Source organism: Comamonas aquatica (assembly GCF_018064205.1).
GTDB lineage: Bacteria > Pseudomonadota > Gammaproteobacteria > Burkholderiales > Burkholderiaceae_C > Comamonas > Comamonas aquatica.
Genome location: NZ_CP072916.1, coordinates 3,159,010 through 3,213,310, shown reverse-complemented (window position 1 = coordinate 3,213,310; position 54,301 = coordinate 3,159,010). Strand labels below are relative to the sequence as shown.

Here is a 54,301-nt window from a genome sequence, read left to right as displayed (position 1 = left end):
CCACGCCGCCGATGGTGATGGGGCCGCCCAGCACGTCCTCGGCCGTGCGGCCAAAGTCGGCGGCCGATGGCAGGACCTCGGGCATCAGGCTGGCGGGGATGTGCAGCAAGGCCAGCAGGTCGGCATCCCACTGGTTGGTGTGCACGTTGAACAGCATGGTGCGGCTGGCGTTGCTGACGTCGGTGACGTGGCGCTGGCCGCCGGTGAGCTGCCAGATCAGCCAGCTGTCCACGGTGCCAAAGGCCAGCTCACCGCGCTCGGCGGCGTCGCGCGCGCCGGGCACGTGGTCGAGCAGCCACTGCAGCTTGGTGCCCGAGAAGTAGGCATCGATGCGCAGGCCGGTTTTCTGCAGGATGGTGTCGCTGTGGCCGGCTTCGCGCAGCTGCTGGCAGGTGGGCTCGGCGCGGCGGTCCTGCCAGACGATGCCGTGGTGGATGGGCACGCCGGTGGCACGGTTCCAGACGATGGTGGTCTCGCGCTGGTTGGTGATGCCGACCGAGCGGATGTCGCTGGCCTTCAGTCCGGCCTTGGCCAGGGCGTCGCGCGCCGTGCCCAGCTGCGTGCGCCAGATCTCGCGCGGGTCGTGCTCCACCCAGCCCGGGCGGGGGTAGATCTGGGGCAGCTCCTGCTGGGCGGAGGCGACGATGCGGCCCTGCGTGTCGAACACGATGGCGCGGGAGCTGGAGGTGCCTTGGTCCAAGGCGAGCAGGTAGGTGGTCATGGGCGGTGGTGCAAATCAGAGGTCGAGGACAAAGCGGGCGGCCTGGGCCTGCTCCTGCCAGCCCTGTCGGGCGTAAAAGCCCCGGTGGTACGAGTCGCGCTGGCGGTTGTTGACCAGCCACAGGCGGCGGCAGCCACGGCTGCGGGCCGCAGCGGTGACCTGGTCCAGCAATTGGCTGCCCACGCCCAAACCCCGGGCGCTGTCAGCGATGAACAGTTCGCTCACATAGCCTTCCCAGCCTTGCAAGATGGCGATGGGCAGCCAGTGCACGGCGCAGTAGCCGATCAGCTGGCCCTGGGCGTCACAGGCCACCAGTTGCAGCTGGTGTGGGTTGGGGGTCAGCAGGGGCGCCAGCTGGGCCGCGTGCGCCTCGGGGTGGCCGGTGGCAAAGCGGTCGAACCAGCCAATGCCCTGCAGCAGGGCGGCCAGCGCCGGGGCATCGTCCGGCTGGGCCGCGCGCAGGGTGCAGGTGGCGCTCATTGCGCCACCACGCACTGCACCTCGGCGTCGGCCAGCAGGCGGTCGAAGGGGCTGGGCGGCGGTGCGTCGGTGAACAGGCGGTCGATCTGGCGCAGGCTGGCCAGCTCCACCATGGCCTGGCGGTGGAATTTGCTGTGGTCGGCGGCCAGCCAGACTTCGCGCGACTGCTGGATGATGGTTTGCGCCACCTTCACCTCGCGCAGGTCGTAGTCGCGCAGCGTGCCGTCGGCCTCGATGGCGGAGATGCCGATCAGGGCAATGTCCACCTTGAACTGGCGCATGAAGTCCACGGCCGCCTCGCCGATGATGCCGCGGTCGCGCGTGCGCACCACGCCACCGGCGACGATGACTTCGCACTCGGCGTTGCTGCTCAGTATGGCGGCGACGTTCAGGTTGTTGGTGATCACGCGCAGGCCGCGGTGGTGCAGCAGGGCCTTGGCCACGGCCTCGGTGGTGGTGCCGATGTTTAGGATCAGCGAGCAGCCGTTCGGAACCGCCTCGGCCACGGCCTTGGCGATGCGCGCCTTGCCGTCGGCGTGCAGCGTTTCGCGCCGCGTGTGGGCCAGGTTCTCCACGGTGGCGCTGGGCACGCGCACACCGCCGTGAAAGCGCACCAGCAGGCCGGCGCCGGCCAGTTTCTGCACATCGCGGCGCACGGTTTGCAAGGTCACGCCCAGGGTCTCGGCCAGCTGCTCCACGGTGGCCGATTGCTGGTTGCGCACTTCTTCCAGCAATTGCAGCTGGCGGGGGTTGTTGTTGCTGATCACGTTGCTGTGGGGTTCATGCTTGGGGCTGGTGTATCCTAAAACCGAAAGCAAAATAATGAAAATCGAAAGAAACCAATCACAAACGCGCAAAAAGCGGGACAATGTGTGCTATGCGCTGGACCCGCTGGGGCGGCGCGCAGGATCGGCGTGCACTGACGCCCCCGTTCCTGCTGATTGATTACCCTCAGACACCTGCTCAGTCCTGAAGCGCCATGACGATTGCCACCACGCCCCTGACCACCGATCGTGCCGAATTATTGGCCCGCTTGGCCCAACCGGAAACCTACGATCTGCTGATTATCGGCGGTGGAGCCACGGGCCTGGGCACGGCCGTGGATGCGGCGGCCCGCGGCTTCAAGGTGGCACTGGTGGAGTCGCACGACTTCGCCAAGGGCACCTCCTCGCGCGCCACCAAGCTGGTGCACGGCGGCGTGCGCTACCTGGCCCAGGGCAATGTGTCTCTGGTGCGCGAAGCCCTGCACGAGCGCAGCACCTTGCTGAACAACGCACCGCACCTGGCCCAGCCGCTGCCGTTCGTGATGCCGTCCTACCGCCTGCTGGATACGCCGTTCTACGGCGCCGGCCTGAAGATGTACGACGCGCTGGCCGGCAAGGACGGCCTGGGCCGCACCGAATTCCTCAGCAAGGACAAGACCCTGCGTCTGCTGCCCACGGTGCGCACCGACCACCTCAAGGGTGGGGTGAAGTACTGGGATGGCCAGTTCGACGATGCGCGCCTGGCGCTGGCGCTGGCCCGCACGGCCGCCGCCAAGGGTGCGCTGCTGGTGAACTATTGCCCCGCCAAGGAACTGCTGCACGAAGGCGGCAAGGTGGTGGGCGCGGTCTGCGAGGACGCCGAGACCGGCAGCCGCTACACCGTGCGCGCCAAGTGCGTGGTCAATGCCACCGGCCCCTGGGTGGATGCGCTGCGCCAGCAGGATGCCGAGCTGCTGGGCAAGCCCGTCAAACCCATGGTCGCGCCCAGCCAGGGCGTGCATGTGGTCGTGGACCGCGAATTCCTGCCCTCCGACCATGCCCTGCTGGTGCCCAAGACCGCCGACGGCCGCGTGCTGTTTGCCGTGCCCTGGTTGGGCAAGGTCATCCTGGGCACCACCGACACGCCGCGCCACGACCTGGCGCGCGAGCCCCAGGCCTTCGAGGAAGAGATTGAATTCATCCTCAAGGAAGCCGGCAACTACCTGTGCCGCCGCCCCTCGCGCGCCGATGTGCGCAGCATCTGGGTGGGCATGCGCCCCCTGGTCAAGCCCCAGGACGACGATGGCGAGAACACCAAGAAGATCAGCCGCGAACACACGGTGATGACCAGCAAGTCCGGTCTGGTGACCGTGACCGGCGGCAAATGGACCACCTACCGCGCCATGGCCGAGGACGTGCTGCAGGAATGCTTCGAGCAAAAGCTCCTGCCAGGCCGCGCTGGCGGCGTGACCGTCAAGCTGCCGCTGGTTGGCGCCCCCAAGCCCGAACAGGTCAAGCACCGCATGAACGCCGCCCAGGGGGAGCACATCTACGGCACCGAAGCCGCCGCCGTGCACAGCCTGCCCGGTGCCGACCAGCGCCTGGCCGAAGGCCTGAGCGAGGCCATGGTGCGTTTTGCGGCGCGCTACGAGTACGCCCGCACCGTCGAGGACGTGCTGGCCCGCCGCAGCCGCCTGCTGTTCCTAGACGCCCGCCTGGCCGCCCAGGTGGCGCCGCGCGTGGCCGAGATCCTGCAGCAGGAACTGCCCGGCGTTGACGTCAAGCTGACCGACTTCCTGGCCTTGTGCCAGCAGTACCGCCTGGCGGCCTGACCTCCCAACCTCCCGATTGCCGAGCTGTGGCGCCGATTGCTTCCGAATCAGGAGCGGTCGGCGCTTTTTTATGGCTGTTTCTGTCTTTAAAGTCCTTTGAAACTGCCGCTGGATAAGCGCTAGCAGCTATGTTTTTTATAACCGCTGCGTGGCAGGCCGTCTGCCCCGCAGGTCAGCTGGTTTTGGCGTGCTAAGCAGTTGACACGCAAGGATTTTCCTGCGATACTCCTCTGCTTCACGTGTAAAAGCGTGAAAGTTCTGCCCAGCGGGAAGCCTTTTGGAATGGTCCAGAAGGTGGACGACGGGCCCAAGACTGACCGGCTGCTCGTTCGGCCCTTGAGAAGTTCTCTGGGGCTGTCCGGGTCTGCTGGAGCAAGTTGGGAATATTGAAATGATCCAAACAGAATCTCGGTTAGAGGTTGCCGATAACACGGGCGCGAAGTCTGTTCAGTGCATTAAGGTGCTGGGCGGTTCTCATCGTCGTTACGCAAGTGTTGGCGACATCATCAAAGTGAGCATCAAAGAAGCCGCTCCCCGTGGCCGCGTCAAAAAAGGCGAGGTCTACAGTGCTGTGGTCGTCCGTACCGCCAAGGGCATCCGCCGTGGCGACGGTTCTTTGGTGAAGTTCGATGGCAATGCTGCCGTTCTGCTGAACGCCAAGCTGGAGCCTATCGGCACTCGTATTTTTGGCCCCGTGACACGTGAACTGCGTACCGAGAAGTTCATGAAGATCGTGTCCCTGGCACCTGAAGTTCTCTAAGGAAGCACCATGAACAAGATTCGCAAGGGCGACAAAGTCATCGTGCTGACCGGCCGTGACAAGGGTAAGCAAGGCGTGGTGACTCAGCGCGTTGACGATTCGCATCTGTTGATCGAAGGCGTGAACCTGGTCAAGAAGCACGTCAAGCCAAACCCCATGAAGGGCACCACCGGCGGTATCGTGGAAAAGGCCATGCCTATCCACCAATCCAACGTGGCTATCTTCAATGCAGCGACTGGCAAGGCCGATCGCGTGGGCATCAAGGTGAACGCCGATGGCGCACGTGTTCGCGTGTTCAAGTCCAATGGCGCTGAAATCGCCGCCTAAGGAGTAACACATGGCACGTTTGCAAAAACTCTATCGCGAAAAGATCGCGGCCGAACTGAAGGAAAAGTTCGGTTACACCTCCTCCATGGAAGTGCCCCGTCTGACCAAGATCACCCTGAACATGGGTGTGAGCGAAGCCGTGGCCGACAAGAAGGTGATGGACAACGCCGTGGCTGACCTGACCAAGATTGCTGGTCAAAAGCCCGTGGTGACCAAGGCCAAGAAGGCTATCGCTGGTTTCAAGATCCGTGAAGGCCAAGCCATTGGCTGCATGGTGACCCTGCGTGGCGTTCAAATGTACGAATTCCTGGACCGTTTCGTGACCGTGGCTCTGCCCCGCGTGCGCGACTTCCGCGGTATCTCGGGTCGTTCGTTCGACGGTCGCGGCAACTACAACGTCGGCGTCAAAGAACAGATCATCTTCCCTGAAATCGAATACGACAAAGTGGATGCTCTGCGTGGTCTGAATATCAGCATCACGACGACCGCGAAGACTGACGACGAGTGCAAGGCACTGCTCGCAGCGTTCAAATTCCCCTTCAAGAACTGAGGTGGCGCATGGCTAAGAAAGCTTTGATCGAGCGCGAACTGAAGCGCGAAAAGCTGGCAGCTAAGTACGCTGCCAAGTACGCAGAACTGAAGGCAATCGCCGGCGACGCCAAGCGTTCCGACGAAGAGCGTGATGCAGCCCGTCTGGGTCTGCAGAAGCTGCCCCGCAACGCCAACCCTACTCGCCAACGTAACCGTTGCGAAATCACCGGTCGTCCACGTGGCACATTCCGTCAATTCGGTCTGGGTCGCGCCAAGATCCGTGAACTGGCCTTCGCTGGCGACATCCCCGGTGTCACCAAGGCCAGCTGGTAAGCAAGCAGGAGAGATACAAGATGAGCATGAGTGATCCTATCGCCGACTTGCTGACCCGTATTCGCAACGCCCAAATGGTGTCCAAGGCCACTGTGTCGGTTCCTTCCTCCAAGGTGAAGGTTGCCATCGCACAAGTGCTGAAGGACGAGGGCTATGTTGACGGTTTTGAAGTCAAGACCGAAGACGGTAAGTCTGAACTCGTTATTACCCTGAAGTACTACGCCGGTCGCCCCGTGATCGAGCGTATCGAACGTGTGAGCCGTCCTGGCCTGCGCGTGTACAAGGGCCGTGACGCAATTCCCCAAGTCATGAACGGCTTGGGTGTGGCCATCGTCACCACCCCCAAGGGCGTGATGACCGATCGCAAGGCGCGTGCTACCGGTGTCGGTGGCGAAGTGCTGTGCTATGTGGCCTAACGGACATTAAGGAGAAATACTGAAATGTCTCGCGTAGCAAAAGCAAACGTGACCATCCCCGCAGGCGTGGATGTGTCGATGACTGCTGAGACCATCAAGGTCAAGGGCAAGGGCGGCGAGCTGTCCCTGGCACTGAACCCCCAAGTGGTGATCAGCAACAACGAAGGCAAGCTGTCTTTCGTTCCCGCCAATGACTCCCGTGATGCTGACGCACTGGCCGGTACTTTCCGCCAGCTGGTCAACAACATGGTCAAGGGTGTGACCGAAGGCTTCGAAAAGAAGCTGACTCTGATCGGCGTGGGCTACAAGGCCGCCGTGCAGGGCACCAAGCTGAACCTGGCTGTGGGTTACTCGCACCCAGTGAACTTCGAAATGCCTGCCGGCATCACTATCACTACCCCGACCCCCACGGAAGTGGTGGTCAAGGGTGCTGACCGCCAGGCGGTGGGTCAGCTGGCTGCTGAGATCCGCGCCGTTCGTCCTCCCGAGCCTTACAAGGGCAAGGGCATCCGTTATGCGGATGAGAAGGTCGTGATCAAAGAGACCAAGAAGAAGTAAGGAGCTGCAATATGTTGACCAAGAAAGAGCAGCGTCTGCGTCGTGCACGCCAAACACGTATCCGCATTGCACAGCAAGGCGTGGCGCGTCTGAGCGTGAACCGCACGAACCTCCACATCTACGCCAGCGTCTTCTCCGAAGACGGCACCAAGGTGTTGGCCACAGCTTCGACTGCCGAAGCCTCCGTGCGCGCACAACTGGGCGCCGCTGGCAAGGGTGGCAACGTGGCTGCCGCCACACAAATCGGCAAGCTGATTGCCGAGCGTGCTAAGGCTGCCGGCGTTGAGAAAGTGGCTTTCGATCGCGCTGGTTTCGCATACCACGGCCGCGTGAAGGCTTTGGCAGAAGCCGCCCGTGAAGCGGGCCTGCAGTTCTAAGCGGAGCGGACAAAAATGGCAAAGTTTTCCCCCAAGGTGCAAGACGAAGGTCGTGACGACGGTCTGCGCGAAAAAATGATCGCGGTGAACCGCGTCACCAAGGTTGTGAAGGGTGGTCGTATCCTCGGCTTCGCTGCACTGACCGTGGTTGGCGATGGTGATGGCCGCGTTGGCATGGGCAAGGGCAAGTCCAAGGAAGTGCCTGCAGCTGTGCAAAAGGGCATGGAAGAGTCCCGTCGCAACATGATGAAGGTGTCGCTCAAGAGCGGCACCATCCACCACTCCGTGGTGGGTCACCATGGCGCGGCTCGTGTGGAACTGCACCCCGCCCCCAAGGGTACCGGCATCATCGCTGGCGGCCCTATGCGCGCTGTGTTCGAAGTGGTCGGTATCACCGATATCGTGGCCAAGAGCCATGGTTCTTCGAACCCCTACAACATGGTTCGCGCCACTTTTGACGCGCTGAAGAACTCCACAACCCCTTCGGAAGTGGCAGCTAAGCGTGGCAAGTCGGTCGAAGACCTGTTCGTCTGATCGGAGTCAGCACATGTCTACACAACAAACCATCAAGGTTCAGCTGGTCCGTAGCCCCATCGGCACCAAGGAAGACCACCGCGCTACCGTGCGTGGCCTGGGTCTGCGCAAGCTGAACAGCGTCAGCGAACTGCAGGACACCCCTGCCGTGCGCGGCATGATTAACAAGATCGCCTACTTGGTGAAGGTTCTCTGAAAGGATTGATGATGGAACTCAATAGCATCAAGCCTGCAGAAGGCGCCAAGCACGCCAAGCGTCGCGTGGGCCGCGGTATCGGTTCCGGTCTGGGTAAGACCGCCGGTCGTGGTCACAAGGGTCAGAAGTCGCGTTCGGGTGGCTACCACAAGGTGGGCTTCGAAGGCGGTCAGATGCCTTTGCAGCGTCGTCTGCCCAAGCGTGGCTTCAAGTCGATGACACTGAAGTTCAACGCCGAAGTGACACTGACTGCTCTGGAGCAACTGGGTCTGGCGGAAGTCGACGTGGCCGTTCTGAAGCAAGCTGGTCTGGTGGCCGCCAACGCCCAAGTGGTGAAGGTCATCAAGAGCGGTGAGCTGTCCAAGGCTGTCAAGCTGAACGGCGTTGCCGCTACAGCTGGCGCCAAGGCCGCCATCGAAGCTGCTGGTGGCAGCATCGCCTGATTAAGTTCTGAAAGAGACATCCGTGGCTACTAGCGCAGCTCAAATTGCAAAAACCGGCAAGTTTGGCGACTTGCGTCGTCGACTGGTTTTTCTGCTGCTTGCGCTGGTCGTGTACCGCATTGGGGCGCATATCCCCGTGCCGGGCATCGATCCAGCGCAGCTGCAGCAGCTGTTCAATGGCCAGCAGGGCATTCTCAACCTGTTCAACATGTTCTCGGGTGGAGCGCTCTCGCGCTTCACAGTGTTCGCACTGGGGATCATGCCGTACATCTCGGCATCGATCATCATGCAGCTGATGACCTACGTCGTCCCCACATTTGAGCAGCTGAAAAAAGAAGGTGAAGCGGGTCGTCGCAAGATTACCCAGTACACCCGCTATGGCACTTTGGCTCTGGCAATTTTTCAGTCGTTGGGTATTGCTGTGGCTCTGGAAAGCTCTCCAGGTCTGGTGTTGGATCCAGGCTTCGGCTTCCGCCTCACGGCGGTGGTCAGCCTGACTGCCGGCACCCTGTTCCTGATGTGGCTCGGTGAACAGATCACGGAACGTGGTCTGGGCAACGGCATCTCGATCCTGATCTTTGCTGGTATTGCCGCAGGCTTGCCCAGCTCGATCGGTGGTCTGTTGGAGCTGGTGCGCACTGGTGCCATGAGCATCCTGGCCGCGATCTTCATTGTCCTCGTAGTGGCAGCCGTGACGTACTTCGTCGTGTTTGTCGAGCGCGGTCAGCGCAAGATCCTGGTGAATTACGCACGCCGCCAAGTCGGCAACAAGGTGTATGGTGGTCAGTCTTCGCACTTGCCACTGAAGTTGAACATGGCCGGGGTCATTCCTCCCATCTTCGCTTCCTCAATCATCTTGCTGCCAGCAACAGTGGTGAATTGGTTCAGTGCAGGGGAATCCATGCGCTGGTTGAAGGACATTGCATCGACGTTGACCCCCGGTCAGCCGATTTATGTGATGCTCTACGCAGCCGCCATCATTTTCTTCTGCTTCTTCTATACGGCGCTCGTGTTCAATAGCCGCGAGACCGCTGATAATCTGAAGAAGAGTGGTGCTTTCATCCCTGGCATTCGCCCCGGTGACCAGACAGCCCGCTACATTGACAAAATTCTGGTGCGTCTGACATTGGCTGGCGCCGTCTACATCACGTTTGTGTGTCTGTTGCCGGAGTTCTTGATTCTGAAGTACAACGTTCCGTTCTACTTCGGTGGTACATCGCTGCTGATTATTGTGGTGGTGACCATGGACTTCATGGCGCAAGTGCAGAACTACATGATGTCGCAGCAGTATGAGTCCCTTCTGAAGAAGGCCAACTTCAAGGCATCAGGTCACTGAGATATGAAGGCCATCCCCCCGGCCCAGGTCGGGAGGGATCCAACAACAGGCAAGTATGAGTGCTCTGCGCTCTTTCACGGTCACAGGCAGTGTCCAGGTGGAAAGAGTGGAACGGATGCAAAGTTTTAGGAGAATGAAATGAGAGTTTCGGCTTCGGTCAAGAAAATCTGCCGCAACTGCAAGATCATCCGCCGCAAGGGTGTGGTGCGCGTGATCTGCACAGACCAGCGTCATAAGCAGCGCCAGGGCTGATTGAAAGTATTAGAGGACTAATATGGCACGTATTGCTGGTATTAACATCCCGCCCCACAAGCATGCTGAAATCGGCCTGACCGCCATTTACGGCATCGGTCGTACGACTGCTCGCAAGATCTGCGAAGCTTGCGGCATCGAGTACTCCAAGAAGATCAAGGAGTTGACGGACGCTGATCTGGAAAAGATCCGTGACCAGTTGGCTGGCATGACTCTGGAAGGTGACCTGCGTCGCGAAACCACGATGAACATCAAGCGTTTGATGGACATCGGTTGCTACCGCGGCTTCCGTCACCGTCGTGGTCTGCCTATGCGCGGTCAACGTACGCGTACCAATGCCCGCACCCGCAAGGGTCCGCGCAAGGGTGCAGCTGCACTGAAGAAATAAGGGATTGAGAGATCACTATGGCTAAGGCACAAAACAACGCTGCAGCACGCGTTCGCAAGAAAGTTCGCAAGAACATTTCCGACGGCATCGCGCACGTGCACGCTTCGTTCAACAACACGATCATCACCATCACCGACCGTCAGGGCAACGCTCTGTCGTGGGCTTCGTCGGGTGGCCAGGGCTTCAAGGGTTCGCGCAAGTCGACACCTTTCGCCGCTCAGGTTGCTTCCGAAGTGGCTGGTCGTGCTGCTATCGAACAGGGCATCAAGAACCTGGACGTCGAAATCAAGGGTCCCGGTCCTGGCCGTGAATCCTCGGTGCGCGCCCTGGGTGCCCTGGGTATCCGTATCACTTCCATCTCGGACGTGACACCGGTGCCTCACAACGGCTGCCGCCCTCAAAAGCGTCGTCGTATCTAATTTTTGTAAGCCCACCGCCACCCGGGGTGTGTCATAACATCCCGGGTGGCTCCCGTGTGTAAGCACGGTAGATGACATAAAGGAAGTTCAAGTGGCACGTTATCTCGGCCCCAAGGCCAAACTCTCCCGCCGTGAAGGCACCGACCTGTTCCTGAAGTCTGCTCGTCGCTCGATCGCCGACAAGGCGAAGTTCGACAGCAAGCCCGGCCAGCATGGCCGCACTTCGGGCCAGCGCACTTCTGACTACGGTCTGCAACTGCGTGAAAAGCAGAAGGTCAAGCGCATGTACGGCGTGCTGGAAAAGCAATTCCGCCGTTACTTCGAAGCTGCTGACCAGAAGAAGGGCAACACCGGTGCCAACCTGCTGGGTCTGCTGGAAACTCGTCTGGACAACGTGGTGTACCGTATGGGCTTCGGCTCCACACGCGCTGAAGCACGCCAGCTGGTGTCCCACAAGGCCATCACTGTGAACGGCCAATCCGTGAACATCGCTTCCTACCTGGTGAAGGCTGGTGACGTAGTGGCAGTTCGCGAAAAGTCCAAGAAGCAAGCCCGTATTGTTGAAGCCCTGCAACTGGCTCAGCAAGTTGGCTTCCCCGCTTGGGTGGAAGTGAGCCTGGACAAGGCAGAAGGTACCTTCAAGCAAGTGCCTGACCGCGACCAATTCGGTGCAGACATCAACGAATCCCTGATCGTTGAGTTGTACTCGCGTTAATCGTAGTTTCGGTTGAGCAATCAACCATCCCGTTCCTAAACCGCGAGGCATCGCGGTTTAGGTGCTTCACCAGCCTTACCGGTGTAACGAGCCGGGGGTATTGAGAGGAAGTCTGCATGCAAACAAATCTGCTGAAACCCAAGACGATCAATGTTGAGCAGCTGGGTCACAACCGTGCCAAGGTGACTCTGGAGCCGTTCGAGCGTGGCTATGGCCATACGCTGGGCAACGCCCTGCGCCGCGTGCTGCTGTCGTCCATGGTGGGTTATGCAGCGACGGAAGTCACGATTGCTGGCGTGCTGCACGAGTACTCGTCCATCGATGGCGTGCAAGAAGATGTGACCAACATCCTCCTGAACCTGAAGGGCGTGGTGTTCAAACTGCACAACCGTGACGAAGTGACCCTGAGTCTGCGCAAGGATGGTGAAGGCGTGGTGACCGCGCGCGACATCCAGACTCCCCATGACGTGGAGATCATCAATCCTGACCACGTGATCGCCCACCTGTCGCAAGGCGGCAAGCTGGACATGCAGATCAAGGTGGAACAGGGCCGTGGCTATGTGCCCGGCAACGTGCGCCGCTACGGTGACGAGTCGACGAAGTCGATCGGCCGTATCGTGCTGGATGCTTCGTTCTCGCCCGTGCGCCGCGTGAGCTACACCGTGGAATCCGCGCGTGTGGAACAGCGTACCGACTTGGACAAGCTGGTGGTGGAAATCGAAACCAACGGCGCCATCAACGCAGAAGACGCCGTGCGCGCCTCCGCCAAGATCCTGGTGGAACAGCTGGCGGTGTTCGCACAGCTGGACGGCGAGTTCGGCGAAGGCGGCATCCTGCAGGCTGGCGGCAGCCGCTCCAGCGCACAGACGTTCGATCCTATCCTGCTGCGTCCTGTGGACGAGCTGGAGCTGACCGTGCGTTCCGCCAACTGCCTGAAGGCAGAGAACATCTACTACATCGGTGACCTGATCCAGCGCACCGAGAACGAGCTGCTGAAGACGCCTAACCTGGGTCGCAAGTCGCTCAACGAAATCAAGGAAGTCCTGGCTTCCCGCGGCCTGACACTCGGCATGAAGCTCGAGAACTGGCCACCAGCAGGCCTGGAAAAGCGTTAATTCGCGAGTCCGGCTATAATCGCCGGCTCTTTGCCTGAGAGGGTGAAGAGCCAGTTATTTTTACCACGTGCACCGGGCGGTACCTGATACGGCCATCCGACCAAACTATCTGAAAAGGAAAGCACCATGCGTCACGGCAACGGCCTCCGTAAACTGAACCGTACTTCTGCTCACCGCAAGGCGATGCTGCAGAACATGATGAACTCCTTGATCGAACACGAAGCGATCAAGACCACCGTGCCCAAGGCCAAGGAACTGCGCCGCGTGATTGAGCCCATGATCACTCTGGCCAAGGTTGACACCGTCGCCAACCGTCGTCTGGCGTTTGACCGCCTGCGCGACCGCGACAGCGTGACCAAACTGTTCAACGTGCTGGGTCCCCGCAACGCACAGCGTCCCGGTGGCTACACACGCATCCTGAAGATGGGCTTCCGTGTGGGCGACAACGCCCCCATGGCTTACGTGGAATTGGTGGAGCAAGCCGCTGAAACCCAAGCTGCAGAATAATTCTGTGCTATAATTTGGACATATCGCGAGGTGGAGCAGTCTGGTAGCTCGTTGGGCTCATAACCCAAAGGTCGTTGGTTCAAATCCGGCCCTCGCAACCAAATCAAAAACCCTGCTGAAGCAATTCAGCAGGGTTTTTTGTTGCGTGATTGGTTCCATCGCGCCTGCGACGACAGTTTGGTAGGGATGCGGCCTGGCACGCAGGGAAAACCCTGATTGCGGCAGGCGAATTGCGGTTATGCGCTACAATACATGCATATCGCGAGGTGGAGCAGTCTGGTAGCTCGTTGGGCTCATAACCCAAAGGTCGTTGGTTCAAATCCGGCCCTCGCAACCAGATCAAAAACCCTGCTGAAGCAATTCAGCAGGGTTTTTTGTTGTCTGGCTGGGGAGGACGCTGCTGCAGAGCAGGGTGTGGCAGAGCTACCGGTGCGGTCCGGAATGCGTCGGCGCCATGGCGAAAGCAAAGTCACCAGGCGTGGGTGGTGCTGGTGGCTCTTCGCTTTGTGCGTTGCGATAAGCCTCGGCGTAGTCAAACGCTGGGCAGCGTGTGCTCACCGGGCGCTGGGGCAAAGACCGCCTCCATGCCTGGGGTGGTTCCTGGCGGGCCTGCAGATCTGGGCGCAGGCTGCCACAATGGCGCCCCTTTGTTGACCGCAGAATGCACAAAACCATAGCTTCTTGCGCTCGCATAACAAGGTGTTCAGGTGTTTTTCTCTCTGAAAGCCTTGTTAAGCAAGCGCTGGCAGCTCTTGTTTTATGCAGTCCGCCTGTTTGAATTTGCTTCGCATGCGCTTGCTTCCCCAGACCACGCTAGGTATCGATTTCGGCACTTCCAATTCCGCCATGGCGTGGCGCAGCGCCGGGCAGACGGCACAGCTGGTGCCGTTGGAAGGGCGTGCCGCCGCGATGCCGACGGCGCTGTTCTTCCACTACGAGGACCACAGCACGCACTACGGGCGCGATGCCATGCAGCAGTATCTGGCGGGCGAGGAGGGGCGGCTGATGCGCTCGCTCAAAAGCCTGCTGGGCAGCAGCCTGCTGCAGGACAAGACGGCGGTGCATGGCCAGTTGGTGAGCTACCAGGACATCATCGCCATCTTCCTGCGGCACCTCGCCGCCCAGGCGCAGGCCCACCTGGGCGGCATGCCGGAGCGCGTGGTGCTGGGGCGGCCCGTGCACTTTGTGGACGGCAATCCCGAGCGCGATGCGATGGCCCAGTCTTCGCTGGAGTCCGCGGCGCGTACGGCGGGATTCCAGGAGGTGGCGTTCCAACTGGAGCCGATTGCCGCAGCGCTGGACTACGAGCATCGCCTGAACTCGGAGGCCTGCATCCTGGTGGTCGACATTGGCGGGGGCACGTCAGACTTCACGGTGGTGCGCCTGGGGCCGCAGCATGCCCGCAAGAGTGACCGCAGCCAGGACATCCTGGCGACCACGGGGGTGCACATCGGCGGCACCGATTTCGACCACAAGCTCAACGTGGCCGAGGTGCAGCCGCTGCTGGGCCTGGGGCACCACGGCCCCACGGGGCGCGAGGTGCCCAGCCGGGTGTTCTACGACCTGTCGACCTGGCACCTGATCCAGTGGCTGTACACCGCCAAGGCCTTGCGCGAGGCGGAAGCGCTGCGCACCGACTACAGCGATCGCCGGCTGCATGCCCGCCTGATGCGGGTGCTGCAGGAGCAGGCGGGCCACCGTCTGGCCGATGCCGTGGAGCAGGGCAAGATCGCGGCTTCCAGCACCGCGGCCACGGCGCCGCTGGACCTGCGCTGGGTCGAAGAAGACCTGACCGCCGCCATCAGCCCTGCCAGCCTGGCCACGCATCTGCAGCTGCAGCTGGCTGATGTGGTGCGCTGCGCCGAGGCCTGCGTGGCCCAGGCGGGACTGCGGACCGACCAGATCACGGCCTTGTACCTGACCGGTGGTTCCTCGGCCTTGCAGACGCTGCGGGATGCGCTGGCGGTGGCGTTTCCGGCCACACCGCAGGTCGCTGGCGACCTGTTTGGGGGCGTGGCTTCGGGCCTGGCCTACGCCTGAGCCCAGATACAAGCGCTGCCGCGCAGGCTGACGGGTGGGCGGTGCCCAGGACCGGCCCATCCCCGTGCTGTGTGCGCCCAGCCTCGCCGGGCGCAGCCCAAGGAGGCGGTCAGGCCTTGTCGGCTTCGCGCTTGATCTCCAGCGCGCGGTCGTACAGCGTATTGCGGTTGCCGCCCGTGATCTCTGCCGTGAGCTTGACCGCGGTCTTGGTGGGCAGCTCCGCCAGCAGCAATCGCAGCACGCGCTCGGCGTCCCCGCCGTCCTGCTGCACCGCCACAGGGTGCAGCACCACCACAAACTCGCCCTTGCTGCGGGTGGCGTCGGCGTCCAGCCACGCGGCCACGTCGTGGGCCGCATGGGTGCTGATCTGCTCGAACTGTTTGGTGATCTCGCGCGCCAGCGTCACCGGGCGCGGGCCCAGCACGGCCAGGGCCTTGGCCAGGTCCTGGATGCGGTGGGGCGCCTCCAGCAGCACGGTGCAGCGCGGCTCGGCCGCCAGCTTGTGCACGGCCACCTGGCGCTCGGCGTTCTTGGTGGGCAGAAAGCCGGCAAACACAAAGCCGCCTTCGGTCTGACCGGGCGGCACGCAACCGGCCACGCTGAGGGCACTGGTGATGCTGCTGGCCCCGGGCAGGGGCATGGCGCGCAGGCCGGCGGCGGCCACGGCCGCGCACAGGCGGGCGCCCGGGTCGCTCACGCCGGGGGTGCCGGCATCACTGACATATGCAATCCGCTGGCCCTGCTGCAGGCGGGCGATGATGCCGGCGGCCGCCTCGGCCTCGTTGTGCTGGTGCACGGCCAGCAACTGGTTGCCGGGGCGCTCCAGGCCGTAGGAGCGCAGCAGGCCCTGGGTGTGGCGCGTGTCTTCGCAGGCGATCGCGTCCACCCGTTGCAGCACATGCAGGGCGCGCAGCGAGATGTCGGCCAGATTACCGATGGGCGTGGCCACCACGTACAGGCAAGCCTGGGGATAATTTTGGGAGGCAGCCGCATCATGCGCTGCTGTCAATGCCGAAGCGAAAGAGGCACTCAATGTTCTTCCTTGGGAAAAAGCCACAGACCGCCGCGCCAGCCACGGCCGCACAGTTGCGTGGCCGGGCGGGCGAGGACCGAGCCCTGGCGCATTTGCAGGCACGGGGCCTGCGCTTGCTGGTGCGCAATTATCAAGCGCCTGGGCGCGCAGGGGGCGAGATCGACCTGATCCTGCAGGATCCGCAGGGGACTGTGGTCTTCGTCGAAGTGCGCAGTCGCAGCCGTGCGGACTTTGGCGGGGCCGGTGGCAGCATCGGTGCGGCCAAGCGCCAGCGCGTGGTGGCGACTGCCCAGCATTGGTTGCAGCGGCACGGGGCCGCGTGCCCCTGCCGCTTCGATGTGGTGCTGATCGAGGGTGAGCAGTTGCAATGGCTGCAGGCCGCGTTTGATGCGGGCTAGTGGCCCGGGCGGGCCGACCGGCGGCGGGAACTTCAGAAAACGGTTGGCAATCCGACTCCGTGTTAACCGAACGCTACAAAATTCGACAAAGCACGCAGGTATCATCCCTATCCCATGCTTGAGCAACGAATCCAACAGCATTTCATTGACAGCGCCGACCTGAAGTACCAGTCCGCGCAGTCCTTGAGTGCGCCCATTTCGGCGGCCGTCCAGGCCTTGCTGGCCTGCATCACCGGCGGTGGAAAAATCCTGGCCTGTGGCGCTGGCGTGTCGGCCAGCCAGGCCCAGATGTTTGCCAGCCTGTGCGTCAGCGGCTTTGAGCGCGACCGTCCCGAGCTGGCGGCCGTGGCCCTGTCGGCCGACAGCGGCTTTCTGGCCTCGGTGTCCGGCGCAGCGGGTCTGTCCACCCACTACCTGGCGCGCCAGGTGCGGGCCCTGGGGCAGGCCAGCGATGTGCTGCTGGCCATTTCCATCACCGGCAACGACCACAGCCTGCTGGAAGCCGTGGAGGCCGCGCACGAGCGCGACATGATGGTGGTCGTGCTGACGGGCCACACCGGTGGTGCACTGGCCGCGCGCATGCGCGAGACCGATGTGCTGATCTGTGTGCCCCATGAACGCCCCGCACGTGTGCGGGAAACGCACGATCTGGTGCTGCACTGCCTGTGCGACGGGGTGGATACCCAATTGCTGGGCGAACAGGAGATGTGATGAAACGAGGATGGTGCCGTACAGGCTTGACCTTGGTGGCTGCCGGCGTGCTGGCTGGCAGCTTGACCGCCTGCGTCCCGCTGCTGCTGGGCGGCGGCGCGGTGACGACGGCCCTGGTGGCGTCGGATCGCCGCACCTCGGGCATGTACCTGGAGGACGAGCGGATCGAGCAAAGCGCGGCGGCCAAGCTGCGTGAAACGCTGAAGGAAGGGACACGCGCCAGCGTGACCAGCTTCAACCGCCTGGCGCTGGTGACGGGCGAGGTGCGCTCCGAGGCAGAAAAGGCCGAGGTCGGCCGCACCGTGGCCAGCGTGGAAAACGTGCGCAACGTGGTCAACGAGGTCGAGGTGGTGCCCTTCATTTCCTCCATCGGCCAGCGCAGCCGCGACACGCTCCTGACCAGCCAGGTGAAGGCCAGCCTCATCGATGCCAAGGATCTGCAGGCCAACACCATCAAGGTGGTGACGGAAATGAACGTGGTCTACCTGATGGGCATCGTCACCCCCCGCGAGGCCCAGCGTGCCGCCGAGATCGCCCGTGGCGTGAACAATGTGCGCAAGGTGGTGCGCGTGTTCGAGAACATTTCGGAGCAAGAGCTGGCCAGCTACAACACGCGCCAGCAGCCGGCACCGGTGGTGCAGGACCCCGCCGCGAAGTGAGCGCGTGGCCTGACCTCATAAAAAAGCCCGGCACTGCCGGGCTTTTTTGTGGAGCGCCAGGGATCACAGGATGCGGAAGTGCTCGGTACCCGCCGCCAGGTCGGTGTTGTGGGCACGTTTGCTGTGCAGCTTGATCTGCAGGCGCAGGTCGTTCACCGAGTCGGCGTTGCGCAGCGCATCCTCGTACATGACGGCGCCGCTTTCGTAGAGGTCGAACAGCGACTGGTCGAAGGTCTGCATGCCCAGCTCGCGACTTTTCTTCATGATTTCCTTGATTTCCACCACGTCGCCCTTGGCGATCAGGTCCGAGATCAGTGGGGTGTTGAGCATCACCTCCAGCGCGGCCACACGGCCCTGGCCGCCTTCTTTGGGCAGCAGGCGCTGCGAGATCATGGCGCGCAGGTTCAGCGACAGGTCCATCAGCAGTTGCTCGCGGCGCTCTTCCGGGAAGAAGTTGACGATGCGGTCCAGCGCCTGGTTGGCACTGTTGGCGTGCAGCGTGGCCAGGCACAGGTGGCCGGTTTCGGAGAACACGATGGCGTGCTCCATGGTTTCACGGTCGCGGATTTCGCCCATCAGGATCACGTCGGGCGCCTGGCGCAGCGAGTTCTTGAGTGCCGCTTCCCAGCTGTCGGTGTCCAGACCCACTTCGCGCTGGGTGATGATGCAGTTCTTGTGGGGGTGCACGAATTCGATGGGGTCTTCCACCGTGACGATGTGCCCTTCGGAGTGTTCGTTGCGCCAGTCCACCATGGCCGCCAGCGAGGTCGACTTGCCCGACCCGGTGGCCCCCACAAAGATGCACAGGCCGCGCTTGGTCATGGCCACTTCCTTCAGCACCTGGGGCAGGCCCATGCCGTCGATGGTGGGGATGTCGGCCGGAATGGTCCGCAGCACCATACCCACGCGGCCCTGCTGGATGAAGGCGTTGACGCGAAAACGCCCGATGCCGGCGGGTGAGATGGCGAAGTTGCACTCCTTGGTGCGCTCGAATTCAGCCACCTGCTTGTCGCTCATGATGGAGCGTGCCAGCATCAGGGTGTGCGTGGGCACCAGCGGCTGGTCCATCAGCCGTGTGACCTTGCCGTCGACCTTGATGGCGGGCGGAAATTCGGCGGTGATGAACAGGTCGCTGCCCTTGCGCGCCACCATCAGCTTGAGGAGGTCATTGATGAATTTGCTGGCCTGATCGCGTTCCATGTCGCTCTTTCTGATGTACAGCGTTTAGCCGGGGAAGTTGTCCGGCGATTTGGCCTTGCCGCGCGCCTCGGCGGCGCTGATGACGTTGCGGCGCACCAGCTCGGTCAGGTTCTGGTCCAGGGTCTGCATGCCGACATTGCTGCCGGTCTGGATGGCGGAGTACATCTGGGCCACCTTGGCTTCGCGGATCAGGTTGCGGATGGCGCTGGTGCCCAGCATGATTTCGTGCGCCGCCACCCGGCCGTTGCCGTCCTTGGTCTTGCACAGCGTCTGCGAGATCACCGCCTGCAGGGACTCGGACAGCATGGCGCGCACCATTTCCTTTTCCTCGGCCGGAAACACGTCGATGATACGGTCGATGGTCTTGGCGGCGCTGGAGGTGTGCAGGGTGCCGAACACCAGGTGGCCGGTTTCGGCGGCCGTCATCGCCAGGCGGATGGTTTCCAGGTCACGCATTTCACCGACCAGGATGCAGTCCGGGTCTTCACGCAGCGCCGAACGCAGGGCCGCGGCAAAGGAGTGCGTCATCGGACCGACTTCGCGCTGGTTGACCAGGCATTTCTTGGAGTTGTGCACGAATTCGATGGGGTCTTCCACCGTCAGGATGTGGCCGTGCTCGCTGTTGTTGAGGTGGTCGACCATGGCCGCCAGCGTGGTCGACTTGCCCGAGCCGGTGGGGCCGGTGACCAGCACCAGCCCGCGCGGCTTGAGCGCCAGGTCGGCCAGAATTTTGGGTGCGTTCAGCTCTTCCAGCGTAAGCACCTTGCTGGGAATCGTGCGGAACACGGCGGCCGCACCGCGGTACTGGTTGAAGGCGTTGACACGGAAACGCGCCAGCCCGGCGATCTCGAATGAGAAGTCCACCTCCAGGTTTTCTTCGTAGGCCTTGCGCTGGCCGTCGTTCATGATGTCGTAGACCATGGCGTGCACCTGCTTGTGGTCCAGCGGCTCGACATTGATGCGGCGCACGTCGCCGTGCACGCGGATCATGGGCGGCAACCCGGCGGACAGGTGCAGGTCCGACGCCTTGTTCTTCACGCTGAAAGCCAGCAGGGTGGTGATGTCCACGGTAGTTCTCCCTCTCGCAAGCCGCATCCGGGGGCGGATGTCCCGGATCCGGGTTCCGGCTTGTATGGTTTGGTACGCTCGCAAAGATTATGACCACGATTGCCAGCAAGCTTCAAAGCGTATACGCACAGATTGGCGACGCATGCCAAAAGTGCGGCAGACAGCCCACAGAGGTGGCGTTGCTCGCCGTCTCCAAAACGTTTCCGGCCGAGGCCGTGCGCGAAGCCGCGCTGGCGGGCCAGCGGGCGTTTGGCGAAAACTACATCCAGGAGGCCGTGGACAAGATGGCGGCCGTGCGCGCCATGGCCGATGTGCCCGCGCTGCAATGGCACTGCATCGGCCCCATCCAGAGCAACAAGACCCGGCTGGTGGCCGAGCACTTCGACTGGGCCCACACCGTGGACCGCGACAAGATCGCCCAGCGCCTGAACGACCAGCGCCCCGACGGGCTGGCGCCGCTGCAGGTGTGCATCCAGGTGAATGTCGATGGCGGCACCAGCAAGTCCGGCTGTAGCCCCGACGAAGCGGTGGCCCTGGCCCGGGTGATTGCCGGAATGCCCCGCTTGTGCCTGCGCGGGGTGATGAGCATTCCCGACCCCCAGGCCGACGACGCCGCCATGCTGGCCGTGCACCGGCAGGTGGTGGCCGTGTTTGCGCGCATCCGGGACAGCGTGCCGGGCCTGGTGCAGTGGGACACCATCAGCCTGGGCATGACGGCGGACATGCACACCGCGATTGCGGCGGGCAGCACCCTGGTGCGCGTGGGCAGCGGCATCTTCGGCGCGCGCGACTACCGTCCGCAGGCCTGACGCGGCCTGGCCGGTGCGCGGCCGTATAACGTGTATACAGTTTGTGTGAACCCGCTCGCCGCCCGGCGACCTGCGTGCTAAGCTGGATCGGCTGTGCGCGTGCACGGGGTGCCGCGCGAATCGGAGGCGGTCTGGCCGGCATGTGCGCCTAACCACAATTCGGAGAAAACATGCCCGGACTTTTGCCTGAAATCGATCCAGACGGCCTGCTGGAATTCTCGGTGGTCTACACCGACCGCGCCTTGAACCACATGTCCCAGCGCTTTGCCGGCGTGATGCAGGACATCCTGGGCACGCTCAAGGAGGTCTACCACGCCCACACGGCTGTGCTGGTGCCGGGCAGCGGCACCTTCGGCATGGAGGCCGTGGCGCGCCAGTTTGCCAACGGGCAGAAGGTGCTGATCGTGCGCAACGGCTGGTTCAGCTACCGCTGGACGCAGATTTTCGAGGTCGGCAACTTCGGCCTGGGCGGTGGCGCCGTGGTCTGCAAGGCGCGCAAGCAGGGGGCCGGCAGCCAGGATCCGTGGGCGCCATGCGCCGCGCAAGACGTGGCCGCGACCATCCGCGCTGAAAAGCCCAAGGTGGTGTTTGCCCCGCACGTGGAAACCGCCAGCGGCATCCTGCTGCCCGATGACTACATCCGCACCATCAGCGATGCGGCGCACGAGGTGGGCGCCCTGATGGTGCTGGACTGCGTGGCCTCCGGTGCGATGTGGGTGGACATGGTCAAGACCGGCGTGGACGTGCTGATCAGCGCGCCGCAAAAAGGCTGGAGCAGCTCGCCCTGCTGCGCCATGGTGATGCTGTCCGAGCGCGCCCGCCAGGCCATCGACGGCACGCAAAGCTCCAGCTTCTCCTGCGACCTGAAGAAGTGGATGCAGATTGCCGAGGGCTACGAGAAGGGCCAGCACGCCTACCACACCACCATGCCGACCGATGCGCTGGTGCGCCTGCGCGACGTGATGCTGGAGACCCGTGCCTATGGGTTCGACAAGGTGCGCCAGGAGCAGATCGAGCTGGGCGCCCAGGTGCGCGCCCTGCTGGAGTCGCGCGGCTTTCCCAGCGTGGCCGCCGAAGGCTTCAAGGCCCCGGGCGTGGTCGTCAGCTACACCACCGATCCCGGCATCCAGAGCGGCAAGAAATTCCTGGCCGTCGGGTTGCAGACCGCGTCCGGCGTGCCCTTGCAGTGCGATGAAGGCGCGGATTTCCAGACCTTCCGCATCGGCCTGTTCGGCCTGGAGAAGTGGCACCACGTGGACCGCACCGTGGCCCACCTGAGCGCGGCGCTGGATGCCATTGGCGTGCCTGCGGCGCAGGCATGATGGCGTTTTGACGCAAAGGAATGCCATGAAACATTGGATCTGTGTGGCCGCAACCAGCCTGCTGGCGCTGGGCAGCGCGCATGCCGCGGCGGAAACCACGGCCAGCGGCCTGGTCTATGAAACCATCACCGTGGGCACGGGCGCCCAGCCCGCGCCCACCGACACCGTGCGCGTGCACTACCGTGGCTGGTTCCCGGAAACGGGCAAGGAGTTCGACAGCTCCATCGCCCGCGGGCAGCCGGCGGAATTTCCGCTGAACCGCGTCATCCCCTGCTGGACCGAGGGTGTGCAGAAGATGAAGGTCGGCGGCAAGGCCAAGCTGGTGTGCCCGCCGTCCATCGCCTACGGCAGCCGCGGCGCCGGTGGTGCGATCCCGCCGAATGCCACGCTGCACTTCGAGGTGGAGCTGCTGGGCGTGAAGGGCAAATAAGCGCCCTGCAAAATCAATAGCTGCTAGCGCTCGTCAAACAAGAGTTTCAGCATCCAAACCAGCTGAAGTGTTTGTTTGTCTTGCACAAGCAGCTATTTTTTATGCATGGATGCACGCAAAAAGGGGAGGCTTGGCCTCCCTTTTCTTGTTGTTTGCAGATTGTCTTGCTTAAAACTCGTAGGTGCCTGATACCCACAGGCGGCGGCCTTCCTGAGGGTTGCGGTAGCGGTTGCTGTAGGCAGTTGTCGCACCGTTCTGGTATGCGCCGTAGTCCACAAAGTTTTTGTTGAACAGGTTGTAGATGGCGGCGTTTAGTGTGAATTGAGGTGTCGCACGGTAGCTGCCTCCAATGTGAAACTGGGCGTAGGCTTTGTAGTCACCCAGGGCTCGGGTGGCTGCATCCGTGGCAGGATTGCCGCGGTAGCGTTCGCTGCGGTATTCGGCGCGTGCCCATGCATTCCATTGCGCGGTGGGCTTCCAGTCCAAGCGCAGATTGAGGGCGTGTTTGGGCGTATCGGTCAGAGGCAGACCCGCGCTGGCACCGCTCTTTTGTTCACTCTTGGTGTAGGTGTAGTTGGCGTTGGTGCTCCATGCTTGATTGATGGTGTAACGCCCTGTCAATTCAATGCCACGTGTCACAGCGCTGTCGATGTTGATCGATTGGCCGAACTCTTCAATAGTAGGCCAGTTGCCGACATTCACGCAGCCGGGCTGGTTGGGGCTGACTGCCCAGGAACAGTTGGCGATGGGCTCGCCGGTGGCGATCTTGTCCTTGAATTTGTTGTGGAACAGAGTGATGCCGCCTGCAAAGCGCTGGTTAGCGTCGTCAAAGTGGATGCCCAGCTCTGTGCTGCGGCTGGTTTCTGGCTTGAGGTCAGGGCTGCCGATGAGTGGCAGTGCCCCCTGACGGCCAAAGCCGCTGATACCTGGTGTCAACTGTTCCAGCTTTGGGGTGCGGTATCCATTGCTCACGCCACCCTTGACAGTCCATTGCGGTGCAGCGGCCCAAACACCGTACACGCGGGGACTGACCTTGCTGCCAAACTCGCTGTGGTGGTCGTAGCGCGCGCCCAGTGTCAGTTTGAAGGTCTCGGCTAGGCTCCATTCATCTTCGGCAAATAGTGCTTTTTGGGTGAATTCCCATCTCCCCGCCGTGGAAACGCCGTCCACCATCTCTGCATCGATCCATTGCCCCCCCACCGTTGTCAGGTGGTTGCCCCAGGGGGTGACTAGCTTGGTGTCCAGCACCTTGCTGGTGGTCTCTAGCGTACGAGGCAGGCCTGCGCCAGGCAGGCCTGCACCGTTCAATGTCAGTGGGTTGATACGGCCAATGGTCTCCGTGGTGTTCGCCATATAGCTGGTGTCCCACACACCGAAGCTGTAGCGTCCGGTATGGGCCAAGCTCCATTGGTCGCGGTTGTACTTCTGTTCGGCAGCGTAGCCACCTACGGCGCCCAATGTGCCCATTTGGCCGCGTGAGTTGTCATAGGTCTGGCGGCCAGCTTCTATGTCCAAAATGATGTCGTGCTGGCGGTTAGGCGTCAAAGCCAAGCGTGCTCCGAAGGTGTTGATATCCGATTTGACGGGGTTGCTGCCCATCGTTGGAACAATCACCGCGCCGTTGTTATTGGTGTAGGTGATGTCTGCGGCTTCACGGTGCTGGGTGCTACCGCGCAGGGCCAAGCCCAGCAAATCTTGTTTTATCGGGCCGCTCAGATAGAACTTGCCGCCGTAGGTGTCACCAAAAGCGGATTCCTCTTGCAAGCTGCCATCCACGGTGATGGAGCCGCCCCAGGTCTTGCCGACCTTGCGGGTGATGATGTTGATCACGCCGCCCATGGCGTCGGAGCCGTACAGGGTGGACATCGGGCCACGGATGACCTCGATACGCTCGATGGCCGATACCGGGGGGATGAAGCTGGTTTGCGTGCCGCCAAAGTCGTTGGGTGCCACGTTGCCAGCTACGTTCTGGCGGCGGCCATCAATCAGGATCAGCGTGTAGTCGCTGGGCATGCCTCGAATACTGATATTGGGTCCGCCTGTCTTGTCGGTGCCCGCACCCACGTCCACGCCTTCTATATCTTCCAATGCTTGCGCTAGGTTGTTGACTCGTTTTTCTTCGAGTTTTTCGCGGGTGATGACGGTGATAGAAGCGGGTGCTTCCTTAATATCTTGCTCGAAGCCCGAGGCCGAGACCACGACTTCCGACAGGGACTGGGTCGATTCCTGGGCCACAGCCGAGGCGCAGGCTGCCGCCGCCAGGGCCAGCAGGGTGGGTTGGAGAAACAGTGCAGACGATTTTTTAGACATGGCGAAGCCTGCCAGCAGTGCCGGCATGGAAACGGTTGAAGGGAGTGCAGTGCGGCGCGGCACCGGTGGAATCGGTGCGGCCATGTCCTGTTATGAATTGTTATGGGGACGGTGTAGGGTGCCGATTATGACTTGTTGAATGCTAATGGTTCTCAGTGGTAAATGCTTTTTTGTTTTTCTGTCGCATGAAACCGACGCTGGGGACCGCTCCGTCCAGGGGGCATCAGCTCTGCGCCTACTTGCAATTGCTGGACTGGCGCCAGAGCTGGCGCGGCGGTCTGCCGTAGGCTGGCTGCAGCAAGGAGGGGAATGGCATGCCTGGGGACTGGAATCTCACCAACGATCTGCGCCGCGCCAAGTGGCAGGCGACGGGCTTGCTGCTGCTGGTCACCGCCGTGTTTGTGGCGACCCACTGGTTGCCGGCCACGCTGACCGTGCGCGGGGTCAAGGCCGTGGCCGAGGCCGCGATGGTGGGGGCCTTGGCCGACTGGTTTGCGGTGACGGCCTTGTTCCGGCGCATTCCCTTGCCCTGGCTGGGGCGCCATACCGCCATCATTGCGCGCAACAAGGACCGGATTGGCGAGAATCTGGCGGTCTTTGTGCGCGACAAGTTCCTGGACACGCCCTCGCTGCTGGCCCTGGTGCGCCAGCATGACCCCGCGCAGCAGCTGGCGCATTGGCTGGCTGCGCCGGCGCACCGCCAGTTGCTGGGGCAGCAGCTGGGCCGGGTGCTGGCCGGGGTGCTGGAGATGGTGCAGGACCGGCAGGTTGAGCGCTGGCTGACCCGCGCGCTGCGCAGCGTGCTGGCGCAGGTGGACATGGGGCAGTCGCTGGCCACACTGCTGGCAGCCCTGACGCACGAAGGCCGCCACCAGGTGGTGCTGGACGATGTGCTGCAGCGCCTGTCGTCCCTGCTGCGCCGGGAGCCGACGCGCCTGTTCATGGCGCAGACGATTGTGCAGTGGCTCAAGCGCGAACACCCGCTGAAGGAGAAGGTGCTGCCCAGCGACTGGCTGGGTGACAAGGGGGCCGATGTGCTGGCCGAGGCCCTGGACAGCGTATTGGCCGAGGTGGCCCAGGACCCCCAGCACCAGATGCGGCAGGCGTTCGACCGCAGTCTGGCGCACTTCATCCTGCGGCTGCGCAGCGATGCGGCCTACCAGGCGCGGGCCACGGAGCTGCGGGACTATCTGCTGCACGATGAGAACCTGGCCGGCTACCTGCACGCTTTGTGGAGCCGCACCCGCGCCAAGCTGCAGGCCGACCTGGCGAGCGAGCAGTCCTGGACGGTGCGCAAGCTGGCCGGCATGGGCCAGTGGCTGGGCCAGTCCCTGGCCCAGGATGCGGCGCTGCGCGCGTCCATGAATGCGCGGCTGGAGCGCTGGGCGCAGGCCCTGGCGCCGGATGTTTCGCAGTTCATCGCGCGCCACATCCAGGACACGGTGCAGCGCTGGGATGCGCAGGAGCTGTCCGCGCTGGTGGAGCAGCACATCGGCAAGGACCTGCAGTTCATCCGCATCAACGGCACCCTGGTGGGCGGGGCGGTGGGCTTGCTGCTGTTCCTCAGCGGTCTCTGGCTGGCGCCCTGAGCCGGTGCCGCCACCACAGCAGCGGCGCGTCAGGCGGGCACGGCGCTGCCGATGGTCTCCAGGGCCTGCAGGGCGGTGGGCGGCTGGCCCACGGTCATAGTGCGCAGGTAGGTGTTCAGCGGCGCCAGGGCCGCGGCCACCGACCCCGTGCCCGCCGGCAGCAGCACATGCAGCCAGCCGGCCCAGACCAAGACCTGCAGCAACTGGCTGATCAGGCCGGGCTGGTGCGCATACGCGGGCAAGCGCGCCAGTTCGGCATAGCTCGCGGCGCCGTGGCGCAGCGCGGTGATCAGCGGTGCCACCTGGGCCACTGGCAGGTGCACGGGGCCAATGCGGGTGTCCAGCACCAGCTCGCCCTGTGTCGGCGGCAACTCCCGCGGGGCGGCCGGCAGCAGGCCGATGCGCTGGCGCAGCAGTGCCTGGCGGTGCTCCTCACTGCGCAGGGCCAGGCCGGCCGGGTGCTGGCGCAGGTAGAGGTCGCGGCGCTGGTTCTGGTTGCGTGCCACGTCCTTGAAGGTTTCCAGCAGCGCGGGGCTGGCCCCCTGGCGCTGCAGGGCCTGGAAGGCGGGCAGCGACTGCCCGGGCAGGGAGACGGCATCCAGGTTCTCAAGCGGCGTGGCGCTGGCGGCGTAGTGGCAGTCCACGGCGTTCAGGTCGGCCATGACATCGGCCACGTGCAGCGAGTCCCAGTGCGGGTTGAGCAGTTCATGCGCCAGATAGTCCGCATCCAGCGCGGCCAGCCGATCGATCTCCTGGACCAGGCGCGGTTGCTCGCCAAAGTGCCCGAGCCCTTGCTGGGTCAGGTGCTGCAGCCAGGCGACACCGGCACGGGCCTTGTCGGCCGAGCTGCCGGGCAGGGGTTGTGTGGCCAGGTGCAGCAATTTCTGGGTGGCCGCCATGGCGCTGGAGCCTGGTTGGCTCATGTAGGCCAGGTACAGCACCCCACCGGGCAGCAGCCGTTGCTGCACCAGTTGCCGCAGGGCCTGGCGCTGCGGGGGCGCAATCCAGGAATAGACGCCGTGGCAGACCATGAAGTCGCAGGCCGGCAGGGCGGGCGGGGATTGTGTGGCCGCCGCAAAGTCCAGGCATTCGTAGTGCAGGTTGTGCACGCCCAGCGTTTGGGCACGGGCACGCGCCTGGGCAATCGCGGTGGGGTGGATGTCGATGCCGAGGAACTGGCCCTGGGGGTTGGTGGCGGCCGCAATCAGGGTGTTAAGGCCACTGCCGCAACCCAGGTCCAGGTAGGTGTAGGGGCGGGTCAGGTCGGGGCTTTTCAGGCCCATCGCGGTCAGCGTGGCGCACAGCCAGGCCGGCATGGTCTCGCGGTGGAAGTGGGCCGGATAGGGAACGTCGTGAACGTAGGCCGCATCGGTGCGGTCAGCGGGGTGGTGCATGGGGGCGGGCCGTGGCGCCGCACCACCCGGCGGTGGGCGGCGCCACGGGGAGGGCGGTTTAGAAGGACGCGGTGGCCGTCAGGTAGTAGGCACGACCGGGCTGGTTGTAGGTGTAGGCACCGGCGGAGCTGCCTTGCTTGCCCTTGCGCAGGAATTGCTTGTCGAGCAGGTTGTTGATGCCGGCGCCGATGCGCAGGCGCTTGCTGACGTCGTAATTCACACCCAGGCCGAACAGGGTGTGGGTGCCGATTTCCTCCACGCTGTCCACCGGCGTGCCGTTGGCCATCTGCGTGCGTGGCTTCTGGCGGCCATAGACCGTGGCCTTGAACTGCGCCGACCAGGCCTGGTTGACATGCCAGTCCAGGGTGCTGTTGATGGTGAACTTGGGAATCACGGACAGCGGCTGGTCGGTGTCCTTGCTGTGGTTCTTGTTCATCCAGGTGAAGTTGTTGATCAGCTTCAGCGTGCTGCCCGAACTGCCCAGCAGCGGGATGTTCAGATTGCCTTCCAGGCCTTCGACCACGGCCTTGCCGGCGTTGTTCCACTGGAAGTAGCGGTAGGTGCCCTGGTCGACCACGGCACCGGCGTTCATGTCCGCCACGATCTTGTTGCGGTAGTCGTTGCGGAAATAGGTCAGGCTGGACTCCCAGCCCTGGTGGTTGTTCCAGGCCACGCCCAGTTCCTTGTTGACGCTGATTTCCGCATCCAGGCTGGGGTTGCCCTGGATGTAGCAGGGGCCGGTCACGCCTGTGGGGCAGCCGTTGCCCATGGTGGTGTACCAGTAGTTGGCGTTGGACTGGTACAGGTTGGGGGTCTTGAACACGCGCGCGATGCCGCCCTTGACCGTCCAGTCGGACGACAGTTCATAGCTGGCGTTCAGGCTGGGGCTCCAGTTGTTGCCGAAGTCCTGGTGGTGGTCGAAGCGCAGGCCCGGTGTCAGGATGAAGGCCGGGCTGATCTCGATGTTGTCTTCGAGGTACAGGGCCAGCGACTTGGCCTGGCTCTTGGACGAGGCGGTGATGGGCCCCGTGGGCGCGTTCTGCTGTGTGGCGTTGGGGTCGTCCAGGCTCTGGTGGCGCACTTCCAGGCCGCTGGTCAGCATCTGGTTGAGGCCACCCAGTTTCAGCGGGGTGTTCAGCTCCCCGCTGAGGAAGTAGTTCTGCTGTTCGGATTCCACGAACGCGATGGGGGCCATGCAGCTGCCCTCGGGACCGCCAGCGGGGTTCTTCTTGCAGTTGCTGTTGCGCGTGTTCTCGTACTGAAGGATGACGCGCGACTTGCCCAGTTCCCCCAGGTTGGCACGGTGCGTGACCGAGGCCGTCTGGCGGTAGGTGCGGCGCAGTTCGGCCCCGTTCTCCGCCAGCTCCTTGATGATGGCGGTGTTCGTGGCGTTGGTGTTTTGCGGGACTTCGCCCACGTAGATGTTGCCCTGGCGGCTGAAACCGGCCTCGAACTCCAGCACCTGGTCGGGCGTCAGGTCCCAGCGCAGCAGGGCGTTCAGATCGCGGTTGCGGTTGCCTTCGCGGCCGGCGGCCAGCGGCAGGCCGTTGGCGTCCAGGCCGTTGATGCCGATGTCATCGCCCTCGGTCTTGGCGACGTTGCCGTACAGGCGGAAGGACAGGGCCTCGCCGATCGGACCGGTCAGGTTGAAGCCCAGGCGGTTGGAGCCGCCTTCCTGGCTGTCCTCGGGCTGCAGGTAGTAGGCCGTGACGGAGCCCGACAGCTGCTTCTGCGGCTTCTTGGTGATGATATTGACGACCCCCCCGGCTGCGCCCGAGCCATAGCGTGCAGCGGCCGGGCCGCGGATCACTTCGATGCGTTCGATCTGCTCGGCTGGCACCCAGTTGGTGTCACCGCGCGTGTCGCGCTCGCCGGTGCGGCGCATCTGTGCGGCCTCGCGCGACATCACGGGTTTGCCGTCGATCAGGATCATGGTGTTCTCGGGGCCCATGCCGCGCAGGTCGATCTGGCGTTGGTTGCCATAGGCACCGCTGGAGCCGGCGCCGGTCAGGTTGACGCCGGGCATGGTGCGGATGATTTCCGACAGGTCGTTGCTGACTGGGCTGCGGGCGATGTCCTCGGCCGTGATGATGGACGTGCCCAGTGCCTGGCGCGCCTCGTCTTCGGCGGTGCCGAGCACCCGGACTTCGGACAGCGTGGCGGCGGTGTCCGGGGCGGTGGTGCCTTGGGCAAAGACCAGGCTGTGGGCGGCCAGGGCCACGGCCGACAGCGCGAAGCGGCGCATTTTTTGGGAGGAAGATGGCATGGTTTGTAAAATATGTATTGAGATCAATTCTCATTACTATTCTATTTAACGATCAGGGTATCTCCCGAGTCCCCCTGCGGCCGTTGCCGATTTGTTGTGTATTTGTCACAGGCTGTGACGGTGCCAGGGCGGGTCGGCGGGCCTGTGAACAAGGAGTTGAAATGCTGGTTCTACAACGTCGTACCTGGGTGGCGGCCATGGTGGCAGGGCTGTCGGCCCCGCTGGCCTGGGCGGCGCCGTCCACGGTGCTGGTGCAGCATGCGCAGGGCGCCACGGCGGTGCCGCAGCGGCCCCAGCGCGTGGTGGTCTACGACCTGGCCACGCTGGACACCATGCAGGCACTGGGGATGGCGGTGCGCGGCGTGCCCCAGGCCCAGCTGCCGCCCTACCTGGCGGGCTATGCCGATGCGCGCTACACCGTGGCGGGCTCGCTGTTCGAGCCCGATTACGCCGCGCTGAGCCAGATCCGCCCCGATCTGATCATCGTCGGCGGCCGTTCCGCGGCCAAGTACGAGGCGCTGGGCAAGATCGCGCCGACGCTGGATTTCAGCGTGCGCGGCGACCACCTGCTGCAGGACATGGCGCGCAACATCACACAACTGGCCCAGCTGTCTGGCCAGCCGGCCCAGGGCCAGGCCTTGCTGGCGCGTCTGGAGCGCGAGGTGGGCGTAGTGCGCCACCTGGCGGCCCAGGCCGAGCCGGGTCTGCTGCTGATGGCGGTGAACGAGCGCATCCTGCCGAACGCCCCGGGCTCGCGCTTCGGCTTCCTGTTCGATGTGCTGGGGGCCCGCTCGGCGCTCCGCGCCCAGGACCTGCCGGCGCGCGGCACGGTGTACGACTTTGACGCGGTGGCCCGGCTCGACCCGGCGTGGATCTATGTGATCGACCGCAACGCGGCCACCGGCTCGGCGCCCTCATCCCGTCGCAGCAGGTGTTCGACAACGCCCAGGTGCGCGGCACGCAGGCCGGCCGCAAGGGCCAGGTGGTGTTTCTGGACCCCAAGGGCTGGTACCTGCTGGGCAGTGCCGGCCCGACCGCCTTGCTGGGCAATCTGGCGCAGCTGCAACAGGTCTACCGTGCTGCAGGCCTGCGTTGACCGGCAGGCTTAGAAAATGAGAGCGTCTGGCGCCCATCTTTCAAGCCTTTAACGGTATTTGATGCCTAAAAGCAAAGAGCACCCTGCGCGGGGTGCTCTTTTTTTATGCAGCGCAGGGCGTCAGGCGCCGTCTGCGTCGGGCGCCTGGGTTTGCAGCAGGTGCTCGCCGATCTGCTTCCAGGCCTTGGCCGCGTCGTGCTCGCCGGCAAAGTGGTGGCAGCTGGCGGCCGTCATGGCGACACGGCCGTTGTCCGGGTCCAGGTCGAAGGCCTGCTCGCACTGTGCGGCGGCGTTGGACCACATCACCAGGGCGTTGGCCGAGCCTTCCTTTTGCAGCGCCAGGGCCTCGGCCATCCATGCCTGGGCCAGGCGGAAGGCCGCTTCGGCGTGGTCGGGTTCGGCCTTGTGGGCGTGGAAGAAGTGCTGGCCGGCCTGCTGCCACAGGGCGCGGGCCTGCTGGAAGTCGACGGTCGCGGCCTGCTGGGCCCGGGCGACCAGGGCGTTGCCGGATTGCAGGTGTTCTTCAAAGCTTGCTTCAGTCATGGGTGCGGCACGGCGGTCTGCGTCAAAGCCCGCATTGTGGCGCGATGCGGGTAGGCGCGTGCGGCACCCGGCTTCTGCCGCCGGGCGCCGCCGCGCTCAGGCCATCTGGCTGATGGTCTTGCGAAAGCGCGCCAGCGACAGCGCAAACAGCACGCTGCCGATGGCGGCCAGCGCCAGGAAGGGCTTCCACACCACCTCCAGCCCGGCGCCGCGGTAGAGGATGGCCTGGCCCAGCTCGACGAAGTGCGTGGTCGGCGCCAGCAGCATGATGTCCTGCACCAACTGGGGCATGGACTCGCGCGGCGTCATGCCGCCCGACAGCAGCTGCAGCGGCAGCAGCGTCAGCACCATCAGCAGGCCGAACTGCGGCATGGAGCGTGCCACCGTGGCCATGAAGATGCCCATGGCCGTGGTGGCGAACAGGCACAGCGCCGCGCCGGCCATGAACAGCGGGATGCTGCCCTCGATCGGCACCTGCAGAAAGCCGCGCACCACCAGGTTCAGCGACACCCCGGCCGCCACCAGCACCACGGCGCCCATGGACCAGACCTTGGCCAGCATGATCTCGGTGGGCGTGACCGGCATCACCAGCAGGTGCTCGATGGTGCCGTGCTCGCGCTCGCGGATCAGGGCCGCACCGGTCAGGATGATGGACAGCAGGGTCACGTTGTTGATGATCTGCATCAGCCCGCCGAACCAGATCTTGTTCAGCGACGGGTTGAAGCGCGCGCGCAGCTCCAGCTCCACCGGCAGCGTGCTGGCGCTGCGGTGGCGCTGGGTGAATTCGTTGATCTCGGCCAGCACGATCTGCTGGATGTAGCCGCTGCCCGAGAACGCCTGGCTCATGCGCGTGGCGTCCACGTTCAGCTGCAGCTCGGCCTTCCTGCCGGCCAGCACGTCGCGCTGGAAGCCGGGTGGAATGGTGAGCGCGAAGGTGAAGGTGCCTGCGTCCATGCCGGGGTCCACCTGCTGCCAGTCCAGCATCTGCGGCGGCATGAACTGCGGCGGGTAGAAGGCCGAGGCAATGCGCGCCGACAGCGGCGACTGGTCCTGGTCGACGATGGCGATGGGCGCGTGGTGCAGCGTCTCGGGCATGGCCGAGGCGGCGGTGTAGACCGAGGCGGTGAAGGTGTAGACGATGAGCACCAGCATCACCGGGTCGCGCCACAGGCTCCACAGTTCCTTCACGCCCAGGCGCCAGATGTTTTTCAAGCTATGCAGCATGGCAGTTTCCCCAATGCTTGACGGATGCCGAAGCGCCGTTTTGTGGTGGCCTTGGTAAGTGATTCGTGCGGGTGCGCCCAGACAGCGCTGCAGGCTTGGTTGCGGGCCCTGGCCATCCCCCAGTACTGTCTGCGGGCCCACGCCGCGCCTGCAGCGCTGTCTGGGCGTTGTGGCGCGCGAACGGAGCCCCGCTGCGCTGCGCGGGCTCGCTCTGGCAGGCATGCCACATACCAGAGGCATTGCGCAGAAGCTGCCGCCATGCAGTGCAGGCATGCCGCATACCGAGACCCCTTGCGCCAGGGACACCGCGCAAGGGCCGCCCCGCCGCGCGGGTGTCGTCCCCCTCCGGCGAAGCCAGAGAGGGGGAAGGCGCGAAGCGACTCAGGGGGAGATTCGTCATTTCTCTTGCTTGGGCAAGGCCCAGATGGCGATGCCCATGATCACGGGAATGGCCAGCAGCAGCGGCAGGTAGGCGCTGGTCAGCTCGTGCAGGCCCAGGGCCTTGCTGAACACGCCGCGGCTGATGGCGAACATGTGGGTGGCGGGGTAGATCTCGCCGATCCAGCGGCCCGCGCCTTCCAGCGAGCTGACCGGGTCGGTCAGGCCCGAGAACTGCGTGGCCGGGATCAGCGTGCCCAGCATGGCGAAGAACAGCGCCGCGATCTGGCTGCGCGTGACGGCCGAGGCCAGCAGGCCCATGCCGGTGGCGATGACGGCAAACAGCAGGGCCGCCAGCGTCAGCGCCATGAAGCTGCCGGTCATGGGCACGCCGAAGGCGAACACCGCCATGGCGCACATCAGCAGGTAGTTGAGCAGCGCCAGGGCCACATAGGGCAGTTGCTTGCCCAGCAGGAACTCCAGCCGCGTGACCGGCGTGACGTAGAGGTTGACGATGGAGCCCAGCTCCTTCTCGCGCACCACGGCCAGGGCCGTCAGCATGGCCGGGAACATCAGCAGCAGCATGGGGATGACGGCGGGCACCATGGCGGGCAGGCTCTTCACATCGGGGTTGTAGCGAAAGCGCGTCTCGATCGCCACCTGGCTGCCCATGCGCAGGCCGGTGCGCTCGCGCACCTGCTGCACCAGCCAGTATTGGTGGATGCCTTGCACATAGCCCTTCACGGTCTCGCCGCGCTGGGGCATGGCGCCGTCGAACCAGGCGCCCACGGCCACCGGGCGGCCGCGCAGCACGTCGCGGCCAAAGCCGGGCGGGATCTCGATGGCCAGCGACAGCTCGCCGCTTTTCATGCGCCGGTCCAGCTCTTCGTAGCTGTGCAGCGGCGGCTGCTCGACGAAGTAGCGCGAGCCCGACAGGCTTTGCGTGTAGCTCTGGCTCAGCGTGCTCTGGTCGCGGTCCAGCACGGCAAAGCGCAGGTCTTCCACGTCCATGCTGATGCCGAAGCCGATCACCACCATCAGCACCAGCGAGCCGGCCAGCGCCATGGTGGCGCGCACCGGGTCGCGCTGCAGCTCCAGGGTTTCGCGCCACAGATAGCTCCACAGCCGCTGCAGGCTGAAGCGGGCGGGGCGTGCAGCTTCAGAAGCAGGAGCGGTTGGCGCTGATTGAACAAGGCTTTCCGATGGTTTTGTGCCTGAAGTTGGCGTGGAGCTTGCGCTGGCTGCTTCGGGTTTTGCGTCCAGGTCCGGTGCGGCCTCGCCCGAGGCTTCGACCAGGTAGCCGATGAAGGCCTCCTCCAGCGTGGCCGCGCCGCGCTTGGCGACCAGGGCGGCGGGCGTGTCGCTGTCCAGCACCTTGCCGGCGTGCATCATCGACATGCGGTCGCAGCGCGCGGCCTCGTTCATGAAGTGGGTGGAGATGAAGATGGTCACCTGGTCGCGGCGCGACAGCTCCACCAGCAGGCGCCAGAACTGGTCGCGCGCCACCGGGTCCACGCCCGAGGTGGGCTCGTCCAGGATCAGCAGCTCGGGCCGGTGCACCATGGCCACGGCCAGCGACAGGCGCTGGCGCAGTCCCAGCGGCAGGCGCTCGGGCAGCTCGCGGCGCTCGGCGGTCAGGCCAAAGCGCTCCAGCATCTCCTGCACGCGCGCCTGCACCTCGGCCTCGGGCACGTGGAACAGCTGGGCGTGCAGCACCAGGTTCTGCTCCACCGTCAGCTCGCCGTACAGCGAGAACGCCTGCGACATGTAGCCCACGCGCCGGCGCGTGGCGATGTCATTGGGGTTCACCGCGTTGCCGAACAGCCAGGCCTGGCCTGCGCTGGCGGGCATCAGCCCGGTCAGCATCTTCATGGTGGTGGACTTGCCGCAGCCGTTGGAGCCGAGGAAGCCGAAGATCTCGCCGCGGCGGATGCGGAAGTTCACATGGTCCACGGCGACAAAGTCGCCAAAGCGCATGGTCAGGTCCTGGGCCTCGATGGCGATGTCCTGGTCGTCGGCCTGCAGCGGCGGGATCTGCACCGCGGCATGGCCGCGCTTCTTGGCTTCGGGCAGCAGGGCGATGAAGGCCGCCTCCAGCGACTGCGTGGCGGTGCGTGCCAGCAGCTCGGCCGGTGTGCCGGTGTCCAGCACCAGACCATCGTCCATGGCCACCAGCCAGTCAAAGCGTTGGGCCTCGTCCATATAGGCCGTGGCCACCAGCACGCTCATGTGCGGGCGGGTGCTGCGGATGCGGCGGATCAGGTCCCAGAACTGGGCGCGCGCCAGCGGGTCCACGCCGGTGGTGGGTTCGTCCAGGATCAGCAGGTCGGGGTCGTGGATCAGTGCGCAGCACAGGCCCAGCTTCTGCTTCATGCCGCCCGACAGCTTGCCGGCCGGGCGGGCCAGGAATTTCTTCAGCCCGGTGCTCTGCGTCAGGTCGTCGATGCGGGCGCGGCGCTCGGCCGCGTCATGGCCGAACAGGCGGGCGAAGAACTGCAGGTTCTCCTCGACCGACAGCGTGGGATAGAGGTTCTTGCCCAGCCCCTGGGGCATGTAGGCGATGCGCGGGCACACGGCCTCGCGGTGCGCCTGGCTGCGCATGTCACCGCCCAGGGCCCAGACCTGGCCGTCCTGCACCGCGCGGGCACCGGCCAGCAGCGACAGCAGGCTGGACTTGCCCACGCCGTCCGGTCCGATCAGGCCGACCATGCCGCCGGCGGGAATCTCCAGCGTGATGCCGCGCAGCGCCTCGGTGCGGCCATAGCGCAGGCGCACGTCCTGCAGCTGGGCCACCGCGGGGCGGGAAGGGGGGGGCGCCACTGTCATGCGCGCTTACTCCGGCAGCTTCACTTGCAGGTGGGCGGGCCACTGGGCGCCAGGCTCGGCCAGCACCCAGGCCTGGCCGGGTAGGCCGGTCTTCACCTGGCTCAGGTGCTTTTGCAGCAGCTGCGGGTCGATCTGCGCTTTGACGCGGAACATCAGCTTCTGGCGTTCGCTGGCGGTCTCCACGGTCTTGGGCGTGAACTGGGCGGTGCTGGCCACGAAGCTGACCTTGGCGGGGATCACCCACTGCGGCGCGGCGTCCAGCACGATGCGCACCTCGGCGCCCAGGGCCACGCGGCCGGCCACGGTCTCGGGCAGGAAGAAGCCCATGTACACGTCCGACAGGTCCACCAGGTTCAGCAGCTTGCCGCCGGCCCCCAGCACCTCGCCGGGCTGGGCCAGGCGGAATTGCACCCGCCCGTCGCGCGGGGCGGTCAGCGTGCTGTCGTCGAGTTCGGCATCGATGCGCTGCACGGTGGCCGCGGCGGCGGTCACGGCCGAGACCGAGCCGGTGACCTGGGCCTTGGCCGCCTCGATGGCCGCCTTGGCGGCCGCCGCCTGGGCCTGTGTGGCCTTCAGTGCGGCCTGGGCGCTGCGCATGCGGGCGCGGTCGTCGTCCAGTTCCTGCACGGCGCTGGCGCCTTCCTTGGCCAGGGTTTCGGAGCGCGCCAGGCGGCGCTGGGCGGCGTCCAGCTCGGCCTCGCGCTGGGTCACCAGGGCCAGGGCGGCGGCGTGGTCGCTTTCGCGCAGCGCCACCTGGGCGCGGGCGGCGGCCACGTTGTGCTCGGCCCGGTCCTTGCCGGCCACGGCCTCGGCATGCTGGGCCTGAAGGGTGTGGATCTGCATGCGCGCCAGCGGTTCGCCGGCTTTCACGAAGGCGCCTTCGGTGACCAGGATCTCTTCAACCCGGCCGCCGAGCTTGGTGGCGACGTCGATCTCCGTGGCTTCGATGCGGCCGTTGCCGCTGGCCAGGCCGGCATCGACCTGGCTGGCCTGCCATTGCTGCCAGGCATAGCCAGCGGCCAGCAGCAGGGCCGCGGCCATCGCGACGGTGGTGAGGGTCTTGCGGGTGGTGGGTGCGATGGGCATGGTGGGCACTGCGGTCGGTTAGGGGGTGACGGCGGAGGGGCGCTGGCGGTCGGTGCCGGCGGGGGCGCCCCCCAGGGCGGTGTACAGGCTGACCTGGGCGGCCTGCAGGGCGTAGGCCACCTGCACCGCCTGCTGCGCGGCGCCCAGCAGCTCGCGCTGGGCATCCAGCACGTCCAGGTAGGGCGAGGCACCGTTGTCATAGCGCAGCTGGGCCAGGCGGTTGCGCTCCTGCAGCACCTGCAGGTTGTCCTGCTGCACGCGCAGTTGCTGCGCCAGGAAGTGGCGCGCCGACAGGGCATCGGCCACCTCGCGGAAGGCGGTCTGCACGCTGCGCTCGTAGCTGGCCACGGCGCTGTGCTGGCGCACCGTGGCCAGGTCCAGGTTGGCGTGGCGGCGTCCCCCGTCCAGGATGGGCAGGGAAATGCTGGGGGCAAAGGTCCAGGCCTTGCTGCCGCTGTCGAACAGACCGTCCAACTGGGCGCTGGCCGTACCGAAGCTGCCAGTCAGCGCAATGCGCGGGAAGAAGGCCGCGCGGGCGGCCGCCACCTGGGCGTGGGCGGCCTGCAGCTGGTGCTCGGCCGCGACGATGTCGGGCCGCGCCTGCAGCAGGTGGGAGGGCAGGCCGGCCGGGACCTCGCCCAGGATGGCCGCCCCGGGTGGCAGGGCCGGCAGCGGGTCGATCGCCTGGCCCGTGAGCTGGCCCAGGGCATGGACCTGCTGCGCACGCGCCTGCTGCAGCTGCACCACCAGGGCATGGGCCTGGTTGTACAGGCTTTGCACCTGGGTCAGCGCGTATTTGGAGGTGCTGCCGACCTCATGGCGGCGCGTGAAGATGCGCTGGGTTTCGGCCCGGGTGTCCAGCGTGCTGCGCGCCAGGTGCAGGCGCTCGTCGGTCTCGCGCAGCGCCAGGTAGCTGCGGGCCACCTGGCCCAGCAGCGTCAACTGGGCGGCCCGGGCCCCGGCGGCGCTGGCCAGGTACTGCTGCAGGGCGGCCTCGTCCAGGCTGCGCACGCGGCCCCACAGGTCCAGCTCCCAGCTGTTGAGGCCGACGAAGACTTCATGGTCGCTGCCGGTGACCGGGCGGCCGCTGACGTTCAGATCGCCGGGCACGCGGGCCCGGGCATGGCTGCTGCCCACGGCCACCGTCGGAAACCGGTCGGCGCGCTGCAGGCCGTGCACGGCGCGCGCCTCTTCGACCCGCAGCAGCGCCAGGCGCAGGTCGCGGTTGTGGGCCAGGGCCTGGGTCTGCAGCTGGGCCAGCGTGGGGTCCTGCACCCACTGCTGCCAGTCGGGCAAGGCGGCCGTCACCGGGGTGGCATGGCTGTCGGACGGCCACTGGCCGGGCAGCACGGCGGGGTCGGGTTGCGCCAGGGGGGTGGCACCAGGGGCACAACCACCCAGCAGCAGGGCACATGCCAGCAGCACCGCCAGGCGGACGGGAGTGGCAGGGGGCAGGCAAACGGAGGTGTTCATGGCAAGCATGGGTGTGCAGCGGGTGGTGGTTCGCAGCGGCGCCACCAGGTCCGGCCAGTCTGCAGCGCCGCCGCAAGGCGGTGGCGGGCTGGTCGGAGTCTGCAGTGGGAGCAGGAGGGGGCGGCAGCGCCGGGTCGCAAGACCACCCGGTGCGGATTGGCAGGATTCACCAGCCTAATGTTACAGCCTTGCCGCCCGGCGGGGACAAAGGCCAGCGGTGCCACTAGGGTTAGCACCGGGGGGATGTTTCCAAAAGTTGCGCGCTGCGGCCATACTGTCGAGTTGGCCGTCGCGTGGGGCCTGCGTTCACAGGGGCAGCCAGCGCTGCCACCAGACGGGTGCGGGGGCCGGGCGGGCGACGGCCCCGTAGGCCTGCAGCAGCGGCAGCAACTCGGCATCGCCGCGGGACTGCGCGGCCTGCAGCGGGCTCAGGCTGCCCAGCTCCGCAGGCAGGTTGGGGTCGGCGCCATGCTCCAGCAGCAGACGTGCGACCTCGGCATGGCCCTGCAGCAGGCTGGCGACCAGGGCCGTCTGCATCACCTCGGGGTGCTGGTAGTCGACGTCCACCCCGGCACTCAGGTGGTAGCGCACGCAGGCCGCATCGCCGCGCTCGGCTGCGTTGTACATGTCTTTCCAATCACCGCCTCCACTGGCCATGGCACCTCCTCGTTGGTCCATCCTCCCGCCCTTGTAGTGCAAGGCCCGGGGTTCGCACAGCGGGATTTCGCGCAGTCGGCGCGGGAAGGGAGGCCGGGAGCGCCTGGTTGCGTGGGCTGCGGCGGTGAAAAAAAGTTCTTTGCAGGTCCCGGGTGCCGCGGGCCCAGGGCTGTGCCCGGCGCTGCCGTGGCACGGGCGGTTTATCGGGTGCCCGTGGCGCGAGGATTGAACCGGCGTGGCCGGGCATCATCCGCCGCCGAGCGCATCTGCACGCAGATGGCAGCCCGGGGCTGCAAACGATGTGGCAGGCGGGCGCTGTGCCGCTCAGAACCTGGGCAGGTCCGGGTGGCTGATCTGGCCGCCGCGCACCAGCATCTTGCCGTACTCGGCGCAGCGGTTGTGCGTGGGGATGACCTTGCCGGGGTTCAGCAGGCCGGCCGGGTCGAAGGCGGCCTTCAGGGCGAACATCTGCTGGTTCTCCTCGGTGGTGAACTGGGTGCACATGCTGTTGAGCTTTTCCACGCCCACGCCGTGCTCGCCGGTCACCGTGCCGCCCATGGCCACGCTGGTCTCCAGGATGTCGGCGCCGAACAGCTCGCAGCGGTGCAGTTCGTCGGCGTCGTTGGCATCGAACAGGATCAGCGGGTGCAGGTTGCCGTCGCCGGCGTGGAACACGTTGGCGCAGCGCAGCTGGTACTTCTTTTCCATCTCCTGGATGGCCAGCAGGATGTCGGCCAGGCGCTTGCGCGGGATGGTCGAGTCCATGCACATGTAGTCGGGGCTGATGCGGCCACTGGCGGGGAAGGCGTTCTTGCGCCCGCTCCAAAAGCGCAGGCGTTCCTCCTCGCTCTGGCTCACGCTGATGGCCGTGGCGCCGGCGGCGCGCAGCACCTCGCTCATGCGGGCGATCTCTTCCTCCACCTCCTCGGGCGTGCCATCGGATTCGCACAGCAGGATGGCCTCGGCCGTCAGGTCGTAGCCGGCGCGCACAAAGTCCTCGACGGCGGCGGTCATGGGTTTGTCCATCATCTCCAGCCCGGCCGGGATGATGCCGGCCGCGATCACGGCGGCCACGGCGTCGCCGGCTTTGCGCACGTCATCGAAGCTGGCCATGATGCAGCGCGCCAGCTGCGGCTTGGGGATCAGCTTGACGGTCACCTCGGTCACCACGGCCAGCATGCCCTCGCTGCCGATCATGGCGGCCAGCAGGTCGTAGCCGGGCGCGTCCAGCGCGTCGGAGCCGAACTCGACCGGTTCGCCCTCGATGGTGAAGCCTTTGACCTTCAGCACGTTGTGCACCGTCAGACCGTATTTCAGGCAGTGCACGCCGCCGGAGTTCTCGGCCACGTTGCCGCCGATGGTGCAGGCGATCTGGCTGCTGGGATCGGGGGCGTAGTACAGGCCGTAGGGCGCAGCGGCCTCGCTGATGGCCAGGTTGCGCACGCCGCACTGCACCACGGCCGTGCGGCTGTAGGCATCGACCTTGAGGATCTGGTTGAACTTGGCCAGCGACAGCGTCACGCCCATGGCGTGGGGCATGGCGCCGCCGGACAGGCCGGTGCCCGCGCCGCGTGCCACCACGGGCACGTTGACAGCGTGGCAGGCCTTGAGCACCGCCTGGACCTGGTCATAGGTCTCGGGCAGGCAGACCACCAGCGGGCGCTGGCGGTAGGCGGTCAGGCCGTCGCACTCGTACGGTGTGGTGTCTTCGGCATTCCACAGCAGGGCGTGCTCGGGCACATGCTGGCGCAGGGCGGCCACGACTTCGGCCTGGCGGGTGGCGCGTTCGGAAAGGCTGGGGCTGGTCATGGCGCCGACTGTAGGGCAAGCCGTGGCGCGGTGCTGTGATTTTTTTGGCAAGCGGCTGTGAAAGCGTCACCGGCACGACCCCGGGGGGCGTCCAGGTACTTCAAAATCAGGAGCTGCTGACGCTGGTCCTGCTTGCGTTAACTGCCAATTCGACTCAAAAAAGCATCAGCCCACGGTCTTGGCCAGCCACTCGGCGAAGGCCTGGCATTCCCAGCGGTCCATGGTGCCGGTGCGCCAGCACAGGTAGTGGGCATGGGGGCTGGCCACGTCCAGGTCGAACAGGCGCACCAGGGTGCCGTTGTCCAGCCAGGGGGCGCCGAGCTTGAGGCGCACCGGCGCCACGCCCATGCCGGCGGCGGCGGCGTCGCACAGCAGGCCCACATCGTTGAACTGCGAGCCCTCGCTGGGCTCGGCCCAGTCCAGGCCGGCAGCCTGGAACCAGGGGCGCCAGGATTCCAGCGGGCTGCGCAGCAGCGGCAGCTCCTGCAGGTCCTCGGGCTTGGTGATGGGGCCGTGCTGGCGCAGAAAACTGGGCGAGGCCACGGGCGTGTAGACGTCGCGGGCGATCTCCAGGTGTTCCACGTCCGCGTAATGGCCAACGCCGTAGCGCACCATCAGGTCGGCATCCTCGGCCACCACGTCCAGCAGCGGGATGGCGACCTGCAGCGTCAGGTCGATCTCGGGGTAGGCCTCGGTGAACTGCGCCAGGCGCGGGATCAGCATGCAGCGCGCAAAGGTGGGCGTGACCGCGATCTTCAGCCGTGCGCGGCCGCTGGCTACCGGGTGGTTGGGGAAGCACTGCAGCGCCCCTAGGCCTTCGCGCACCTGCTGCAGGTAGTTCTGGCCGTCGGTGGTCAGCGAAAAGTCCGTGCGCCCGAACAGCTGCGTGCCCAGCACCTGCTCCAGCTGGCGCACGCGGTGGCTGACCGCGCTGGGCGTGACGCTGAGCTCCTCGGCCGTCAGCGTCACGCTGCGCAGGCGTGCCAGGGCTTCAAAAGTCAGCAGGCACTGGATGGGCGGGATGCGCCGGGCCGAGCGGCTGTCAAAGAAGCGGCTGGGGCGTTGGCCGTTGCTGCGGGGTGTGGACATGGCGCGGGGTGGTGGCTGCGGTTGGAAAAGCAAGAAGCGCTTGCGGTTGCGGGTTTCCAGGTCGACAACCGGGAACCCAGCAACGGCAAGCGCTACCTGCTGCGATGTGCTTCGCTCAGCGGAACACCACGGTCTTGTGGCCGTTGACCAGCACACGGTGTTCGCTGTGCCACTTCACGGCACGCGCCAGCACCTGGCTTTCGGTGTCCTGGCCGCGGGCGGTCAGGTCTTCCACGGTGTCGGTGTGGTCGGCACGGGCCACGTCCTGCTCGATGATCGGGCCTTCGTCCAGATCCGCGGTCACGTAGTGGGCGGTAGCGCCGATCAGTTTCACGCCACGGTCATGCGCCTGGTAGTAGGGCTTGGCACCCTTGAAGCTGGGCAGGAAACTGTGGTGGATGTTGATCGCACGTCCGGACAGTTTTTGACACAAGTCATTAGACAGGACCTGCATATAACGGGCCAGAACGACCAGCTCGGCCCCTTCCGCCTCGATAATCTCGAACTGCTTGGCTTCGGCCTGGGCTTTGGTGGCGGCAGTCACCGGAATGTGGTGGAACGGGATGTTGTAGCTGGCGGCCAGTTGGTAGAAGTCGCGGTGGTTGCTGATGATGGCCTTGATGTCGATGGGCAGCAGGCCGGATTTCCAGCGGAACAGCAGGTCGTTCAGGCAGTGGCCCTGGCGGCTGACCATCAGCACGGTCTTCATGCGCTCCGATTCGGCGTGCAGGCTCCACTTCATCTCGTAGGTGTCGGCCATGACGGCGGTGGCCGCCTTCAGGCCGGCCAGGTCGGTGTGCTCGCAGGCAAACTGCACGCGCATGAAGAACAGACCGGTGGCGCTGTCGTTGAATTGGGAAGCTTCTTCGATGTTGGCGCCTTGCTCCAGCAGGAAGCCGGAGACGGCATGCACCAGACCACGGCGGTCGGGGCAGGACAGAGTAAGGATGTAGGCTTGGGTCATAGCGGGGGCAATTGTCGCAGCATGGCCGGGGTCAAGAGGGGATTGAGGGAATACATGCAACACGAGGACGCAGTCCCGCATCTGGCACCCTGGCGGGCGCTGGTGCTGTATCTGGTGGTCGGCCTGCTGTGGTTTGGCGCAGGGGACGCGATCATGCCGCAGCTGGTGCAGGACCGTGCGCTGTATCTGCTGCTGCAGCAAGGGCAGGACTATGTGTTCGTGCTGCTGTCGGGCTGCTACGCGGCCTGGCTGGTGCTGCGGACCATGCGCGCCGAGGCACGGCGCAGCGCCGACCGCCAGGCCCTGGAGGCCAGCGAGGAAAAGCTGCGCCTGGCGCTGGATGGTAGCGGCAGCGGCATGTGGGACTGGGACATGGCCCAACGGCGCCACACCTTCTCGCAGGGTGTGGCCAAGCTGATGCGCTACGAGGGCTGCAACTTTTCGGCGGAGTTTCGCTTCAAGCCGCGCATCCACCCGGACGACCGCGCCATGGTGGGCCAGGCGGCCCAGGCCACGCTGGAGCAGGGTGTACCGTTTGTGGTGACGGCCCGCGTGCTGTGCTTTGACGGGGCCTACCGCTGGTTCGAGGCCCGCGGCACCCGCCACCTGGACGACCGCGGCCAGCCCGTGCGCTTCTCCGGCATCATCACCGACAAGACCCAGCAGCGCGCCGAGGAAGACCGCCTGCGGCTGGCGGCCAGCGTGGTAGAAAACACCGCCGAAGGCATCGTGGTGACCGATGCCAACAGCCACATCCTGTCGGTCAACCCGGCCTTCTCGCGCCTGCTGGGCTACGAGGCGGCGGAGCTGATCGGCAAGCGCCCCTCGACCTTCAAGTCCGGCCTGCACGACAAGGCCTTCTATGACGAGATGTGGAGCAGCCTGCACCGCAGTGGCCACTGGCGCGGGGAAATCTGGAACAAGCGCAAGAACGGCGAAATCTTCCCGGAGCGCATGTCGCTGAACGCGGTGCGCGACCCGCAAGGCCATGTCTCGCACTACGTGTGCATGTTCACCGATATTTCCGAGGAGAAGCAGCGCGAGCGCCAGCTGGAGCATCTGGCCCACCGCGACGCCCTGACCGGCCTGGCCAACCGCAACTGGTTCGTGCAGGAGCTGACGCGCTGTGTGCACCACGCGGTCGAAACGCGCGAGCGCATGGCGGTCATCCTGCTGAACCTGGACCGTTTCAAGGACGTGAACGACAGCTACGGCCACTCCGTGGGCGACGAGGTGCTGCGCCACATCGCGCGCCAGGTGCAGTCGGCGCTGCGGCCCGGGGACCTGATCGCGCGCATGGCGGGCGACGAGATCGTGGTGCTGACGCGCCACCTCAAGCACCGCAAGGAAGCCTCGGACATCGCCGAGCGCTTGATCCACGCGGCCGCCCAGCCCTGGAAATCCCCCGATGGTTTTGCCGTGGTGGTCAGCGGCAGTGCCGGCATCTGCTGCTACCCCGAGCACGCCCAGGATGCGGCCCTGCTGGTGCAGGGCGCGCACGCTGCGGTGTACGGTGCCAAGGACGGCAAGGGCGGCAGCAACCAGTGGTGCTTCTTCAACGAGGACATGACCCAGGCCGCGCGCGAGCGCATTGCGCTGGAGTCGCGGCTGCGCAATGCCGTGGCCCAGGGGCACCTGCAACTGTTCTACCAGCCGCAGATCGACATCGCCACCGGGGGCCTGATCGGCTGCGAGGCCCTGGTGCGCTGGTTCGACCCGGTGGACGGCATGATCTCCCCGGCGCGCTTCATCCCGGTCGCGGAGAGCACCGGGCTGATCGGCCCCCTGGGCGAGTGGGTGCTGGGCGAGGCCTGCCGCCAGGCCCAGGCCTGGAGCGGTCAAGGGCTGCCCGACATCTCGATCGCGGTGAACCTGTCGCTGCACCAGTTCCTGCTGACCGACATCGTCGGCTGCACGCGCCAGGCGCTGGCGCGCTCGGGGCTGCCCGCCGGGCGCCTGGAGCTGGAAATCACCGAAAGTGCGCTGGCCGCGCGCCCCGACGAGGCGCTCACGGTGCTGCGCGGGCTCAAGGACCTGGGGCTGCGCCTGGCGATCGACGACTTCGGCACCGGCTATTCGTCGCTGGCCCACCTCAAGCGCTTCCCCATCGACCTGCTCAAGATCGACCAGAGCTTCATCCGCGACATCCCGCAAAGCGCCGACGACATGGCCATCAGCCATGCAGTGATCGCCATGGGCAAGAGCATGGGCATGGAAGTGCTGGCCGAGGGCGTGGAAACCGCGGCGCAGCTGGAGTTCCTGCGCCAGCACGGCTGCCATTTCTACCAGGGCTATTTCTGCAGCCGCCCCCTGCCGGTGGGCGAATTCACCGTGCTGCTGGAAGGCGAGGCCCAGCGCCGTCGCCAGGAAAGCCTCAACAGCCTGGGTCTGGGCATCTAGGCCCGGGCGCCGAGCCGCCTCCTCCGGGCGGTCGGTGCGCCCGCGGCGCAGCCCTCAGTGCATCACGACGGGGTTCTGCGCCAGCTGGGCGTAGCGCTCCAGCGTGTCCTCGACCTCTTCCTCGCTGGGCGATTCGCGCTGCCATTGCTGGATCTGCTGCTGGAACAGCTCGGCCCAGGAACCGTCCAGGTAGACCTCCTTGCCCGAGCGCTTGTCCACGATCTCAAAACCGTGGCGGGGCAGGCCGGGGGCGCTGGTCTGGCCATCGGTCAGCAGGATTTCTGCGGGCAGCCCGAGATCGGGTTGCAAGTGGAGCACCACAAAAGTGTCGGAGTCGTAAAGCATTTGCATGGTGGTCCTCCTCTCTTGCCGTTTCGCGGGCCATGCCGGGTGGGCGGTGGCCCTGCCAGCCAGTTGCGGGCGAGACGGTCAGTTTCAAGGTGCCCGGCGGCGACCGGGCAACTCCAGTATTCCACGAATGGCCGGTCCGCAACGGCTGGCCTGGTCGGCGCAGGTCAGGGCTTGCTGTGGGACTGCAACTTCAGGTCCAGCTCGTCGCGACCGCCGTCCTCAAGCATGCGGATGCGCACCGGCAGGTACTGCAGGCCGGGCGCCAGCCACAGTGCCGACTGCAGGCCGTCGGCCGCACCGCTGTCCGAGCTGTGCTCCAGCTTGATGGCGCTCATGCGGCCGGCGGGCAGCTGCAGTTCTTCGGTGCCGCGCACCGTGAAGGTCCAGGGCGCCACCCGGCTGCTGCTGGCGGCCTGCACCGTGATCTGCGTGCCCGCGGGGTAGCGCTGCGGCGCGGCGGCCAGCATGCCGGCCACCTGGAAGAACACGCTCATGCGGTCCTGGGTGCCACGCTGCCAGGGCGCCGGATCGCTGCCCCGGCTGAAACGGATCTGGCCCGCGGCGGCGTCGAAGGTGGTGCTGTACTCCTTGCGGCTGCGGTCCAGGAAGATCTCGGGTTGCAGGCCCTGGGGGCCGATGCTGCCGACGCTGGACTGGCGCCGGCTGCCCAGCACGGGGATCTGCACCTCCTGCGCGGCTTCGTAGCGCTGGCCCTGGGGCAGCCAGTCCAGCTGGGCCCGGGTCTGGTAGGGCAGGCCCTTGAACTTGCCCTGCACCGTGAACTGCAGGCGCGCCGCCGCCGGCGCACGCCAGGCCAGGCTGGCCTCGGGGCGCAGCGTGCCCTGGGCGTTGCGCACTTCGATCGGCGCGGAGGCGGGCTGGGCATGGCTGGCTGTGCCACCCAGGGCGGCGGCGGTGGACAGCAGGGTCAGCAGACCCAGGCGCCAGACAGGCGCGGCACGGAAGCAAGGGTGCAGTGGCATGGGCGAACCTTAGAATTTGCAGCTTACGCAGTGTGAGCCTGCAGCCGCCGGTGGCGGGCCGCATCCGGGCGGCTGACGCCACGGGCGTTGGCTCACTCGCACCCTTCCATTCTTGCAGCAGCCCACGCCGTGTGCTGCTGTATGGCCTTCCGGTCTACACCGCATTGCACATGAAACTTGCCACTTACAAAGACGGCGCCCGCGACGGGCAACTGGTCGTCGTCTCGCGCGACCTGCGGCTGGCCCATTACGCCACCGGCATTGCCTCGCGCCTGCAGCAGGTGCTGGACGACTGGGGCTTCATGGCGCCCCAGCTGCAGGACCTGTACCACCAGCTGAACACCGGCCGTGCGCCGCATGCCTTTGCCTTTGACCCCATGCAGTGCATGGCACCGCTGCCGCGCGCCTACCAGTGGCTGGAGGGCGGGGCCTACCCCTCGCACCTGGCGCTGACCCAGCCGGACTGGGCCCTGCCCGGCACCGAACCCGTGCTGCGCCAGGGCGCGGGCGACAGCCTGTCCGGCGCCTGCGAGGAGGTGGTGGTGCCCAGCGCGGCCCTGGGCGTGGATTTTGGCGCCGGCCTGGCTGCGATCACCGGCGATGTGCCGATGGGCAGCACGCCCGAGCAGGCGCTGTTCGGCATCCGCCTGCTGATGCTGTGCAACAGCTGGAACCTGCGCCAGTTGATGCCCACGCCGCCGGAGGCGGGCTGGGGGCCGGTGCACGCTTGGCCGTCTCTGGGCTGCAGCCCGGTGGCGGTGACACTGGACGAGCTGGGCGAGGCCTGGCGCGGTGGCCGCGTGCACCTGCCGCTGCACAGCAGCTGGAACGGGCGCAAGGTGGGCATGTGCGAGGCCGGCGAGGACATGGCCTTCCACTTCGGCCAGCTGCTGGCCCAGGCCTGCAAGACGCGCAGCCTGCGCGCCGGCACGGTGGTGGGCAGCGGTGTGGTCAGCAACCAGGGTGTGACCAGCGGCCGGGGCGCGGCACGGCGCACGGAATGGTCCAAGGGCTTTCACAGCATCGCGGAAAAGCGCGCCATGGAGCAGCAGCAGCAGGAGCAGGCCACGACCGGCTTGCTGCAGTTTGGCGACACGGTGCGCATCGAGATGAAGGGCAAGGATGGCCAAAGCCTGTTTGGCGCCATCGACCAGACCCTGGTCTCGCCGCAGGGGGACGGCAGCGGCAGCTGAGGGCCGCCCGGATGGCCACGGCGCGTGGCACGATTGGATGAATAAATGGGCATCTGACGCAGGATGGATCAGCGTCAGATGCTATTTTTTTGTGTTTCTCAGGGCAGCTCGCGCAGCGTCAGCGTCAGGTGGTCGCCGTTGGACTCCTGCATCTGGATGCGCACCGGCGCGTAGCCCAGTGCGGGCGCCAGCCACAGCAGGGCCTGCTCGCGGTCGCCGGACTGGGGCGCGCGCTGCAGGCGCAGCGTGGCCAGCGGGCCGCTGGGCAGCTCCAGGGTGTCGGTGTCCTGCACGCGGAACTGCCACCTCTGCAAGCTGCGCGATCCCAGGGTGGGGATCTCCACCAGGGTGCCGGGCGCGCGCAGCGCGGGCAGGTGTTCCAGCAGGGCGGACAGCTGCAGGAACACGCTCAGGCGGTCCTGGGTGCCGGGGCCGATGGCGGCCGGTGGGCGCTCGGGCTCGAAGCGGGCCAGCTGGGCCTCCCAGTCCAGCGTGGCGCTGCGCAGCCGGGTCAGCCGGCGGTCGTCAAAGCGCTCGGGCTGGAAGCCCTCCGCGCCGATGCGGCCGCGGCTGGTCTGCTCCAGCGAACCCAGCAGGAAGGCGCTGATGGACTGGCGTGCCTGGTAGCGGCCGCCCTCGGTGTGCCAGCTCAGCTCGGCCTGGGCGTGGTATTCCAGCCCCTTGATCCAGCCGTGCACGCGGTAGCGCAGGGCCTGGTGCTGGGGCGTGTCCGTCGCGGCGGCGGGCAGTGCTACTGCCAGTGGCTGGCCGTCTGCGCCGCGCACCTGCCAGTGCGGGGCGCCAGCGGGCGTGTCTGCAGGGCGGCTGTCTTGCGCGGGGGCGGCTTCGGGGGGCGTGGGGTCGTGGTCCGCCACGGCGGCCGCCACCGGGTCTGGCTGCGGCGGGGCGGGCATGTCCGTGGCGGGGGCTGGCACGGGCAGGGGCGCAGGCGCCGCCGGGGTGGCCGGACGTGCCCGTGTCTGGCGCACGGGGCGGGGCGCCGGTGGTGGCGGGGCGGGTGCCGCCACGGGCGGGCTGATCCACACCGTGTCCAGTCGCGCGACCTCCGCCGGCACGTCGGGCTGGGCCTGGGTCCAGGCGTCACCCGGCCCCCACAGCACCAGCAGGTGCACGACCAGCACGGCGGCCGCAATCAGGCCAATGTTCCGGGGGGGCATGCGGCCTCAGTCCAAGGCGCGCTGGCGGCGCATGGTCAGGCCCAGCACGGCCAGGCTGATCACCGCCCCCAGGCCGCCGAGCACCGGAAACACGGGAATGCCGAACAGGTGCACCTGCGAGGCCAGCAGCGTCGGGCCGATGCCCAGGATGAAGGCGCCGGCGACCACGGCCAGCGACAGGCGCGTGGCGGCGCGCTCCAGGGCGGTGGACAGGCGGTGCAGGTGGCGCACCTCCATGTCCACGCCCAGGCGCCCCTGCTTGAGGCGGTACATCAGCAAGCGCAGGGTCTTGGGCACATCGGCCGCCATCTCGTACATCTGCCGGCTGGCCGCACGTTGCTCGCGCAGCAGGCGCCGCGGGGTGTAGCGGGCGCGCATCTGCTCGCGCACCAGGGGCGCGGCGGTGCGGATCACGTCGAAGTCCGGGTCCAGCTGCAGCAGCACGCGGTCGGCGGTGACCAGGGCCTTGAACAGCAGGGCCATGTCGGGCGGCATGGCGATCTGCGATTCGCGCGCCAGGTCCATGAATTCACTGATCGAGTCACCCAGGCGCAGCGGGCCGCTGCCGCGCCGGGCGATGTAGCGCTCGACGGCGGATTCCATCAGGCCGATGCTGACCCGGCTGTCGCCCGTCCATTCCAGCAGCACCATGACCAGGCTGTCGGCATCGCCTTCGACCAGGGCGCGCAGCAGCACCAGGAACTGGTCGCGTCGGTGGGGCGAGAGGTGGCCGACCAGGCCGAAATCGATGAAGCCCACGCGGTTGCCCGGCAGGGCGAAGAGGTTGCCGGGGTGCGGGTCGGCGTGGAACAGGCCGTCGCGCAGCACCATGTGCAGGAAGGCATGGGCCCCGCGCTGGGCCAGCAGGCGGCCGTCGAACCGGGTGTCGCCCGCGGCGCGGTTGGCGGGGATGCCGTCCAGCCAGTCCTGGACCAGCAGCTCGGGCGTGCTCAGCGCCCAGACGACGCCCGGGATGGCGATGTCCGGATCGCCGGCAAAGGCCTGGGCCACCAGTTCGTTGCTGCGGCCTTCGATACTGAAGTCCAGCTCCTCGCGCAGGGCGTCGCCGACCTGGCGCGCCACGTCGCTGGGGCGGTAGCGCTCCAGCTGCGGAAAGCGTTCTTCCACCAGGGCGGCCACATGGCGCAGCAGGCGGGCATCGGCTTCCAGCCCGGCGCGGATGTCGGGGCGCTGCACCTTGACCGCCACCTCGCGCAGGCTGCCGTCCGGGCGGCGCAGCTGGGCGCGGTAGACCTGAGCGATGGAGGCGGCGGCGATGGGTTCGGGGTCAAACCGGACGAAGGCCTCGTGCACCGGGCGGCCCAGCTGGGCCTCGATGTGGGCCTGCATCACCGACCAGGGCTGGGGCGTGGCCTGGGTGTGCAGGGTTTCCAGGGTGCGGGTCCATTCGCGCGGCAGCAGGTCGGAGCGCGTGGCCAGGATCTGGCCCAGCTTGACGAAGCTCGGGCCCAGCGCCTCGATGGCCAGGCGCACGCGTTCCGCGCGGCTGAGGGCGGTGTGGGCCGCCTCCGCCTCGGCCTCGGTGCTGCGCCAGGTCGACCAGCGCGACAGGCCCAGCGAGTGCACCACGTCGGCCAGACCGAAACGCAGCAGCGTGCCCACAATCTCTTGCAGGCGGGCGCGGTCCCGGACGGCGACGACGGCGGTGTGCAGCATGGGCATCTCCTGGTGGCTGCCCCAAAGCATAAACCCAGGCACCGGCCCTGGCCGGCGTGCTGCGCCGGGCACCCTTGGAAAAAGGAGCGGCTGGCGCAGGATTTACAGGCATTTCGCGCTGTTTTGGTGTGAAAGCCTAATCCTGCCGCGCGCGACGCGCTCTCTTTTTTCAGGGTCAGTAACGCACCACGATCTTGCCGAAGTGCTGGCCCGACTGCTGGTGGGCAAAGGCCTGGACCATCTGCTCCAGCGGGTAGTGGCGGTCGATCACCGGCTGCCAGCCCCACTGCTCCAGTGCGCGCACCATGTCCTGCTGCTGTTCGCGGCTGCCGACGATCAGGCCCTGCAGCGTCTGCTGCTTGGCCATCATTTCGGCCGTGGGCACGCTGCCGGCAAAGCCGGTCAGCACGCCGATCAGCGCGATGTGGCCGCCCACGGCGCCGGCGCGGATGGACTGCGGCAGGGTGTTGGGGCCGCCGACCTCGACCACGATGTCGGCGCCGCGCCCGCCGGTGGCGGCCAGCACGGCGTTGCCCCACTCGGGCGTGTCGCGGTAGTTGATGACCACGTCGGCCCCCAGGGCGTGCAGGCGCTCGGCCTTGGCGGCGCTGGAGGTGGTGGCGATGACGCGCGCGCCGGCGGCCTTGGCCATCTGCAGCGCAAAGATGGAGACCCCGCCCGTGCCCAGCACCAGCACCGTGTCGCCCGGCTGCAGGCGACCGTTGACGAACAGCGCACGCCAGGCGGTCAGGCCGGCCGTGGTCAGCGTGGCCGCTTCCTCGTGCGACCAGCCGCGGGGCGCGTGGGTAAAGGCCGTGGCCGGCCGGGTCACGGCCTCGCAGGCAAAGCCGTCCACGCCGTCGCCGGGCACCAGTTTGAAGTCCGAGGGCACGCGGCGGCCCGACAGCCACTGCGGGAAGAAGGTGGACACCACGGCATCGCCCACGGCGAATTCGGTCACGCCGGCGCCCACGGCGGTGACCACGCCGGCCCCATCGGCCATGGGGATGCGGCCATCGGCCGTGGCGCCGGGGCGGCTGACGACCAGCAGGTCGTGGTAGTTCAGCGAGGTGGCGTGGATGCGCACCTGGATCTCGCCGGCCCCTGGCGGGGGCGCATCGGGCAGGGTGGTCAGGTGCAGGTGGTCCAGGCCACCGGGGGCGGCCAGTTGCAAGGCTTTCATGGCGATCTTTGCGGGCAGTGAAGGATGGCCGCCATGGTGCGCGCTACCGCGCGGCATGACCAGTACCAACATATTTGTGGGGTAGTATTAAAAATGTAAGCAATGCAGGCCGCGCGGCCTTGCGGCAGCATCGGATACACCGGCCCCCGGGCCACCCAGCACCAGGCGCAGGAGGCCGCATGAAACGTTTGAATAGCAAGAGCGGCTGCGCCGTGGAGGTGACGCTGTCGGTGATGGGCGGCACCTGGAAGCCCATCATCCTGTTCCAGCTGCTGCACGGCAAGAAGCGCTTTGGCGAGCTGGGCCGTGCCATCCCCGGCATCACCCAGCGCATGCTGACGCTGCAGCTGCGCGAGCTGGAAGACGCCGGCATTGTGGCGCGCACGGTGTATGCCGAGGTGCCGCCGCGCGTGGACTATGCGCTGACCGAACTGGGCCGCAGCCTGCAGCCGGTGCTGATCGCCATGCGCAACTGGGGCATCGCCTACAGCCAGAACTTTGCCCCGGCCGAGCCCCTGCACGACGCGGATCAGCACGGCGCCAGCTGCCTGCCCGATTTGCAGCAACAACAGGCTTGAACGCTTGTCCCTCCAGCGCAAGCAGCTATCCATTTCAATCCACCACCGCCCAAAGCCCGCAGGCGGCACACACCGGCGGGCTGGGGGGCGAGGCTGTAGCGCTTACTTGGCGGCGGTCAGCGTGGTGTAGCTGTGGATCAGGTTGCGGTAGTCGGGGATGTGGTTGGCAAACAGCGTCCCCAGGCCCTCGATGTCATTGCGCCAGTCGCGGTGCAGTTCGCAGGCCGCACCGAACCAGGTCATCAGCTGGGCGCCTGCCTGCTCCATGCGGCTCCAGGCGGCCTGCTGGGTCATGGGGTTGAAGGTGCCCGAGGCATCGGCGATCACAAACACCTCAAAGCCTTCCGCCAGGGCCGACAGCACGGGGAAGGCCACGCAGACCTCGGTCACCACGCCGGCGACGATCAGCTGTTTCTTGCCGGTCGCCTTCACGGCCTGCACGAAATCTTCGTTGTCCCAGGCGTTGATCTGGCCAGGGCGGGCGATGTAGGGCGCGTCGGGGAATTGGGCTTTCAGCTCGGGCACCAGCGGGCCGTTGGGGCCGGTTTCGAAGCTGGTGGTCAGGATGGTGGGTAGGTTGAAGTATTCGGCCATGTCGGCCAGGGCCAGCACGTTGTTCTTGAACTTGTCCGGGTCGATGTCGCGCACCAGGGACAGCAGGCCGGTCTGGTGGTCCACCAGCAGCACGGCGGCGTTGTCTTTGTCGAGGCGGATATAGGGTTTGTTGCTCATGGGAGTCTCCTTGAGAGCGGGGGAAAGCATACGGCGCAGGCGCGCGCCGGACGGGGAAAACCAGGCTCAGGCCAGGGCGTGGGACTGGGGCATGCGCCCGAAGCGACCGCTGCGGAAGTCGTCCAGGGCCTGTTCGATCTCGGCTGCGGTGTTCATCACGAAAGGGCCATGGCCGACCACGGGTTCGTCAATGGGTTCGCCCGACAGCCACAGCAAGGTGACTTCGTTGTTGGCCTCCAGGTGCACGCTGTCGGCGGCGCGGTCCAGGTGCACCAGCTGGCCGGCGCGCACCACCTCCTGGCCGTTGACCATCACCGTGCCGTGCAGCACCACCAGGGCCAGCGTGTGGCCGGGCTGGGCCTGCAGTTCGGTGCAGGCACCGGCGTTCAGGCGCACATCCCACAGATGGATGGACGTGAACGTGCGGGCCGGCCCATGGGCGGCAGCAAAGTCGCCGGCAATCACACGCACCGAACCGGCGCCGTCAGGCAACGCCACGCGCGGAATGTCGGCCTTCAGCAGGGTTTGGTAGCCGGGGGCGGACAGCTTGTCGCGGGCCGGCAGGTTGACCCACAGCTGCACCATCTCCAGCGGGCCGCCAGAGCGGGCGAAGGTTTCGGCGTGGAACTCCTCGTGCAGGATGCCCGAGGCGGCCGTCATCCACTGCAC

General features: G+C 65.9%; 54 protein-coding genes, 2 tRNA genes and 1 pseudogene (2 of these 57 running past the window's edge). 32 read left to right on the top strand and 25 right to left on the bottom strand.

What is annotated here, in order from left to right; genetic code table 11:
- The 3 genes in view from glpK to KAQ61_RS15125 are tightly spaced (at most 15 nt apart) and all read right to left on the bottom strand, a layout consistent with a single transcriptional unit that may run on beyond the window.
- Positions 1-721, bottom strand: partial view of a glycerol kinase GlpK gene (gene glpK / locus KAQ61_RS15135; RefSeq protein WP_210929703.1) — the 5' end (the start) only. It extends 776 nt beyond the left edge of the window; 721 of the gene's 1,497 nt are visible here — the first part of the coding sequence; it begins with the start codon at positions 719-721; its stop codon lies beyond the left edge, outside the window.
- A gap of 15 nt (positions 722-736) precedes the next feature.
- The gene (locus KAQ61_RS15130; RefSeq protein ID WP_210929702.1) at positions 737-1,201 is read right to left on the bottom strand and encodes a GNAT family N-acetyltransferase; all 465 of its coding nucleotides are present in this window, start codon (positions 1,199-1,201) and stop codon (positions 737-739) included.
- Entirely contained in the window at positions 1,198-1,968 is a 771-nt protein-coding gene (locus tag KAQ61_RS15125; RefSeq protein WP_162858921.1) for a DeoR/GlpR family DNA-binding transcription regulator, read from the bottom strand. The genes KAQ61_RS15130 and KAQ61_RS15125 overlap by 4 nt, the downstream gene beginning before the upstream one ends.
- Before the next feature lie 212 nt (positions 1,969-2,180).
- On the opposite strand from KAQ61_RS15125, the gene KAQ61_RS15120 reads away from it, so the two are divergent.
- The 21 genes from KAQ61_RS15120 (at position 2,181) to KAQ61_RS15020 (ending at position 15,023) form a co-directional block, all read left to right on the top strand.
- Positions 2,181-3,776: a glycerol-3-phosphate dehydrogenase/oxidase gene (locus KAQ61_RS15120; protein WP_210929701.1), complete on the top strand. Its 1,596-nt coding sequence runs from the start codon at positions 2,181-2,183 to the stop codon at positions 3,774-3,776.
- A 391-nt stretch (positions 3,777-4,167) separates the two neighbouring features.
- Positions 4,168-4,536 (top strand): 50S ribosomal protein L14, encoded by a 369-nt coding sequence (gene rplN / locus KAQ61_RS15115; protein ID WP_042417471.1) that lies wholly within the window; start codon positions 4,168-4,170, stop codon positions 4,534-4,536.
- A 9-nt stretch (positions 4,537-4,545) separates the two neighbouring features.
- A complete protein-coding gene (gene rplX / locus KAQ61_RS15110) occupies positions 4,546-4,863 on the top strand; it encodes a 50S ribosomal protein L24 (protein ID WP_042417467.1) in 318 nt (105 codons plus the stop codon).
- 10 nt (positions 4,864-4,873) lie between these two features.
- A complete protein-coding gene (gene rplE / locus KAQ61_RS15105) occupies positions 4,874-5,413 on the top strand; it encodes a 50S ribosomal protein L5 (protein ID WP_042417462.1) in 540 nt (179 codons plus the stop codon).
- Positions 5,414-5,421: 8 nt separating this feature from the next.
- Positions 5,422-5,727, top strand: coding sequence for a 30S ribosomal protein S14 (gene rpsN, locus KAQ61_RS15100; protein ID WP_042417459.1), 306 nt, complete (start codon positions 5,422-5,424; stop codon positions 5,725-5,727).
- A 20-nt stretch (positions 5,728-5,747) separates the two neighbouring features.
- On the top strand, positions 5,748-6,143 hold the full coding sequence (gene rpsH, locus KAQ61_RS15095) for a 30S ribosomal protein S8 (protein ID WP_042417456.1): 396 nt from the start codon (positions 5,748-5,750) through the stop codon (positions 6,141-6,143).
- A 24-nt stretch (positions 6,144-6,167) separates the two neighbouring features.
- Positions 6,168-6,701 (top strand): 50S ribosomal protein L6, encoded by a 534-nt coding sequence (gene rplF, locus KAQ61_RS15090; protein WP_042417452.1) that lies wholly within the window; start codon positions 6,168-6,170, stop codon positions 6,699-6,701.
- Between the two features lie 11 nt (positions 6,702-6,712).
- Positions 6,713-7,078 carry a 50S ribosomal protein L18 gene (rplR, locus tag KAQ61_RS15085; protein ID WP_042417449.1) on the top strand — a complete coding sequence of 122 codons (366 nt, stop codon included), beginning with the start codon at positions 6,713-6,715 and terminating at the stop codon, positions 7,076-7,078.
- A 15-nt stretch (positions 7,079-7,093) separates the two neighbouring features.
- Positions 7,094-7,612, top strand: a complete 519-nt coding sequence (gene rpsE / locus KAQ61_RS15080) for a 30S ribosomal protein S5 (protein ID WP_042417446.1) — start codon at positions 7,094-7,096, stop codon at positions 7,610-7,612.
- A gap of 13 nt (positions 7,613-7,625) precedes the next feature.
- Entirely contained in the window at positions 7,626-7,808 is a 183-nt protein-coding gene (gene rpmD / locus KAQ61_RS15075; RefSeq protein WP_042417443.1) for a 50S ribosomal protein L30, read from the top strand.
- A gap of 11 nt (positions 7,809-7,819) precedes the next feature.
- Positions 7,820-8,251, top strand: coding sequence for a 50S ribosomal protein L15 (gene rplO / locus KAQ61_RS15070; RefSeq protein WP_042417579.1), 432 nt, complete (start codon positions 7,820-7,822; stop codon positions 8,249-8,251).
- A 22-nt stretch (positions 8,252-8,273) separates the two neighbouring features.
- Complete coding sequence (gene secY, locus KAQ61_RS15065; RefSeq protein ID WP_042417440.1) at positions 8,274-9,587, top strand: preprotein translocase subunit SecY; 1,314 nt, start codon at positions 8,274-8,276, stop codon at positions 9,585-9,587.
- 138 nt (positions 9,588-9,725) lie between these two features.
- Positions 9,726-9,839: a 50S ribosomal protein L36 gene (rpmJ, locus tag KAQ61_RS15060; RefSeq protein ID WP_003050535.1), complete on the top strand. Its 114-nt coding sequence runs from the start codon at positions 9,726-9,728 to the stop codon at positions 9,837-9,839.
- Between the two features lie 22 nt (positions 9,840-9,861).
- Positions 9,862-10,227, top strand: coding sequence for a 30S ribosomal protein S13 (gene rpsM, locus KAQ61_RS15055; protein ID WP_042417430.1), 366 nt, complete (start codon positions 9,862-9,864; stop codon positions 10,225-10,227).
- A 17-nt stretch (positions 10,228-10,244) separates the two neighbouring features.
- Complete coding sequence (gene rpsK / locus KAQ61_RS15050) at positions 10,245-10,646, top strand: 30S ribosomal protein S11 (protein ID WP_042417426.1); 402 nt, start codon at positions 10,245-10,247, stop codon at positions 10,644-10,646.
- A gap of 91 nt (positions 10,647-10,737) precedes the next feature.
- Complete coding sequence (rpsD, locus tag KAQ61_RS15045; RefSeq protein ID WP_183302290.1) at positions 10,738-11,361, top strand: 30S ribosomal protein S4; 624 nt, start codon at positions 10,738-10,740, stop codon at positions 11,359-11,361.
- Between the two features lie 116 nt (positions 11,362-11,477).
- Positions 11,478-12,476, top strand: coding sequence for a DNA-directed RNA polymerase subunit alpha (locus KAQ61_RS15040; protein WP_043383860.1), 999 nt, complete (start codon positions 11,478-11,480; stop codon positions 12,474-12,476).
- Positions 12,477-12,602: 126 nt separating this feature from the next.
- Positions 12,603-12,983, top strand: a complete 381-nt coding sequence (gene rplQ / locus KAQ61_RS15035; RefSeq protein ID WP_043383862.1) for a 50S ribosomal protein L17 — start codon at positions 12,603-12,605, stop codon at positions 12,981-12,983.
- A gap of 24 nt (positions 12,984-13,007) precedes the next feature.
- Positions 13,008-13,084, top strand: a tRNA-Met gene (locus KAQ61_RS15030).
- A gap of 159 nt (positions 13,085-13,243) precedes the next feature.
- Positions 13,244-13,320, top strand: a tRNA-Met gene (locus tag KAQ61_RS15025).
- A gap of 452 nt (positions 13,321-13,772) precedes the next feature.
- Positions 13,773-15,023, top strand: coding sequence for an Hsp70 family protein (locus KAQ61_RS15020; protein WP_210929700.1), 1,251 nt, complete (start codon positions 13,773-13,775; stop codon positions 15,021-15,023).
- A gap of 109 nt (positions 15,024-15,132) precedes the next feature.
- Here the strand turns inward: KAQ61_RS15020 and rsmI are convergent, their stop codons facing one another.
- The gene (rsmI, locus tag KAQ61_RS15015) at positions 15,133-16,056 is read right to left on the bottom strand and encodes a 16S rRNA (cytidine(1402)-2'-O)-methyltransferase (protein WP_210929699.1); all 924 of its coding nucleotides are present in this window, start codon (positions 16,054-16,056) and stop codon (positions 15,133-15,135) included.
- Between rsmI and KAQ61_RS15010 the strand changes: the two genes are divergently transcribed.
- The 3 genes from KAQ61_RS15010 (at position 16,056) to KAQ61_RS15000 (ending at position 17,824) form a co-directional block, all read left to right on the top strand.
- Positions 16,056-16,454 carry a YraN family protein gene (locus tag KAQ61_RS15010; protein ID WP_042417409.1) on the top strand — a complete coding sequence of 133 codons (399 nt, stop codon included), beginning with the start codon at positions 16,056-16,058 and terminating at the stop codon, positions 16,452-16,454. The two genes, rsmI and KAQ61_RS15010, sit on opposite strands and share 1 nt — an antisense overlap.
- Positions 16,455-16,568: 114 nt before the next feature.
- Positions 16,569-17,165: an SIS domain-containing protein gene (locus tag KAQ61_RS15005; protein WP_210929698.1), complete on the top strand. Its 597-nt coding sequence runs from the start codon at positions 16,569-16,571 to the stop codon at positions 17,163-17,165.
- Complete coding sequence (locus KAQ61_RS15000; RefSeq protein WP_042417405.1) at positions 17,165-17,824, top strand: BON domain-containing protein; 660 nt, start codon at positions 17,165-17,167, stop codon at positions 17,822-17,824. Before KAQ61_RS15005 ends, KAQ61_RS15000 begins: the two co-directional genes overlap by 1 nt.
- Positions 17,825-17,887: 63 nt before the next feature.
- On the opposite strand, the gene KAQ61_RS14995 is transcribed toward KAQ61_RS15000, so the two are convergent.
- The gene (locus tag KAQ61_RS14995; protein ID WP_154164176.1) at positions 17,888-19,024 is read right to left on the bottom strand and encodes a PilT/PilU family type 4a pilus ATPase; all 1,137 of its coding nucleotides are present in this window, start codon (positions 19,022-19,024) and stop codon (positions 17,888-17,890) included.
- Positions 19,025-19,048: 24 nt separating this feature from the next.
- A complete protein-coding gene (locus tag KAQ61_RS14990) occupies positions 19,049-20,092 on the bottom strand; it encodes a type IV pilus twitching motility protein PilT (RefSeq protein WP_043383872.1) in 1,044 nt (347 codons plus the stop codon).
- An 89-nt stretch (positions 20,093-20,181) separates the two neighbouring features.
- Between KAQ61_RS14990 and KAQ61_RS14985 the strand changes: the two genes are divergently transcribed.
- The 3 genes from KAQ61_RS14985 to KAQ61_RS14975 all read left to right on the top strand — a co-directional run bounded on the left by KAQ61_RS14985 (position 20,182) and on the right by KAQ61_RS14975 (position 22,653).
- On the top strand, positions 20,182-20,901 hold the full coding sequence (locus KAQ61_RS14985) for a YggS family pyridoxal phosphate-dependent enzyme (RefSeq protein WP_210929697.1): 720 nt from the start codon (positions 20,182-20,184) through the stop codon (positions 20,899-20,901).
- Between the two features lie 170 nt (positions 20,902-21,071).
- Entirely contained in the window at positions 21,072-22,223 is a 1,152-nt protein-coding gene (locus KAQ61_RS14980) for an aminotransferase class V-fold PLP-dependent enzyme (protein WP_210929696.1), read from the top strand.
- Positions 22,224-22,248: 25 nt separating this feature from the next.
- Complete coding sequence (locus KAQ61_RS14975) at positions 22,249-22,653, top strand: FKBP-type peptidyl-prolyl cis-trans isomerase (RefSeq protein ID WP_210929695.1); 405 nt, start codon at positions 22,249-22,251, stop codon at positions 22,651-22,653.
- Positions 22,654-22,821: 168 nt separating this feature from the next.
- Here KAQ61_RS14975 and KAQ61_RS14970 read toward each other — a convergent pair whose 3' ends face one another.
- Positions 22,822-24,963, bottom strand: a complete 2,142-nt coding sequence (locus KAQ61_RS14970) for a TonB-dependent receptor domain-containing protein (protein WP_244983095.1) — start codon at positions 24,961-24,963, stop codon at positions 22,822-22,824.
- A gap of 314 nt (positions 24,964-25,277) precedes the next feature.
- On the opposite strand from KAQ61_RS14970, the gene KAQ61_RS14965 reads away from it, so the two are divergent.
- Complete coding sequence (locus KAQ61_RS14965; RefSeq protein WP_210929694.1) at positions 25,278-26,552, top strand: DUF445 domain-containing protein; 1,275 nt, start codon at positions 25,278-25,280, stop codon at positions 26,550-26,552.
- Between the two features lie 29 nt (positions 26,553-26,581).
- On the opposite strand, the gene KAQ61_RS14960 is transcribed toward KAQ61_RS14965, so the two are convergent.
- Both KAQ61_RS14960 and KAQ61_RS14955 read right to left on the bottom strand, forming a co-directional pair.
- Complete coding sequence (locus KAQ61_RS14960) at positions 26,582-27,946, bottom strand: class I SAM-dependent methyltransferase (RefSeq protein WP_210929693.1); 1,365 nt, start codon at positions 27,944-27,946, stop codon at positions 26,582-26,584.
- A 58-nt stretch (positions 27,947-28,004) separates the two neighbouring features.
- The gene (locus KAQ61_RS14955; protein WP_210929692.1) at positions 28,005-30,212 is read right to left on the bottom strand and encodes a FepA family TonB-dependent siderophore receptor; all 2,208 of its coding nucleotides are present in this window, start codon (positions 30,210-30,212) and stop codon (positions 28,005-28,007) included.
- Positions 30,213-30,373: 161 nt separating this feature from the next.
- Between KAQ61_RS14955 and KAQ61_RS14950 the strand changes: the two genes are divergently transcribed.
- Complete coding sequence (locus tag KAQ61_RS14950; protein WP_244982910.1) at positions 30,374-31,321, top strand: siderophore ABC transporter substrate-binding protein; 948 nt, start codon at positions 30,374-30,376, stop codon at positions 31,319-31,321.
- Between the two features lie 107 nt (positions 31,322-31,428).
- Here KAQ61_RS14950 and KAQ61_RS14945 read toward each other — a convergent pair whose 3' ends face one another.
- From KAQ61_RS14945 to purU, 9 genes are all read right to left on the bottom strand, one after another.
- Positions 31,429-31,851 carry a hypothetical protein gene (locus KAQ61_RS14945; RefSeq protein WP_210929691.1) on the bottom strand — a complete coding sequence of 141 codons (423 nt, stop codon included), beginning with the start codon at positions 31,849-31,851 and terminating at the stop codon, positions 31,429-31,431.
- A 96-nt stretch (positions 31,852-31,947) separates the two neighbouring features.
- Entirely contained in the window at positions 31,948-33,075 is a 1,128-nt protein-coding gene (locus tag KAQ61_RS14940; protein WP_154164167.1) for an ABC transporter permease, read from the bottom strand.
- A gap of 396 nt (positions 33,076-33,471) precedes the next feature.
- Positions 33,472-36,279, bottom strand: a complete 2,808-nt coding sequence (gene rbbA, locus KAQ61_RS14935) for a ribosome-associated ATPase/putative transporter RbbA (RefSeq protein ID WP_210929690.1) — start codon at positions 36,277-36,279, stop codon at positions 33,472-33,474.
- A 6-nt stretch (positions 36,280-36,285) separates the two neighbouring features.
- Positions 36,286-37,365: an HlyD family secretion protein gene (locus KAQ61_RS14930; RefSeq protein ID WP_210929689.1), complete on the bottom strand. Its 1,080-nt coding sequence runs from the start codon at positions 37,363-37,365 to the stop codon at positions 36,286-36,288.
- Positions 37,366-37,383: 18 nt separating this feature from the next.
- A complete protein-coding gene (locus tag KAQ61_RS14925; protein WP_210929688.1) occupies positions 37,384-38,838 on the bottom strand; it encodes an efflux transporter outer membrane subunit in 1,455 nt (484 codons plus the stop codon).
- Positions 38,839-39,144: 306 nt separating this feature from the next.
- The gene (locus KAQ61_RS14920; RefSeq protein WP_244982909.1) at positions 39,145-39,495 is read right to left on the bottom strand and encodes an ankyrin repeat domain-containing protein; all 351 of its coding nucleotides are present in this window, start codon (positions 39,493-39,495) and stop codon (positions 39,145-39,147) included.
- Between the two features lie 324 nt (positions 39,496-39,819).
- Entirely contained in the window at positions 39,820-41,304 is a 1,485-nt protein-coding gene (locus tag KAQ61_RS14915) for an FAD-linked oxidase C-terminal domain-containing protein (protein ID WP_210929687.1), read from the bottom strand.
- 165 nt (positions 41,305-41,469) lie between these two features.
- Entirely contained in the window at positions 41,470-42,393 is a 924-nt protein-coding gene (locus KAQ61_RS14910) for a LysR substrate-binding domain-containing protein (protein ID WP_042418680.1), read from the bottom strand.
- Between the two features lie 115 nt (positions 42,394-42,508).
- The gene (purU, locus tag KAQ61_RS14905; RefSeq protein WP_042418682.1) at positions 42,509-43,357 is read right to left on the bottom strand and encodes a formyltetrahydrofolate deformylase; all 849 of its coding nucleotides are present in this window, start codon (positions 43,355-43,357) and stop codon (positions 42,509-42,511) included.
- Between the two features lie 54 nt (positions 43,358-43,411).
- Between purU and KAQ61_RS14900 the strand changes: the two genes are divergently transcribed.
- Positions 43,412-45,757, top strand: a complete 2,346-nt coding sequence (locus KAQ61_RS14900; RefSeq protein WP_210929686.1) for a putative bifunctional diguanylate cyclase/phosphodiesterase — start codon at positions 43,412-43,414, stop codon at positions 45,755-45,757.
- Positions 45,758-45,811: 54 nt separating this feature from the next.
- Here KAQ61_RS14900 and KAQ61_RS14895 read toward each other — a convergent pair whose 3' ends face one another.
- The gene (locus tag KAQ61_RS14895) at positions 45,812-46,108 is read right to left on the bottom strand and encodes a BTH_I0359 family protein (protein WP_154164160.1); all 297 of its coding nucleotides are present in this window, start codon (positions 46,106-46,108) and stop codon (positions 45,812-45,814) included.
- A 164-nt stretch (positions 46,109-46,272) separates the two neighbouring features.
- A complete protein-coding gene (locus KAQ61_RS14890) occupies positions 46,273-47,091 on the bottom strand; it encodes a DUF3108 domain-containing protein (RefSeq protein WP_210929685.1) in 819 nt (272 codons plus the stop codon).
- Positions 47,092-47,261: 170 nt separating this feature from the next.
- Here KAQ61_RS14890 and KAQ61_RS14885 point away from each other — a divergent pair, with 170 nt between their 5' ends.
- Positions 47,262-48,284: a fumarylacetoacetate hydrolase family protein gene (locus tag KAQ61_RS14885; protein WP_210929684.1), complete on the top strand. Its 1,023-nt coding sequence runs from the start codon at positions 47,262-47,264 to the stop codon at positions 48,282-48,284.
- Between the two features lie 98 nt (positions 48,285-48,382).
- Here KAQ61_RS14885 and KAQ61_RS14880 read toward each other — a convergent pair whose 3' ends face one another.
- From KAQ61_RS14880 to KAQ61_RS14870, 3 genes are all read right to left on the bottom strand, one after another.
- Positions 48,383-49,462, bottom strand: a complete 1,080-nt coding sequence (locus KAQ61_RS14880) for a DUF3108 domain-containing protein (protein ID WP_210929683.1) — start codon at positions 49,460-49,462, stop codon at positions 48,383-48,385.
- 6 nt (positions 49,463-49,468) lie between these two features.
- Positions 49,469-51,139, bottom strand: coding sequence for an ABC1 kinase family protein (locus KAQ61_RS14875; RefSeq protein ID WP_210929682.1), 1,671 nt, complete (start codon positions 51,137-51,139; stop codon positions 49,469-49,471).
- A 175-nt stretch (positions 51,140-51,314) separates the two neighbouring features.
- Positions 51,315-52,322 carry a zinc-dependent alcohol dehydrogenase family protein gene (locus KAQ61_RS14870; RefSeq protein ID WP_210929681.1) on the bottom strand — a complete coding sequence of 336 codons (1,008 nt, stop codon included), beginning with the start codon at positions 52,320-52,322 and terminating at the stop codon, positions 51,315-51,317.
- Between the two features lie 179 nt (positions 52,323-52,501).
- On the opposite strand from KAQ61_RS14870, the gene KAQ61_RS14865 reads away from it, so the two are divergent.
- The gene (locus KAQ61_RS14865; RefSeq protein ID WP_210929680.1) at positions 52,502-52,900 is read left to right on the top strand and encodes a winged helix-turn-helix transcriptional regulator; all 399 of its coding nucleotides are present in this window, start codon (positions 52,502-52,504) and stop codon (positions 52,898-52,900) included.
- A gap of 102 nt (positions 52,901-53,002) precedes the next feature.
- Here the strand turns inward: KAQ61_RS14865 and ycaC are convergent, their stop codons facing one another.
- Together ycaC and KAQ61_RS14855 are read right to left on the bottom strand one after the other, a co-directional pair.
- Positions 53,003-53,632 (bottom strand): isochorismate family cysteine hydrolase YcaC, encoded by a 630-nt coding sequence (ycaC, locus tag KAQ61_RS14860; protein WP_210929679.1) that lies wholly within the window; start codon positions 53,630-53,632, stop codon positions 53,003-53,005.
- A 66-nt stretch (positions 53,633-53,698) separates the two neighbouring features.
- Positions 53,699-54,301 (bottom strand): annotated as a pseudogene (locus KAQ61_RS14855) (pirin family protein) (it continues 284 nt past the right edge of the window).

What these genes read in the sequence shown, in the direction of transcription:
- KAQ61_RS15130 (WP_210929702.1), bottom strand. Translation starts at nt 1,201, where the DNA reads ATGAGCGCCACCTGCACCCTGCGCGCGGCCCAGCCGGACGATGCCCCG.
- KAQ61_RS15120 (WP_210929701.1), top strand. Translation starts at nt 2,181, where the DNA reads ATGACGATTGCCACCACGCCCCTGACCACCGATCGTGCCGAATTATTG.
- rplN (WP_042417471.1), top strand. Translation starts at nt 4,168, where the DNA reads ATGATCCAAACAGAATCTCGGTTAGAGGTTGCCGATAACACGGGCGCG.
- rplX (WP_042417467.1), top strand. Translation starts at nt 4,546, where the DNA reads ATGAACAAGATTCGCAAGGGCGACAAAGTCATCGTGCTGACCGGCCGT.
- rplE (WP_042417462.1), top strand. Translation starts at nt 4,874, where the DNA reads ATGGCACGTTTGCAAAAACTCTATCGCGAAAAGATCGCGGCCGAACTG.
- rpsN (WP_042417459.1), top strand. Translation starts at nt 5,422, where the DNA reads ATGGCTAAGAAAGCTTTGATCGAGCGCGAACTGAAGCGCGAAAAGCTG.
- rpsH (WP_042417456.1), top strand. Translation starts at nt 5,748, where the DNA reads ATGAGCATGAGTGATCCTATCGCCGACTTGCTGACCCGTATTCGCAAC.
- rplF (WP_042417452.1), top strand. Translation starts at nt 6,168, where the DNA reads ATGTCTCGCGTAGCAAAAGCAAACGTGACCATCCCCGCAGGCGTGGAT.
- rplR (WP_042417449.1), top strand. Translation starts at nt 6,713, where the DNA reads ATGTTGACCAAGAAAGAGCAGCGTCTGCGTCGTGCACGCCAAACACGT.
- rpsE (WP_042417446.1), top strand. Translation starts at nt 7,094, where the DNA reads ATGGCAAAGTTTTCCCCCAAGGTGCAAGACGAAGGTCGTGACGACGGT.
- rpmD (WP_042417443.1), top strand. Translation starts at nt 7,626, where the DNA reads ATGTCTACACAACAAACCATCAAGGTTCAGCTGGTCCGTAGCCCCATC.
- rplO (WP_042417579.1), top strand. Translation starts at nt 7,820, where the DNA reads ATGGAACTCAATAGCATCAAGCCTGCAGAAGGCGCCAAGCACGCCAAG.
- rpmJ (WP_003050535.1), top strand. Translation starts at nt 9,726, where the DNA reads ATGAGAGTTTCGGCTTCGGTCAAGAAAATCTGCCGCAACTGCAAGATC.
- rpsM (WP_042417430.1), top strand. Translation starts at nt 9,862, where the DNA reads ATGGCACGTATTGCTGGTATTAACATCCCGCCCCACAAGCATGCTGAA.
- rpsK (WP_042417426.1), top strand. Translation starts at nt 10,245, where the DNA reads ATGGCTAAGGCACAAAACAACGCTGCAGCACGCGTTCGCAAGAAAGTT.
- KAQ61_RS15040 (WP_043383860.1), top strand. Translation starts at nt 11,478, where the DNA reads ATGCAAACAAATCTGCTGAAACCCAAGACGATCAATGTTGAGCAGCTG.
- rplQ (WP_043383862.1), top strand. Translation starts at nt 12,603, where the DNA reads ATGCGTCACGGCAACGGCCTCCGTAAACTGAACCGTACTTCTGCTCAC.
- KAQ61_RS15020 (WP_210929700.1), top strand. Translation starts at nt 13,773, where the DNA reads ATGCGCTTGCTTCCCCAGACCACGCTAGGTATCGATTTCGGCACTTCC.
- KAQ61_RS15010 (WP_042417409.1), top strand. Translation starts at nt 16,056, where the DNA reads ATGTTCTTCCTTGGGAAAAAGCCACAGACCGCCGCGCCAGCCACGGCC.
- KAQ61_RS15005 (WP_210929698.1), top strand. Translation starts at nt 16,569, where the DNA reads ATGCTTGAGCAACGAATCCAACAGCATTTCATTGACAGCGCCGACCTG.
- KAQ61_RS15000 (WP_042417405.1), top strand. Translation starts at nt 17,165, where the DNA reads ATGAAACGAGGATGGTGCCGTACAGGCTTGACCTTGGTGGCTGCCGGC.
- KAQ61_RS14995 (WP_154164176.1), bottom strand. Translation starts at nt 19,024, where the DNA reads ATGGAACGCGATCAGGCCAGCAAATTCATCAATGACCTCCTCAAGCTG.
- KAQ61_RS14985 (WP_210929697.1), top strand. Translation starts at nt 20,182, where the DNA reads ATGACCACGATTGCCAGCAAGCTTCAAAGCGTATACGCACAGATTGGC.
- KAQ61_RS14980 (WP_210929696.1), top strand. Translation starts at nt 21,072, where the DNA reads ATGCCCGGACTTTTGCCTGAAATCGATCCAGACGGCCTGCTGGAATTC.
- KAQ61_RS14975 (WP_210929695.1), top strand. Translation starts at nt 22,249, where the DNA reads ATGAAACATTGGATCTGTGTGGCCGCAACCAGCCTGCTGGCGCTGGGC.
- KAQ61_RS14970 (WP_244983095.1), bottom strand. Translation starts at nt 24,963, where the DNA reads ATGTCTAAAAAATCGTCTGCACTGTTTCTCCAACCCACCCTGCTGGCC.
- KAQ61_RS14965 (WP_210929694.1), top strand. Translation starts at nt 25,278, where the DNA reads ATGCCTGGGGACTGGAATCTCACCAACGATCTGCGCCGCGCCAAGTGG.
- KAQ61_RS14960 (WP_210929693.1), bottom strand. Translation starts at nt 27,946, where the DNA reads ATGCACCACCCCGCTGACCGCACCGATGCGGCCTACGTTCACGACGTT.
- KAQ61_RS14955 (WP_210929692.1), bottom strand. Translation starts at nt 30,212, where the DNA reads ATGCCATCTTCCTCCCAAAAAATGCGCCGCTTCGCGCTGTCGGCCGTG.
- KAQ61_RS14950 (WP_244982910.1), top strand. Translation starts at nt 30,374, where the DNA reads ATGCTGGTTCTACAACGTCGTACCTGGGTGGCGGCCATGGTGGCAGGG.
- KAQ61_RS14945 (WP_210929691.1), bottom strand. Translation starts at nt 31,851, where the DNA reads ATGACTGAAGCAAGCTTTGAAGAACACCTGCAATCCGGCAACGCCCTG.
- KAQ61_RS14940 (WP_154164167.1), bottom strand. Translation starts at nt 33,075, where the DNA reads ATGCTGCATAGCTTGAAAAACATCTGGCGCCTGGGCGTGAAGGAACTG.
- rbbA (WP_210929690.1), bottom strand. Translation starts at nt 36,279, where the DNA reads ATGACAGTGGCGCCCCCCCCTTCCCGCCCCGCGGTGGCCCAGCTGCAG.
- KAQ61_RS14930 (WP_210929689.1), bottom strand. Translation starts at nt 37,365, where the DNA reads ATGCCCATCGCACCCACCACCCGCAAGACCCTCACCACCGTCGCGATG.
- KAQ61_RS14925 (WP_210929688.1), bottom strand. Translation starts at nt 38,838, where the DNA reads ATGAACACCTCCGTTTGCCTGCCCCCTGCCACTCCCGTCCGCCTGGCG.
- KAQ61_RS14920 (WP_244982909.1), bottom strand. Translation starts at nt 39,495, where the DNA reads ATGGCCAGTGGAGGCGGTGATTGGAAAGACATGTACAACGCAGCCGAG.
- KAQ61_RS14915 (WP_210929687.1), bottom strand. Translation starts at nt 41,304, where the DNA reads ATGACCAGCCCCAGCCTTTCCGAACGCGCCACCCGCCAGGCCGAAGTC.
- KAQ61_RS14910 (WP_042418680.1), bottom strand. Translation starts at nt 42,393, where the DNA reads ATGTCCACACCCCGCAGCAACGGCCAACGCCCCAGCCGCTTCTTTGAC.
- purU (WP_042418682.1), bottom strand. Translation starts at nt 43,357, where the DNA reads ATGACCCAAGCCTACATCCTTACTCTGTCCTGCCCCGACCGCCGTGGT.
- KAQ61_RS14900 (WP_210929686.1), top strand. Translation starts at nt 43,412, where the DNA reads ATGCAACACGAGGACGCAGTCCCGCATCTGGCACCCTGGCGGGCGCTG.
- KAQ61_RS14895 (WP_154164160.1), bottom strand. Translation starts at nt 46,108, where the DNA reads ATGCAAATGCTTTACGACTCCGACACTTTTGTGGTGCTCCACTTGCAA.
- KAQ61_RS14890 (WP_210929685.1), bottom strand. Translation starts at nt 47,091, where the DNA reads ATGCCACTGCACCCTTGCTTCCGTGCCGCGCCTGTCTGGCGCCTGGGT.
- KAQ61_RS14885 (WP_210929684.1), top strand. Translation starts at nt 47,262, where the DNA reads ATGAAACTTGCCACTTACAAAGACGGCGCCCGCGACGGGCAACTGGTC.
- KAQ61_RS14880 (WP_210929683.1), bottom strand. Translation starts at nt 49,462, where the DNA reads ATGCCCCCCCGGAACATTGGCCTGATTGCGGCCGCCGTGCTGGTCGTG.
- KAQ61_RS14875 (WP_210929682.1), bottom strand. Translation starts at nt 51,139, where the DNA reads ATGCTGCACACCGCCGTCGTCGCCGTCCGGGACCGCGCCCGCCTGCAA.
- KAQ61_RS14870 (WP_210929681.1), bottom strand. Translation starts at nt 52,322, where the DNA reads ATGAAAGCCTTGCAACTGGCCGCCCCCGGTGGCCTGGACCACCTGCAC.
- KAQ61_RS14865 (WP_210929680.1), top strand. Translation starts at nt 52,502, where the DNA reads ATGAAACGTTTGAATAGCAAGAGCGGCTGCGCCGTGGAGGTGACGCTG.
- ycaC (WP_210929679.1), bottom strand. Translation starts at nt 53,632, where the DNA reads ATGAGCAACAAACCCTATATCCGCCTCGACAAAGACAACGCCGCCGTG.